The organism is Streptomyces sp. NPDC000880 (assembly GCF_053599675.1).
This window is the reverse complement of the sequence record NZ_JBSFMS010000046.1, coordinates 1-50344: the sequence shown is the minus strand read 5'-3', so window position 1 is coordinate 50344 and position 50344 is coordinate 1. Positions and strand designations below refer to the sequence as shown.

The following is a 50344-nucleotide window of genomic DNA, read 5'->3' as shown; positions in this document are numbered from 1 at the left end:
CATGGCCGGGGCGGCGCAGACGGAGATCGGCGGACAGGAGGGCTCGGGGCGGGCCGTCACTCGGGACCGTTCGGCGCGAAGTTCCGCGAGCAGATGACCATTTCCTCGCTCTGAGTATTCGCCAACATCCACTCGTTGCCCCCATCTACCAGAAGCTTCACCTCCTCCCACGCCCAGCAGGTCCCAACTCGCTCTGCACCCAACCAGGTTGGAAAGGTTCTGGTCGCTCCCCAAGCGGCTGGCCGACTTCGCCGCCGCCGATCTCATGCACCTGACCCGCGTGATCAAGCGGAAGCTGAAGAAGATCCAGTACCGGCCCCACCTGGTCGACGGCTGCCTGCCACCCACCGGCCTGACCATGGACGACGACGCAATCAGATCACCGGACTCCACGAGTTCAACCTGAGTAGTGCACCGAATTGCGGGCCTCGGTACGTCGTACGGACTCGGTGCGTCCAGGCATTGCCCAAGTCCGGCTCGATGCTGGCTACTCGTGCACACAACTTGCCAACCCTTGACGATCCGTTCCATGAACGTTCAACCGCCACCCCCGAAACGTTGTGTGCTGCACCTAAAGTCCCTGAGGAATTCGAAGGAAGGGACTCATGGACACACACCTCGCGGTCCGGGCTCGCGGGATCACCAAGTGCTTCGGCGACGTCGTCGCACTCGACGGCGTCGATCTGGATGTGACGCAGGGGCAGATCCACGGCTTGGTCGGACCGAACGGCGCCGGCAAGACGACCTTGCTCGGTCTCCTGCTGGGCCTGGCTGTCGCCGACAGCGGCCGCCTCGAGATCCTGGGTACGCCGGTCGGGCGGGCGCTCGCCGCTCCCGGCGGTGTCGCGGGTTTCGTGGATGGGCCCGGTCTCTACCCCTCGCTCACCGCCAGGCAGAACCTCGCCGCGCTGGCCGCTCTCCGCGGCCACGACGCGCGGACAACGGGGATCGACGACGTGCTCGACCAGGTCGGGCTCACCGATGTCGCCGACGACCGGGCCCGCGGCTTCTCCCTCGGCATGCGTCAGCGGCTCGGGCTGGCCGCCGCCCTGCTCACCAAGCCCCGGCTGCTCGTGCTCGACGAACCTTCCAACGGCCTGGACCCGGCCGGCAAGAAACACGTACACGGTGTCCTCACCCGGCTCGCGACGGACGGAACCAGCGTCGTGCTCTCGAGCCATCGCATGGACGACCTCGAGGCACTGTGCTCCGAGGTCACCATCGTCGCCACCGGACGGGTCGTCTTCTCCGGCCCGCTGAGCAAGCTGGCCGCCGAGAACCGTGAACTCGACTACCGGCTGCTCACCTCCGACCCGCAGGCCGCCCGCCGGCTGGCTGTCGACACGGCCGGGATCCGCGTCGTCGACGGCGCCGGGGCACGGCACGGCGCCGAGGTGCTCGTGGTGCGCGCGCCGGTGCCCGCCCTCGACGAACTGGTGGTGCGGCTCGTGCACGCGGGCATCGCGGTGCGCGAGCTCGCACCCGTGGTGTCGCCGCTCGAGGCGGCGTTCCTCGCCCTCACCGAGCAGCAGGAGGCCGGCCGATGACCGCGACCATCGCCGACGACAACGTTGCCACTGTCCGCCGTGTCTCGGTGGCGCGCGGCTACCGCTTCGAGCTGATCAAGCTGGTCTCGCAATGGCGGATCCGCTTGCTGGTCCTCGCCTGCTGGATCGCGCCGGCGTTCTTCGTCGCCGCGGTGAGCCTGCAGAGCACGCTCCCCACCGACACCCTGTTCGGTCGCTGGATGCACGCCACGGGGTGGGCCGGACCGCTGGTGATGCTCGGTTTCGCGGGGAGCTTGGCGCTCCCGCTGCTGACCTCGGTGGTGGCCGGCGACGTGTTCGCCTCCGAGGACCGGCTCGGCACCTGGCGCCACCTGCTCGTGGCGGTCCAGTCACCCAGGCGGATCTTCGCAGCGAAGGCACTGGCCAGCCTCACCGTCATCCTGCTGCTCGTGGCCGGGCTGGCCTGTTCCAGCGCGGTCGGCGGGGTCGTGGCGGTCGGCAACCAGCCGCTGGTCGGCCTCGACGGCCACCTGCTGACGCCGGCGGACACCGCCGGCAAGGTCCTGCTCGCCTGGCTCTGCGTACTCGCCCCGACCCTGGCCCTTGCCGCGATCGGACTACTCGGGTCCGTCACGCTGGGGCGGTCCCCGATGGGACTGCTGCTGCCCACGCTCGTCGCGCTCGCGATGCAGCTCGCCCAGATGCTGCCGCTGCCCGTCGCCGTACGCCTCGCCCTGCCCGGCTACGCCTTCATCTCCTGGAACGGTCTGTTCACCAGCCCGGCACAGGTCGCCCCTCTCCTGATCGCCATCGTGGTCAGCCTGGTGTGGACCGTGCTCGCGACAGCGCTGGCGTACCTGCTTTTCCTCCGGCGCGATTTCACCAACCTGGCCTACGACGGTTCCGGGCGCCGCGCGATCACCACCGGACTCCTGCCGCTGGTCGGACTGGCCGCCCTCACCGTCTCGGTCGTCGCCGCGGCGACCCCGTCGATGGGTTCCGGGATCGAGCAGGACAAGGTCCAGCGGTCGGTCGCCACGGCATTCGCCCACCTCTACCGCATGCAGACCCAGCAGCTCAACCGCCCCGCCGTCACCGAAGCGCAACTGCGGGTCACGGCGGCGTGCAACAAGAGCGGCGGCCAGGTCGCCGCCGAGGGACCGGGCAACGACTGGCGTTGCGTCGTCACCTGGCATCTCCCCGGCGTCGAGGCCGCAGGGACAGCCATTTACCAGCTCGACGTCACCGCAGACGGGCGGTTCGTCGCCGATGGCGACGGACCGAAGGAAGTGAACGGCTACTTCCTGGTGCGGACCCCGACCGGGGACGCACCGAACCCGCTTTGGCAGTTCGACGGCAACGTCGAACTGCTCGACACCACCCCGAAGGGATAATTCCATGCAGGTAGCACGGCAGCGTCGGAGTAACGAGAAGGAACAGATCAGCCTTTTCGGCAGAAGTGTCGGCCGCCGGACCACTCTGGTAACGACGGGCATCGCTGTCGCCCTCGCCGTCACGGGCACCGCTGTTGCCCAGACGCAGCAGTTCGGCACCCAGCAGGTCGGCCAGGTCACCGCTAACGGCCAGGTTGTCTCCGCCGACCAGTACATCGCCCCGTACGGCAGCCGCACCGTCATCAACAACGGCAAGATCATGTCGTCCTCGGTCAGCCCGGACGGCAGCCATCTCGCGGCCTCGATCGCCGACGGTGATGCGTCGCTGGTCGTCATGGACCTCAAGACCGGGCAGGTGAAGCAGCGCGTCGGCACCTCCTCGACGGCCGACCTGCGCATCAGCGGCAACAGCGTGGGCCAGGAAGGCCCGACGTACTCGCCCGATGGTTCGCAGCTGTGGTTGGGCCAGAGCGACGGCTACACCAAGTTCACCGTGAACTCGGACGGCAGCGTCGCCAACCCGACGTTCATCTCGATCCCGGCCGACGGCTCCAAGCACGCACTGGTGGGTGCGGCGGTGTTCTCGGCCGACGGCTCCACCGTGTACTCCGCGGTCAACGGCCAGAACCGGGTGGTCGCCATCGACGCGGCGACCGGGACCATCAAGCAGAGCTGGGCCGTGGGCAACGCCCCCCGTGGCATCGCCATGGTCGGCAACAAGCTCTACGTCAGCAACGAGGGCGGGCGTCCGGCCAAGGCCGGCGACACCACGATCAACTCCTACGGCACCCAGGTGCCGGCCAACCCGGACACCGGTGCCACCACCACCGGCACGGTCAGCGTCATCAACCCGGCGGCCCCGTCCGCCGCCGTCGGGAGCATCGACGTCGGCCTGCACCCGACCGCGGTGTACGCCAAGAACGGGGTGGTGTTCGTCACCAACACCGCCGACAACAACGTGTCGGTCATCAACACCGCCAACGACAAGGTCGTCCAGACCATCGCCACCCAGCCGTGGCCGGAGGCGTCGGTCGGCTACGAGCCCAACGCGGTGACGCTCACCGACGACGGTCGCCTGCTGGTGACGCTCGGCCGCGCCAACGCGGTCGCCGTCTACCGGTACACCTCCCCGCAGGAGCCGGTCAGCTACGTCGGCCTGCTCCCGACGGACTACTTCCCCGCGGAGATCACCACCGTGGGCAAGAACGTGGTCGTCTCCAACACCCGTGGTATCGACGCCCGCCGCCCCACCAACAGGGCCGGGCGCGGCACCCACGACACGACGTCGAGCCTGACGCAGTTCACGCTGCCGGACGACAGCGTCATCAAGTCCGAGACCGGCAAGGTCTTCAAGCAGAACGGCTGGAACGGCGACGCGGTCAAGCTGGCCAAGGGCAAGGGCGACGCGAAGCCGGTGCCGGTCCCGGTGAAGCTCGGCGACCCCTCGACGATCAAGCACGTCTTCATGATCGTCAAGGAGAACCGGACCTACGACCAGGTCCTCGGTGACATTCCGGAGGGCAACGGCGACCCGTCGCTTACGCAGTTCGGCGAGAACGTGACGCCGAACCAGCACGCGCTGGCCAAGCAGTTCGGGCTGTACGACAACACCTACGACATCGGCACGAACTCCGCCGAGGGTCACAACTGGCTGATGCAGGCCGACAACCCGGAGTACACCGAGTCCTCGGCCGGTGAGTACACGCGCAGCTACGACACCGAGGACGACGCTCTCGGCCACCAGAAGTCCGGCTTCATCTGGACCGGTGCACAGGCGGCTGGGAAGTCCGTCAAGGACTTCGGCGAGTTCCAGTCGTTCGAGAGCAAGCCGTCCGGCGCGACCTGGCAGAACCTGTACTGCGACACCAAGAACATGCAGGCGACCGGGCAGAAGACCGCCTACCCCATTCAAACGGGCTCGGCGATACCGTCGCTCAACAAGGTGTCGGTGCCCGGCTTCCCGAAGTTCGACACCAGTGTCCCGGACATCTACAAGGAGGAGATCTGGAAGCAGGACTTCGAGAAGAACGGGCCGGCGAACCTGAACATGTTCTGGCTCTCCAACGACCACACCGGTGGTCCGGCGAACGCCGCCGCTCAGGTCGCGGACAACGACCTCGCGGTCGGCCGGATGGTTGACGAGATCTCGCACAGCAAGTACTGGAAGGACTCGGCGATCTTCGTCGTCGAGGACGACTCCCAGGCCGGCCTCGACCACGTCGACGGCCACCGTGCCCCGGTCCAGATCATCAGCCCCTGGGCTCAGCACGGCACCGTCGACAACCGCTACTACTCGCAGATCACGATGGTCCGGACCATCGAGCAGATCCTCGGGATCCACCCGATGAACCAGAAGGACAGCGCGGCCACCCCGATGCGTGGGGCGTTCACCCAGAACGCGAACAACACGCCGTTCACGGCGGTGCCCAACCGGACCTCGCTGACCCTCGGCCTGAGCACCCAGCCCTCCTGCGGCCCGGACACCCCGGCGCCGCAGAACGCCAAGGCGGCGCCCGCGCCGACGTCCGCAACGGTGCCGGCGGCCGAGCAGAACGTCGCGGCGCAGTGGAAGGCCTGGCAGTCGCACCAGCGGCTGACCGGACCCAACGCCGTGCCCGACTTCGCCAACCCCGCGCAGATGAACCACTTCACGTGGTACCAGACGCACAACTGGACCAAGCCGTACCCCGGCGAGAGCAAGATCTACGCGCCGAACGACGTACCGGGCGCCTACATCCCGTCGTCGGAGTCCGACGGCTGACGTAGCCTGATCGCGTCAAGAGGCCCCTGGCCGGCGTCACCGCTGGCCAGGGGCCTCTTTTATCTCCTGTGTAGCAAATGCCGGATTTAGACCATCGATGTCTGCCAGAGCGGAGGAGTGCCCACCAGATAAAAATGCCCCGCCGCAGAACGCGAGCCACCCGGCCCACTGCCGTCCTGTCCGTCGCACGAACGGACTCGTCCTGTGGGCGCACACGCGAGCTGAGTTCGCGCCCGTCACCGCGCTGCGTCCGCCGCTCCCTCACGGGACCCAGGACGGCCCGGTGCCGTGCCCCGCCTGGGGGCTGCCCACGGGGCGGGTGCACGGTTTCCACCGGCTGCTGGGCGTCCTCGCGGTGCCGGTGTCCCGCTCAACTCGCCCGAAGGGCGGCCAGGCCAGTTGCACGCTCGCCATCCGCGGCAAGCACGTACAACTCGCCACCGCGTCCGGCAGCTTTGGGCGAGCGACCTGCACCGGCGTGCTGCCGGCCGGGGAATCCCCGGCCGGGTGACTTGCGGCCGGCGAGCGCGGCGAGAACACCCGCGCGTCTCATATCCGGCACCCGGACCGGTGCGCTCGTAGCCACGCGCGCCAGGCGGTTCGGCGGCGGGCACGGAGATACGGACGTGCAGGCCTCGCGCGCCCGGCACCACCGAGCACGCTCCAGCGTGAGACCGGACGCGTCAGCGCTGGACGCGCGCGCGGCGGGAGACCACCGCGCGCAGGATCCGCTGCCCCTCGCTCGACACATCCAGGGCCTGACGCAGCCCGACGCCGCCCTCCGCGTCCGCCAGGATCTCCAGGATCTGCACCTGGCGGCGCAGTTCACCTGAGACCAGCGGGCCCGCGCCGTCCGGCTCACCCTCGCGGCAGCGCTTCAGCACGTCGACGACGTCGGCGGCGGGCTCGTCGTCGCCAGGGCCCGCGTCGAAGCGGTGGTGGAGTGCGAGCGCGGCGACCGAGCAGTCGTCCGCCCACTCCCGCAGCGGGTCCGCTTCCCACTCCGAGGGCGCAGCGCCCAGCATCTGCCGTACGAGCGCCGCCGCTTCGTCCTCGACAGCCGCGCCCTCCATGGTCTGCCTGGCCTCGGCGAGGCGCCCCGACCAGTCCTCCTCGCCCTCCACCAGGCCGGCCCACAGCGGACGCAGCACGTCGGCCTCGGACGCGAGCAGCGGCAGACAGCGGTCCAGGCAGGCGAGCCCGCTCGCGGCCAGGCCTCGCTCATCCGCCTGTGCGATCAGTTCCCTCAGGCTCTTCGACGCCACGGACGCCTCCCATCGCGGACGCAGTACTCCCCTTACTGCGCCCCGTGGCTCAAATGCGTCACTCCGAAGAGCCGGGAATCCGCAGATCCTTCGGGCAATCGGAAGCGAGTCCCCTGGCTCGGGCCTCGGGCCGCATGGCGCAAAGTACTCCCTTCGGCACCCCGGCCGCCACCGTTGCGCGCGGTTCGACCGAGCAACAATCTCGCGCCACTCGTACACATTTGAGCCACACCTCTGTTACATTCTGTCCATCTGGAACTCGGCCTGCAGAGCGCCCTGTTGGGACCGCCGCGGCCATGGACCCGCGGTGTGGGCCCGCACGCCCCCGGGCGGGCTCACACCGCTACCTTCTCGAGACCCATTGCGCGAGTGATCGACATCCACACCGCCTTACCCGGCGGCGCCAGCAGAATGCTGGCAGTGCGACCACTCTTGTTGCATGGCTACTCTCTATGTACGGGATCTGTCCGAGGAAGATGTACGGGATCTGTCCGAGGAAGCGCTCACCGAGCTGAAGATAAGGGCTGCCCGCAACCGGCAATCCCTGCGGGCGTACGCAAGGACCCTGCTCGAGCAGGAGGCGGCCACCCCAGCGCTCGAGGACGTGGTTGCCCGCATCCGGGAGCGGGCCACGGCCCACCTGTCCACGGGCGATGTGCTGCGAGAGCATCCATGACGATCACTCGTGGCGCCTTCCCCGGTCTATGTCCGGGGCGCTGGTGATGCTGCTGGCCGATGCCGGACCTGTGGGCGAGGCGCTGCGCGACCGCGTCCGGGCGGTTCTGCCGATCCGGCGGCTCGAGCACGTGCCCCTGTTGCCGCGCGTGCGCGGGCTCTACGCCAAGCTTTCCGCGTACGACGCCACCTACGTCGCGCTCGCCGAAGGCTTCGACGTGCCGCTGGTGACCAGCGACGGACGGATCAAGGACGGCGCAAAAGCGAAGCACGCCAAGTGCCTGGTCGAGGTGTTCAACGAGAAGACGATTCCCTCGCCACCCGCGCCCGGGAGCGCGTGACACGAGCCCAGGAGGACGCCGGGGCCCCCGGGACGCCCGACCTCAGGCCACACCCAGCTGCCGCGCCAGCTGCTCGAAGCTCTGCCAGCTGCGGCTCGGCTTGCGCGGGTCCCACAGTTTCTGGGACGTCGCCGCCAGCGGCATGGCGATGCCACGCGCCACCTGGTCCTGGGTCTGGGACTGGGACAGGTCGCACCAGACCGCGAACCGGCCGCCCAGGATCTGGTCCGAGTACTTCTGCGCCACCGGCCTGGTGCCGCGAACCACCAGCGGGGTCCACCCCTCGTAGATCCGGCGGCCCGTCGGGTAGCGGAACTCGTTCGGCTGGCCGAGCACGTAATACAGGTACTCGTCGTTGACGTTGACCAGCCGCCGGCCCTCGCTCAGATACTCCTCCGGCTCGCGCGCCCCGATCTCCTTGCCGGTCCAGTACTCGACCTCGATGTCCTTGTCCACGGAGACCACACCGCCGCGGAAGAACCCGTCGTTCCATGCCTTGAGCTTCTTGCCCTCCGGCCGCAGCACCGCCGCGCGGTCGTTCACCCAGTCCGTCGCCAGGTCCTGGACCCGCGCCCGGGGTCCGTGCTCCTGGCGGGCCAAGGCCGCCAGCTGCGGGAAGGAGGCTTCCGGGTTCTTCCTGGTCAGCGCCTGGTATTCGTCCCCGCCGAGATGCCAGTAGGCGCCGGGGAACAGATCCACGTACTCCTTCAGCAGCTCATCGACGATCTCCTCCGACGCCGGCTGCCCGATGTCGATCGCGCCCCGCACGGGCCTGCCCGCCGCGTCCCGCAGTTGCAGCTGCGGATGCGCGGCCAGCACCGCGCCCAGGTGGCCCGGGGAGTCGATCTCCGGGATGACCGTGATGTGCAGCCGGGCGGCGAGGTCCATGATCCGCCGGACCTCATCCTTGGTCAGGTGCTGACTCGAGACCACCTCGGGATGCGAGTCCGATGCGATACGGAATCCCTGGTCGTCGGAGAAGTGCAGGCCGAGCTGGTTGAGCTTGAGGTCGGCCATCTCGCGCAGCCGGTCCTCGATCCAGCCCGCGGTGAAGTGTTTGCGTGCGATGTCGATCATCAGCCCGCGCTGCGGCCGGTCCGGGCCGTCCCGTACGACGCCCTCCGGCATCGCGCCGCCGGACTTCACGGCCTGCTTCAGGGTCCGCGTCCCGTAGAAGGCTCCGGCCTCGCCGGCACCGGTGATCCGCACCCGGCCGCCGGCGGTGAGGACGGTGTACGACTCGCGGCCGCCCTTGCCCGCGCCCGCGAGCGCCAGTTCCACGTCGCCCGCACGGGCCGGGACCGCGCCGCGGTAGGCGAGTTTCAGTTCGCCTGCTATCAGCCGGCCCTCGTCGACGAGCACTTCGCTGCCCTTGGCGACGACGACTCCGCCGCCGGGCCCGGGCCGCCAACCAGGACCGCGGGCAGGCTCGTGCGTGCGTACGGAAGGGATGGTGGCGGGCGCCTTGGAGAGGGCGTACGTCCGGGACGGCGACGGGCTCACGGTGGTCGGGGCCTTCACCTCGCCCTGCTCACCAACGCCGCTCACTCTGTCGGGCTCGCCGGTCGAGCAGCCGGTCAGCGTCATCGAGAGGGCCGCGGCTGCGGTGAGGACCACGCCGGTGAACTTTGTGCGCCCAAAGTGCCGTATCACTCGGATACCTCCCACATCTTGCCCAACTATGGCGAAGCACCCCCGTCCATCCTCCATCACATGATCGAAACTCTCTCGTCCGGGTGAAAATCGCGCATCCGTCGGACAGCTCCCGTCAGGCACGGATAGCGTTATGAGCCATCCATCCCCTGCGTCGCAGCCGTCCCGCTGTCCTTTTCGAGGAGCCCCCGCTGTCCAGCGAATCCCACGCCGGCCTCCCGAAGCGACCGCCGGCACTCCACCACACGCCCCGCGCCCTCACACCATCGGCCATACCGTCCCAGCTGGCCTCCCATGCCTCCCAGGCCTCACTACCGGCCCCGCTGCCGGACCGGCACCGCGGCACGCCCGGCCTCGAGCGCTTCAACACCGCCCCCGCCGTCGCCGCCGAAGCCGCCCTGCTCGCCTGCTGCGGCAGCAGCCGCTGGGCCCGGCGACTCGTCGCCCATCGCCCCTACCCCGACCTCGACGCGCTCTTCGCCGCCGCCGATGAGGCCAGCTACGACCTCTCCCCCGCCGACCTCTGCGAGGCCCTCGCCGACGAGTCGTCCGCCGGGGCGCACCCAGGCGCGCCCCAGGTCGCGCACACCGCGCTCGGCGCCGCCCACGCCGCGTACGAGAGCCGCTTCGGCCACGCCTTCGTGATCTGCCTCGACGGGTACCACCCGAAGGAGTACCTCGACCAGGTGCTGGCCGGCATCCGCACCCGCCTCGGCCACGAACCGGACGAGGAGCGGGTCGTCTCCGCCGAGCAGCTGCGCGGGCTCGCGCGCTCCCGACTGGCACATGTAGTGGCCAACCATCCGGAATCAGACGTCGCAGGGGCTTCCCGATAGCCCGTCCGAGGCTGTTTGATTGCCTGTTTGATCACACCTGTGGACCCCGGGCGAGCGAACCGGCAAGTCGTGGCTACGATGGCCAGGGCCGGTGGACCGTACCCGGCCGGGCCAGACCGACCCCCCGAAGCCGGCAGGCCCCAATCCCCGCTCCCGGAGGGTTCTTCCGTGCCGGCTGGAACGCTGTACCGCGGCCGGGAAGGAATGTGGTCCTGGGTGGCTCATCGAGTCACCGGCGTCCTCATCTTCTTCTTCCTGTTCGTACACGTGCTGGACACCGCTCTCGTCCGCGTCTCGCCCGAGGCCTATGACGATGTCGTTGCCACGTACAAGACGCCGATCGTGGCGCTGCTCGAATACGGCCTGGTGGCCGCGATTCTCTTCCACGCGCTCAACGGCCTGCGTGTCATCGCCGTGGACTTCTGGTCCAAGGGCCCCCGCTACCAGAAGCAGATGTTCTGGACCGTGATGGCCATCTGGTTCGTGCTGATGGTGGGCGCCCTGTACCCGGTGCTCGGCCACGCCGTACGTGAACTGTTCGGGAGCTGACGCCAGACCATGTCTTCGAACAACACAGTTGCTGAGACCACCTCCGCCGTCGGCCCCGTCGAGGGCGGCGAGCCTGTCCTCCGATTCGACACAGACAACCCGGCCCCGTACATCGAGGCTCCGCGCCTGCGCACCAGAAAGACCCCGAAGGCGACCCGCGGCAACTTCGAGATGGCCGCATGGCTCTTCATGCGCCTGTCCGGCGTCGTCCTCGTCGTCCTCGTCATCGGCCACCTGCTGATCCAGCTGGTGCTCGACGGCGGCGTCTCCAAGATCGGCTTCGCCTTCGTGGCCGGCCGCTGGGCGTCCCCGTTCTGGCAGACCTGGGACCTGCTGATGCTGTGGCTCGCCATGCTGCACGGCGCCAATGGCCTCCGTACCGTCATCAATGACTACGCGGAGCGCGCCAACACGCGTCTGTGGCTCAAGGGCCTGCTGTACACCGCCACGGTGTTCACCATCCTTCTGGGCACGCTGGTGATCTTCACCTTCGACCCGAACATCCGCTAAAGCCGGGGCTGACGAGACCAATGAAGATCCATAAGTACGACACCGTCATCGTCGGCGCCGGTGGCGCCGGTATGCGCGCGGCCATCGAGTCGACCAAGCGCAGCCGTACCGCCGTGCTGACGAAGCTCTACCCGACCCGCTCCCACACGGGCGCAGCGCAGGGCGGCATGGCCGCCGCGCTCGCCAACGTGGAGGAGGACAACTGGGAGTGGCACACATTCGACACGGTCAAGGGCGGTGACTACCTGGTCGACCAGGACGCCGCCGAGATCCTGGCGAAGGAGGCCATCGACGCGGTCCTGGACCTCGAGAAGATGGGCCTGCCCTTCAACCGCACCCCGGACGGCACCATCGACCAGCGCCGCTTCGGCGGCCACTCGCGCAACCACGGCGAGGCCCCGGTCCGCCGGTCCTGCTACGCCGCGGACCGCACCGGCCACATGATCCTCCAGACGCTGTACCAGAACTGCGTCAAGGAGGGCGTGGAGTTCTTCAACGAGTTCTACGTCCTGGACCAGCTGATCACCGAGGTCGACGGCGTCAGGAAGTCGGCGGGCGTGGTTGCGTTCGAGCTGGCCACCGGCGAGATCCACATCTTCCAGGCGAAGGCCGTGATCTACGCCTCGGGCGGCACCGGCAAGTTCTTCAAGGTGACCTCCAACGCGCACACCCTGACCGGTGACGGACAGGCCGCCTGCTACCGGCGCGGACTGCCGCTGGAAGACATGGAGTTCTTCCAGTTCCACCCGACGGGCATCTGGCGCATGGGCATCCTCCTCACCGAGGGCGCCCGCGGTGAGGGCGGCATCCTGCGCAACAAGGACGGCGAGCGCTTCATGGAGAAGTACGCGCCCGTCATGAAGGACCTCGCCTCGCGTGACGTCGTCTCGCGCTCCATCTACACGGAGATCCGCGAGGGCCGCGGCTGCGGCCCCGAGGGCGACCACGTCTACCTGGACCTGACCCACCTGCCGCCGGAGCAGCTGGACGCCAAGCTCCCGGACATCACCGAGTTCGCGCGTACGTACCTCGGCATCGAGCCCTACACGGACCCGATTCCGATCCAGCCGACCGCGCACTACGCCATGGGCGGCATCCCGACGAACGTCCAGGGTGAGGTCCTCAGCGACAACACCACCGTCGTCCCCGGTCTGTACGCCGCCGGTGAGGTCGCCTGCGTCTCGGTGCACGGCGCCAACCGCCTCGGCACCAACTCGCTGCTCGACATCAACGTCTTCGGGCGTCGCGCGGGCATCGCCGCCGCCGAGTACTCCGCGAAGGCCGACTACGTCGAGCTGCCCGAGAACCCGGCCTCGCTGGTCGAGGCGCAGGTCGAGCGGCTGCGCAGCTCGACGGGCAAGGAGCGGGTCGCGGACATCCGCCGCGAGCTGCAGGAGACCATGGACGCGAACGTCATGGTGTTCCGCACCGAGCAGACGATCAAGACTGCGGTCGAGAGGATCGGCGAGCTGCGCGACCGCTACAAGAACGTGTCCATCCAGGACAAGGGCAAGCGCTTCAACACGGACCTCCTCGAGGCCGTCGAGCTGGGCAACCTGCTCGACCTGGCCGAGGTCATGGCCGTCTCGGCACTGGCCCGCAAGGAGTCCCGCGGCGGTCACTACCGCGAGGACTACCCGAACCGCGACGACGTCAACTTCATGCGCCACACCATGGCGTACCGCGAGGTGGGCGACGACGGCACCGAGTCGATCCGGCTCGACTACAAGCCGGTCGTCCAGACCCGCTACCAGCCGATGGAGCGTAAGTACTGATGGCTACCCCGACTCTGGACAAGGTGGAGGCGGAGTCCGCCGCCTCTCCCTACATCACGGTCACCTTCCGGATCCGCCGCTTCAACCCCGAGGTCTCCGACGAGGCCCAGTGGCAGGACTTCCAGATCGAGATCGACCCGAAGGAGCGTGTGCTCGACGGTCTCCACAAGATCAAGTGGGACGTCGACGGCACGCTCACCTTCCGGCGCTCCTGCGCGCACGGCATCTGCGGCTCCGACGCGATGCGGATCAACGGCAAGAACAGGCTCGCCTGCAAGACGCTGATCAAGGACATCAACCCGGAGAAGCCGATCACGGTCGAGGCCATAAAGGGCCTGACGGTCCTCAAGGACCTGATCGTGGACATGGAGCCGTTCTTCCAGGCGTACCGCGACGTGATGCCCTTCCTGATCACCTCCGGGAACGAGCCGACACGTGAGCGTCTGCAGTCCGCCGAGGACCGCGAGCGCTTCGACGACACCACCAAGTGCATTCTGTGCGCCGCGTGCACGTCCTCGTGCCCGGTGTTCTGGAACGACGGTCAGTACTTCGGCCCGGCGGCGATCGTCAACGCGCACCGCTTCATCTTCGACTCGCGTGACGAGGCCGGGGAGCAGCGCCTGGAGATCCTCAATGACAAGGACGGCGTGTGGCGTTGCCGTACGACGTTCAACTGCACGGACGCCTGCCCGCGCGGTATCGAGGTCACCAAGGCGATCCAGGAAGTGAAGCGCGCGCTGATCACGCGTCGCTTCTGACCTTTCCGGCTGAATCTGTACGAGGGCCCCGCTCCCAGGACTTGGGAGCCGGGGCCTTCGCCGTACCGGCTTCGCTTCACCGACCGGGCGATACCTGGCAGGATCGAACCCGTCTGACATGACGCAGCAGGAAAGCGGGGACGAGACCATGAGCGAGCCGAATCCGTACGCGGACGGGGAGTACAAGTGGGGGCCGACGCAGCCTCCGGGGACGCCGGCGTACGGCTACCCCAATCCGGCGCCGGGGTACGGCTATCCGAGCCAGGGCCAGGACTACAGCCAGACCCTGCCCGCCGGGGTTCCGGTTCCGATGGGTGCGCCCGCTCCGATGGGCGGTGCGCCGCTGGTGTCCATCGGTGACATCACGGTCATGGGCGACTCGATCGTGACGCCGGCCGGCACGCTCCCGCTGCGGGGCTCGGTGTGGAACGCGACCGACATGTCGCGCACCGAGGAGAAGATCCCGACACACGCCATCGTGCTCGCGATCGTCTTCTTCATCTTCTGTCTGCTGGGTCTGCTCTTCCTGCTGATGAAGGAGAAGACGACCACGGGCTTCATCCAGGTCACGGTGACCAGCGGCGGCAAGCACCACTCGACGATGATCCCGGCCCAAGGGCCTGAGACCTTCCAGATGGTGATGGGCCAGATCAACTACGCCCGGTCGCTGAGCAGCATGTAGGGGCCACAGCTGACTCGTGATCGTCGGATCGGTGATCTCCGTGTCCTTGGCCGGCATCATCGCCTCGCTGAGGATCACGGCGGGCATCCCGTCGCCCTCGAAGGGGAGACAGCCGGGGCCGCCGGAGGCGGTGAACTTCGGCACGATGCACAGATACCGGTCGCTCGGGCTCATCAGGATGTTGCCGGAGCCTCGAGGAGCGCGCAGCGCGAGGCGCTCCTCCGCGATGTCCAGGCCCAGCGCATCGCGGCGTTCCCCCGATGTCGTCTCGTCGACGAAGGTCACCATTCCCATGCCGAGAACAGTAGGAGTCACCACTGACAGTCGGTGCGGGAGACGGGGTCAGCCTCCGCGCCCCGAGGCGGTCTCCAACATCGCCTTCGGCGGCCCGAGGGACAACCGCCTGTTCATCACGGCGCCGACGAGTCTGTATTCGCTGGTGATGGCGGTGACGGGGGTTCCCCGGATCCGCCGGTCGGGGCCTCGGCGGCCAGCATGACGCGGCGGAGCATGTCGTTGAGCTGACGGCGCTCGTCCTTGCCGAGGACGCCGAGCAGGCGGTACTCCTCGTCGCCGAGTACGTCCATGGCGCCCAGCCAGGTCGCGCGCCCCGTGTCGGTGAGTTCGACGTCGACACGGCGGCGGTCGGCCGCTGAGGGCGTACGGCGCACGAAGCCGCGGCGTTCGAGCGCGTCCAGGCGGCCGGTGACGGAGGCGGGAGCCAGGTCGAGGTCGGCGGCGAGGTCGGAGGGGGCCGCCTTGCCGCCGCGGCCGGCGAGCTTGTGCAGCGTGTCGTACTCATGGCGTTCCAGGTCGAAGTCGACCAGAGACTGCTCGCGGACCCGGCGCAGATGGACGGTGAACCTCTTCATCCGGATGACGGCGCCCTCGATGTCGGCGTCGAGGTCCGGCAGTACGGGCTGCCAGCGGGCCACATGTCCGTCGGTCCAGTCGTGGTGCTCCATGGCGACGATGGTACGCAGGCCCTTCGGTGCAAGATATTTCGGTGCACGATATTTCGTTGCCAAGTTATTCGGTAACGAAATACTCTGCCGGGCATGGCTCATCCCCTGCGCACGCGCGCCTTCCGGCTGCTCTTCATCGGCCGCACGCTCTCCCTCCTCGGGGACGCCGCGATCCCCGCCGCACTCGCCCTCGCCGTGTACGCGGCCACCGGTTCGACCGGCGCGCTCGCGCTCGTCCTGGGCTGCGCGATGGTGCCCAAACTTCTGCTGCTGCCGCTCGGCGGCGTCGTCGGAGACCGCTTCAACGCCCGTACGGTCGCGCTCGCCACCGACGCCGTACGGTGCCTCACCCAGCTCCTCGTGGGGACCGAACTCCTCGGCGGCGAGCCGCGGCTGTGGTACATCGCCGTCGCCGAGGCGGTCGGCGGTGCGGCCGGCGCGTTCGCGATGCCGACCGTCTCACCGCTGATGACCGGCACGGTGCCCGAGGAGGGGCTGGCGAAGGCCAACGCCCTGATGGGGGTTGCACACAGTGCGACGCGGCTCGGCGGGCCCGCGCTCGCCGGGTTGCTCATCTACACCGTCGGGCCGGGCTGGGCCTTCGTACTCGACGGGGCGAGCTTCGCGGTCAGCGCCCTGCTCCTTGCGGCAATCCGGGTCCGGCACGTGCCCATACCGCGCCGCTCGCTGCTCGCCGACCTCAAGGAGGGCTGGAGCGAGGTCCGCTCCCGCGACTGGTACTGGACCAGCCTCGTCGCGCATGCTGCCTGGAACGGCGCGGCCGCCGTGCTGATGACCCTCGGACCGGCCATCGCCGTACGAGAACTGGGCGGCCAGGGGACCTGGGTCCTGCTGTTGCAGACCGGCGCGGTCGGACTGCTGCTGGGCTCGATCGCGGCCGGACGGGCGCGGCCCAAGCGCCCTGTGCTGATGGCGAATCTGGGGCTCGCGACCTACGTGCTGCCGCTCGGGCTGCTTGCAGTTTCCGCGCCCGCCCCGCTGACGATCGCGGCGTACGGCGTCGCCCAGGCCGGGCTCGGCTTCCTCTCTCCCATCTGGGAGACCTCGGTCCAGAAAGCGATCCCCCCGCATGCGCTGGCCCGGGTGACCTCGTACGACTGGCTGCTCTCACTCGGCGCGATGCCTCTCGGCTATGCGCTCGCGCCGCTGGCCGCGGCGGCCTGGGGCCCCGCGGTGCCGCTCTCGGTCGCGGCGGTCGTGGTGGGCGTGACCTGCCTGGGCACTGCTGCGGTGCCGGGAGTGCGCCGATTCGGGGCCGCCGGGGCCGCTGACAGTGGCCGGTACCGCCAGGAGGAGTTGAGCCCGAAGAGGGCACCGGCGCGATGACGGCGGATCAACGATCGTCCGACCCATCCCACTTGAACATGTTCAAAAAGAGGTCTACAGTCCATGACACCAGCTTTTGAACACGTTCAAGGGGGGGGTGGGGATGGACCTCACTGTTGTTGCGTATGTCGTCTACCTGCTGATCAGCGTGGCGCTCACCATCTGGGTGGCGCGGACTCTGAGCCGCAACGGGCGTATCTTCATCGCCAGCGTCCTGCGGGGGGACGAGAAGCTGGCCGACGCGGTCAACCACCTGCTGGTGGTCGGCTTCTACCTCGTGAACCTCGGCTTCGTCGCGCTCTACCTCAAGGCGGCGGATGCGGTCGAGAACGCCCGCGGCCTCTTCGAGGCCCTCTCGGTCAAGCTCGGCGTCGTGCTCCTCGTCCTCGGCGTCATGCACCTCGGCAATGTCTGGGTCCTCAACAAGATCCGCCGGCGCGGAGTGATGGAGCGCGAGCAGGTGCCCCCGGTCGGGCCGCAGGGCTGGACGAGCCAGGCGGACCAGGGCCCGTGGACCGCACCCACCGCCCCTCCCGCCGGAGCGTGAGCGCGATGGGCACCCCGGTCCGGAGACTGACCGTCCTCTACGACGCCCAGTGCTCCCTCTGCGTCCACCTGCGCAGCTGGTTGCTGCGGCAGAAGCAGCTCGTACCGCTGGACCTGGTGCCCGCGGGATCGGTCGAGGCGCGGCGCAGATACCCGCGCCTCGACCACGCCGCGACCCTGCGGGAGATCACCGTCATCGGCGACAGGGGCCAGTTCTACACCGGACCCGCCGCATGGATCATCTGCCTCTGGGCCCTGGCCGAGTACCGGCCCAAGGCCCACTGGCTCGCCACCCCGGCCGGTCTGCCGTTCGTACGCGTGACGATGCCCGCGGCGGCCAGGTACCGCGGGGCGACGGCCGCAGGAGGGGCGATCGGTACGCCCTGCGACGACGGGTGTTCCGTCCCCGGTTAGGCTCGGACACCGTGACAGAAGTGAAGGCCCCCAAGAGCGAGCAGACCCGCACGCTCATCCTCGAGACCGCGCTCCGGCTCTTCCAGGAGCGCGGTTACGACAAGACGACGATGCGGGCCATCGCCAAAGAGGCAGGGGTCTCGGTAGGGAACGCGTACTACTACTTCTCCTCCAAGGAACACCTCGTCCAGGGGTTCTACGACCGGATCGCCGCCGAGCACCAGGAGGCGGTCCGGCCGGTGCTGGACCGGGAGACCGATCTGGAGGCCCGGCTCGCCGGGGTGATGACGGCGTGGCTGGACATCGCGGCGCCGTACCACGAGTTCGCGGCCCAGTTCTTCAAGAACGCGGCCGACCCGGAGAGCCCGCTCAGCCCCTTCTCCCCCGAGTCGGAACACGCCCGCGAGGCTGCCATCGCCGTCCACCGGGAAGTCCTGACAGGCTCCAGGGCGAAGGTGCCGGAAGAACTGGCCGACGTCCTCCCGGAGTTGATGTGGCTGTCCCAGATGGGACTCGTCCTGTTCTGGGTCTTCGACCGCTCAAAGGGCCGTGAGCGCAGCAGAGGCCTGGCCGAACGCGGGGCACGGCTCACCACGCGCGGTATCGCGCTCGCCCGCTTCCGGGTGCTGCGGCCGCTCGTACGCGACGTGCATGAGCTGTTCACGGACTTCCTCCCGGGGATGGCGGAGACGGTCGCCGCCCGCAAGAAGTAACCCGGAACGGCGGACTGCGGAATGACGAACACCCCGGCCGCGGCCGGGGTGTTCGTGGACCTGGCCGTCAGCGGCTGACCCCCACGTCCGAGAACACCACATCGTGGACCAGCGGATCGCCGCCGATCATGATGTGGCGAACCAAGGGCTCATGGACACCCGCCGTCGCGGCCAGCAGATACGCCCCGCCGGCCGGCGCGGACAGGATGTACGAGCCGTCGGCCAGCGACTCCACCCGGTCGACCTGGCGGCCGCCCGGCGAGACGAGGGTGAGGATCGCGTAGCCGACGGGCTCACCCTGCCGCGTACGGACGAATCCGTGCACGACGGACCCTCCGGTCCCGGCGGACACCCCCGAGCGCGGCGCGGGAACGGAGCCTGAAGCGGCAGACTCCACCGGCTTTTGCGCGTCCTCCCGCGGCTCCACCGCCAGATGCGGCAGCCGCTTCTCAAGGCCCGCGGGCAGCCACCAGTTGGACTTCCCCAGCAGATGCATCGCCGCCGGCACCAGCGCCGTACGCAGGATGAACGCGTCCAGCGCCACCGCTGCCGCAAGCCCGATGCCCGCCATCGCGCCCTCCATGTCGCCGCTCAGCACAAAGGCGCTGAAGACGCAGATCATGATCAGGGCGGCGCAGTTGATGACCCGGCTGGTCTCGGCGAGGCCGACCCGGACGGCCCGCGCGTTGTCCTTCGTATGCACCCACTCCTCGTGCATCCGGCTGACCAGGAAGACCTGGTAGTCCATCGAGAGCCCGAAGAGCAGGGACAACATGATGACCGGCAGGAACGCCGTGATCGGGCCCTCCTTGCCGAGGCCCAGCGCCTCCGCTCCCCAGCCCCACTGGAAGATCGCGACCAGTACACCGAAGGAGGCCGCGGCCGCGATCAGGTTCATCAGGGCGGCGGTCAGCGGGACGACCAGCGAGCGGAACGCGATCAGCAGCAGCAGGAAGCCCAGCGCGATGATCGCCCCGATGAAGTACGGCAGCCGGTCGCCCGTCACCGCCGCGAAGTCCTTGAAGACCGCGGTCACTCCGCCGACATGGACCTCCTCGCCCGACTGGGGGATGACCTCGCCGCGCAGAATGTCGATCAGCTGGTCCGTCTCCTCGGACTGCGGCGAGGTCGTGGGGACCACCTGGATCACCGTGACGCCGGAGCCCGGCGGCGAGGGCAGCGCGACGGCCTGGGCGACACCCTCCGTGGCGCGCACCGTGCTCACCAGCGCCTGGACGGCCGCCGGTTCCGCGTCCCGCGCGACCAGTTGCAGCGGCCCGTTGAAGCCGGGCCCGAAACCCTCGGCGAGCAGGTCGTACGCCTGCCGGGTGGTGGTGTCCTCCTTGTGGTTGCCCTGATCGGTCGCGCCGAGCCGCAGCGAGAGCACGGGGATCGCCAGCGCGGCCATCACCACGCCCGCGACCAGCGCGATCGACCTGGGCCGCTTCTGCACGGTCGCGGACCAGCGGGCGGCGGCGCCGCTCGACTCCGCCGCATCGGGACCCTCAGCGGCAAGCCTGCGGCGCTGGCGACGGCTCAGCACCCGCGGTCCGAGGACGCCGAGGAGCGCGGGCAGCAGGGTGATCGCGGCCAGCACACTCAGTACGACCGTCAGCGAGGTGGCGATCACCACGCCGTCAAGGAAACGCATGTTCATCACGAGCATGCCGGCGAGCGCGATGCACACCGTGCCGCCCGCGAACAGCACCGCGCGCCCCGAAGTGTTCAGCGCGGTGACGGCGGCATCCTCGGGCGCCATGCCCCGCAGAATGCCCTTGCGGTGCCTCGTGACGATGAACAGCGCATAGTCGATGCCGACGCCGAGACCGATCAACGAGCCGAGCAGCGGGGCCACTTCGGGCACATCCGTCACTTGGCTGAGCAGCATGGTCGACAGCATTCCGGTGCCGACGCCGAAGATGGCCACCACCAGCGGCAGCGCCATCGCGAAGAGCGAGCCGAAGGCCAGGAAGAGAACGACCGCGGCTGCCGCGATGCCGACCAGTTCGGCCGTGCCGGCCGGCGGCTCGTGGATACGGGTGATCGCCTGCCCGCCGAGCTCGACCTGCAGACCCGCCCGCTCCCCGTCCTGCGCGGTGTCGACGACGTCCTGGACCAGCTCCTTCGGCACGGCGTTGGCCTGTTCGGCGAAGGTGACCTGGGCGTAGGCGATCCGCCCGTCCTTGCTGATCTGCGCCGCGCCCGCCTGCGAGTACGGGCTCGCGACCTCGCCGACCCCCTTCATGCCCGCGATCTCCTTCAGCGCGGGCTCCATCCGCTCCCGTACCGCCGTATCGCGCACGGATCCCTCGGAGACCCGCCACACCACCGTGCCGGTATCGCCGGAGCGCTCCGGGAACGCCCTGACCATCAAGTCGTACGCATGTGTGGAGTCGGTGTCCGGAAGGCTGAAGCTGTTGGAGTAGTTGGTGCCTGCCGCGCTGCCCGCGGCCCCCAGACCGAACAGCAGCCCCACCCACAGCACCAGGACCACCAGCCGGTGCCGATAGCACCAGCGTGCCAATGCCGCCACGATTCCTGCCCCTTCGTCGATCCGTCTCCCCCGGGCCGGTCTCCAGAATCGGCTGCGCATACGGTCCGTGGCGTGGCGCGGCCATGACTCAAGGAACTCCAAGACAGTGACCCGCCCCCCGCACCGGGACCACGCCGATACTGAGGGCATGGACCACGAAGGAGCGACCGTGCTGGTCGTCGAGGACGAGCCGAGCATCGCCGACGTCCTCGCCATCGCACTGCGCTATCACCGTTTTGAGGTGATCACGGCCGGAAGCGTACGGCAGGCACAGCAGCTGGCCGGGCAGACGCGCCCCGATGTGGCGCTCCTCGATGTGATGCTTCCGGACGGCGACGGGGCTGACGGTGACTTCCACCGAGGCCGTGCGCGGGGGCCATCAAGAAGGCGCTCAAGCTCGATCTCGGGCTGGGCACCGTCCTGTTGACGTTCCTGGCGGTGGCTACCATGCTCGGCACGCGCCATCGGCTGCGGCCGCTGGAGGACATGGTGGAGACGGCCTCCGCGATCGCCGAGGGCGACCTCACGCGACGGGTGCCGGGCAGCCGCGATCCGGTCACCGAGATCGGGCAAATGCGGGTCGCCCTCAACTCGATGCTCCACCAGGTCGAGTCGGCCTTCGAGACGCGCGAGCACAGCGCCGCCCGGCTGCGGCAGTTCGTCGCGGACGCCTCGCACGAGCCCTTTGACCTCGGTTATGCCTGGCGGGAAGCGAGCTGTACGACGGTGATGTCGGAGGTGGCCCCCACGCGCACGGGCGGGCCCCACGCGCCCGCTCCCCGGCTCACATAGAGCTGGGTGTCGCCGTACCGCTCGAGACCGGCGACGGTGGGGTTGGCAAGGGCGGCGACGTAGTTGACGGGCCACATCTGACCGCCGTGGGTGTGACCGGAGAGCTGGAGATCCACCCCCTGCTTCACCGCGTCATGGATAACGACGGGCTGGTGCGCGAGCAGCACGGAGGCGCGGGCTCGGTCCCGGTCGCCGAGTGCCTTGCCGAAGTCGGGGCCGTCGCCCTCGCTCTCGCCCGAGACGTCGTTGACTCCGGCGAGGTCGAACCCGGCGATCTCGACGCGCTCGTTCCGCAGCGGGCGGAGCCCGAGCTCGCGGACGTGGTCGACCCACTCCTCGACGCCGGAGAAGTACTCGTGATTGCCGGTCACGAAGAAGGCCCCGTGCCGCGCCCGCAACTGCGCGAGCGGCTCGGCCGCGGCCCCGAGGTCGGCGACGCTGCCGTCGACGAGGTCGCCGACGACGGCGACGAGGTCGGGCGAGGTGGCGTTGATGGTGTCGACGATGCGCTGGGTGTGCGCGCGGCCGAGGATCGGCCCGAGATGAATGTCGCTGACAACGGCGATCCGGAACCCGTGGGCTGCGCGCGGAAGTTTGCCGAGCGGCACGGTGACACGCTTCACCCGGGGCCCACGAAGGACGCCGTACGTCCCGTACCCAACGGTCCCGAGAGCGACGGCGGCGGCGCTTCCGCCGACGATACGGGCGACGAACAGCCGCCGGGAGAGAGCTGCACCCGAGCCGGCGGACGCGGCGTCCGAGGCGCCCGGGGCGGCGAGCCCGGCCGGGGCCGCGTGGGCGGCCGGGGCGGACGGGTCGGCCAGATGCGTGTCCGGCTCCGCAGCGGCCGGTGCCGCGGCAAAGCCCGCGGCAGCCGGGTCAGCGGGCTCGGCCGGAGCCACGGCGACCGTACCGGGGTCCCCGTGCGCCGCGGTTCGGAACGCACCCACGTGCGCGGCCGGAGCCGAGGCGGGCTCAGGGGCATGCCCCCCAGTTTCGGACCTCCCACCCGTCACCTCGGCCGAGGCGGACGCGTGCGCCGCCGGGCCGGGCTCGGGGGCCTGGGGGGCTTGTCCCCCAGTTTCGGGGTGGGGGTCCCCCCACGCCTGCAGGGCGTAGGGGGAGGGCGGGGTGGGGGAATTTCCATCCGGCACCCCGGACGCCCGCCGCTCCAGTACCCGCCGCAGCAGCGGTCGTACCCCCTCCCCCACCACCAGCCCCAGCGTCAGATACAGCAGAACCGCCAGCCAGAGATACCCCGGCCACGCCAGCACTCGTTGCAGCCAGAACGGCGCCCCCGCCCGCACCGACACCAACGCCCCAACCATCAGCACCGGCAGTACCCACGCCGCCGCCGTGCCCACCCGACGGGCCACCCCACGGCGCGCCGTCGTGTCGCGGACCAGTCGCCGCCATATCCACCAGTGCAGAGGGGCGACAACCACAGCCACCACGAGCAGAACAACCATCAGCACGAACCGCTTTCCCTAAACCCTGTCAGCCCCGTCGCGCGCGTCGCGCCCGTCGCGGCGCAATGCGCGCACCCCACGCAACCCGATCACTCCGACGGCCGTCCCCAGAAGAAAGGACGTAATGGCGAGCAGCAGATGGACCCAGAAGTAGCCCGTCGGGTCACCCGCGTCGTCGAAGGCGAGTCCGCTGCCGTCCTTCCACAGGTTTTTGACGAAAGTGATCCAGATGAACCAGCTCCACACCCCGAAGGCGAGCAGGAACCAGGAGACTCGGCGGCTGAGCTTCATGGACTCAGTATCGCCGCCGTCCTTTGACCGGGTCGTCCGGGGTGGGCTGTCCCGGCGTTGCCCCCGGCGGGTCACCAAGCTGATAACCATATTTTCTGCAAAGGCATGTACGTTTTCGTCCGTGTCTGCTTTGAAGAGGACCGCGTTGACGGTCACCGCCGCCGCGTTGCTGCCCGCCCTCGCCGTCGCCCCCGCGTGGGCGGACACTTACGACGACCTGGCAGACGAGAAACGCCCGAACCCCCCGGCCTCCATGTCCACCGTCGGCGGCGCCCAACTCGGCAAGGCAGGCACCCAGGTCAGCCTCGGCCCCGGCGCGCCCGTCCTGCCCGAGGAGGTGACCGGCCGGTCCTGGATCGTCGCGGACGCGGAGAGCGGCGAGGTGCTGGCCGCGCACAACGCCCACTGGCGGCTGCCCCCGGCGTCGACGCTCAAGATGCTGTTCGCGGACACCGTGCTCCCCCGGCTGCCCAAGACCGAGATCCACAAGGTGACCAACGACGACCTCGCGGGCATCGGCGACGGCAGCAGCCTGGTCGGGGTCAAGGAGGACCTCACCTACTCCGTGCACGATCTGTGGCTCGGCGTCTTCCTGCGCTCCGGCAACGATGCCGTGCATGTGCTGTCGTCGATGAACGGCGGCATTCCCAAGACCGTCCAGGACATGCAGCAGCACGCCGAGGAACTGCAGGCGCTGGACACGCATGTCGTCTCGCCCGACGGTTACGACGCGAACGGCCAGGTCTCCTCCGCCTACGACCTGACCCTCATCGCCCGCAGCGGCATGCAGAAGAAGGACTTCCGCGAATACTGCTCGACGGCGAGCGCCAAGTTCCCCGGCGAGCAGGTCGAGGGCGAGAAGCGTGGGACGTTCGAGATCCAGAACACCAACCGGCTGCTCACCGGCGACTACGGCATCGCCCCGTACAAGGGCATCGCGGGCATCAAGAACGGCAACACCACGCACGCGGGCGCGACCTTCACCGGAGTCGCCGAGCGGAACGGCAAGGTGCTGCTCGTCACCGTCATGAACCCGGACTCCGGAGAGAGCCAGGCGGTCTACAAGGAAGCGGGGCGGCTGCTCGACTGGGGCTTCGCGGCGGCCGGGAAGGTCGAGCCGGTCGGCGAGCTGGTGCCGCCGAAGTCCGCCACCCCTTCGTCACAGGACGCGGAGCCGGCCAACAACGGCGCTCCGGCGAAGACCGCCGCCGCCGCGAAGCGGGGCTCCGGCGGTATCACCACCGCGCTCGCCGTCATCGGCGGGGTGCTGGTGCTGCTCACTGCCGGCGTGTTCCTGGTCAACCGCCGCTGGCCGCTGCGCCGCCGCTAGCCTTGCCGTCCGCCGCTTCGCATTCATGCTCCGCGGCAGCCTTCGTGCTCCGCGGCGCCGTCCAGGCGGCGCAGAACAGCATCAGCTTCGCGGTGAAGTTGATCCACAGCAGCAGGGCGATCGGGACGCCGAAGGCCCCGTACATGCTCCTCGCGGCGACGCCCCTGATGTAGCCGCCGAGCAGCAGCTTGAGCAGTTCGAAGCCGACCGCGCCGATCAGCGCCGCCGCCACCAGGCGGCGGCGCGGCGGCTGCACGCCCGGCAGCAGCGTCAGGACATAGAGCAGCAGCAGGAAGTCGGCCAGTACGGCGATCGCGATTGCCGCGATCTGAAGCAGTACGCCACTGGCTCCGCCTTCGTCGATGCCAAGCCGGTCGGCGGTCCAGCCGATGGCGGTGGAGCCGACGGCGGAGGCCGCGATCGAGGCCAGGACGGTCGCGCCGAGCCCGAGCAGTACGACCCCGTCCTTGAGCTTGCGCAGGACCGGGTTGTCCTCGTCCTCGTCGTCCAGCTCCCAGACGGCGCGCAGGCACTCCCTTATCGAGCCGACCCAGCCGATGCCGGTGAAGAGCAGCAGCGCGCCCGCGACGAGCCCGACCGTACCCGCGTTGGCGACCAGGGAGTTGATGTCGAGCTGGTCGGAGATGCCGGGCACCTGCTCGGAAATCTTCTCCTCGAGCTTCTTCAGCTGCTCCTTGCCGAGCAGCCCGGCGCAGATCGCCGCGGCCACCGTGATCAGCGGGAAGAGCGCGAGAAAGCTGATGAAGGTGATCGCGGCGGCGAGCCGCGACCAGTGCACCCGGTCGAGCGTCTCGTAGGAACGCCAGGCGTGGGTCCGCATCAGCCGGGCGACGAACGGGCCGATGACGGGGAGCTTGGTCAGCCATTCCATGTCGTACGCGTACCCTCCGTACCGCCACAGGCACCGATCCATTGCGAACGAGCCCAGCTCGTGCCACGGGACGCGCCGCGCGGGCCGGACGCGGCTCCCCGGCCGCAGTCCGCTCACAGGTCGGCGACCGCCAGTCCGTACATCGCCGCCCACATCAGGCCGATGACGGCGAGCGCCCGGTCGCGCAGCACCACGTCCTCGGGTGCGCCGGCCGTACCCCGGTCCGCGAAGACCGCGTACCGCAGCACCGCCAGGATGAACGCGATCACCGACAACTGCCGCCGGGGCAGCAGCGCCTGGGCGGCCACGCCCCCGCTCTCCAGGCCCACAGGCAGTAGGCGAGCACGGCGACGCCGGCCGCGAGCTGCCAGACGAAGCGCAGATACCCGGTGGTGTACTCGCCCAGCAGCGCCCGGGTCGCGCCCTTGCGGCCCTCCATCTGCACGGCTTCGGAGTACCGCTTGGCCGCCACCATGAACAGCGCGCCGAAGCCGGTGGTGATCATGAACCAGCGCGACAGCGGGATGCCGAGCGCGACCCCGCCGATCATCGCGCATCAGGAACCCGGTGGTGACGACGGCGAGATCGACGACGAGGACGTGCTTGAGCCAGACGCAGTAGGCGAGCTGCATCGACAGATACGCGGTGAGCAGCCCGCCGGTCATGGCACTGCACAGAGCCGCCGCCCCGACCACCGCGGCGACGCCGAGCACCGCTCCCCCACGGTGTGCGCGACGGTCACGGTCGGCCGCCGCGCCGACGAGCCCGGCGGCGAGCCAGAGCGCGCTCCCGGCCTCGATGACGCCGCCGCCGAGTTCCGTACGCTCGGGGCCGACGTCCGCACCGTCGCCTTCGACGCCTTGGACTGCGCCGCGCACGAGGAGGTGCTGGGCAAGATCTTCGCGGGGGGCGACATCGGCGCACTGCAGAGTCAGGGGCACGGCTCGCTCGTGGTGCTCTCCTCGGTCGCCGGCGAGCGCGCCCGCCGCGCCAACTTCATCTACGGCTCCAGCAAGGCGGGCCTGGATACCTTCGCCCAGGGTCTTGGCGACGCGCTGCGCGGAACTGGCGTGCACGTGATGGTCGTACGCCCCGGATTCGTCGTTACGAAAATGACGGCGGGGCTCCCTCACGCACCGCTCGCCACCACCCCCGAAGCGGTTGCCACGGCCGTCGAACAGGGGCTGCGGCGCAGGTCCGAGACGGTGTGGGTGCCGGGGCACTGCGCGTGGTGATGTCGGCGCTGCGGCATGTGCCGCGCCCGCTGTTCCGCAGGCTGCCGCTCTGACGGACCCGCGGGTCAGAGGGTGGTGGCGGGCTCGTCGACCGGGGATCCCTGGGCGGGAACGCCCGCGATGCCGCCTCCGAAGGCGTACTCATGGAGCTTGCGCCACACGCCGTCCGCGCCCTGCTCGTACAGCGCGAAGGAGGCACAGGTCCAGGCCGCCTCGTACTCGGACAGCTCTTCGTACGCCCGGTCCATCGCCTCCTCGGCGATGCCGTGCGCCACGGTCACATGCGGGTGGTACGAGAACTGCAGATCACGCACGAGCGGCCCGGACGCGTCCCGCACCCGCTTCTGCAACCAGGAGCAGGCCGCCGCGCCCTCGACGACCTGGACGAAGACCACGGGCGAGAGCGGCCGGAATGTTCCGGTGCCGAAGAGCCGCATCGGGAACGGCCGCCCGGCCGCCGCGACCGCGGCGAGATGCGCCTCGATCGCGGGCAGGGCCTCGGCGTCGACCTCGGTGGGCGGGAGAAGAGTGACGTGTGTAGGGATTCCGTGCGCGGCGGGATCCCCGAAGCCCGCGCGCCGCTCCTGGAGCAGGCTGCCGTAGGGCTCCGGGACCGCGATCGAAACGCCGAGCGTTACGGTCCCCACGTCGTTCTCCTCAGTCGTCGGTAGCTACGTGTGCCGCCAGTGTGGCGGCTGCACCGTATGTGTGGCCAGAGTCCTTGGACACAGTGATGATCCGGTGCCGATTCAGCACGGCCTCAGTGCTTCGCGGGCAGGAAGCCCACCTTGTCGTATGCGGCGGCCAGCGTCTCGGCGGCGACTGCCCGGGCCTTCTCCGCGCCCTTGGCCAGGATCGAGTCCAGTGTCTCGGGGTCGTCCAGGTACTCCTGCGTACGGGCGCGGAAGGGGGTGACGAATTCCACCATGATGTCGGCCAGGTCGGTCTTCAGCGCCCCGTACATCTTGCCCTCGTACTCCGCCTCGAGCTCGGAGATGGTCTTGCCGGTGAGGGTGGAGTGGATGGTGAGCAGGTTGGAGACGCCGGGCTTCTCGACGGGGTCGAAGCGGATCACGGTGTCGGTGTCGGTGACCGCGCTCTTGACCTTCTTGGCGGTCGCCTTGGGCTCGTCGAGCAGATTGATCAGGCCCTTCGGCGTGGACGCCGACTTGCTCATCTTGATCGACGGGTCCTGGAGGTCGTAGATCTTCGCGACCTCCTTGACGATGTGCGGCGCCGGGACGGTGAAGGTGTCGCCGAAGCGGGTGTTGAAGCGCTCGGCGAGATCACGGGTGAGCTCGATGTGCTGGCGCTGGTCCTCGCCGACCGGGACGGCGTTGGCCTGGTAGAGCAGGATGTCCGCGACCTGCAGGATCGGATACGTGAAGAGCCCGACGGTGGCGCGGTCGGCGCCCTGCTTGGCGGACTTGTCCTTGAACTGCGTCATCCGGGAGGCCTCGCCGAAGCCGGTGAGGCAGTTCATGATCCAGCCGAGCTGGGCGTGCTCGGGGACGTGGCTCTGGATGAAGAGGGTGCAGCGCTCGGGGTCGAGACCGGCGGCGAGCAGTTGGGCGGCGGCGAGCCGGGTGTTGGCCCGCAGCTCTGCCGGATCCTGCGGCACGGTGATCGCGTGCAGATCCACGACCATGTAGAACGCGTCGTGGGTCTCTTGCAGCGCCACGTACTGGCGGATCGCGCCGAGGTAGTTCCCGAGGTGGAACGAGCCTGCGGTGGGCTGGATACCGGAGAGCGCGCGGGGTCGGTCTGAGGCCATGCTCATCATTCTCTCAGGTGTGGAACCGATCCCCGGCCGCCGGTGTATGAAAGATGTGAGGACGCGGGAGGGGATCCTGGAAGCGGGTCCGGAGGGGGGCCGCATCGTCGAGGACGAGAGTGCGGTGATCACGCGGGTGCGCGCCGGAGAGCCGGAGGCGTACGCGGAGCTGGTGCGCGCCCACACACATGTCGCGCTGCGGGCGGCCGTGGCCTTCGGGGCCGGTGCGGACGCGGAGGACGTGGTGCAGAGCGCCTTCCTCAAGGCGTACCAGGCGCTGGGGCGGTTCCGGGACGGTGCCGCGTTCCGTCCGTGGCTGCTGCGGATCGTGGTCAATGAGACGAGGAACACAGTGCGCTCGGCGGTGCGGCTGCGGGCGCTCGCCGGACGGGAGGCACTGCTGATCGGCTCCGAGCCGCTGATACCGGAGTCGGCGGACCCGGCGGTGGCGGCCCTGGCGGAGGAGCGGCGGACGGTGCTGCTGGCTGCGCTGGAAGAGCTCAGCGAGGAGCAGCGGCAGGTCGTCACCTACCGCTATCTGCTGGAGATGGACGAGGCGGAGACGGCCGAGGCGCTGGGCTGGCCGCGCGGCACGGTGAAGTCCCGGCTGAACCGCGCGCTGGCGAAGCTGGGGCAGCTCATTCCTGGGAAGGGAGGTGAGGAGCATGGGTGACGAGAAGCCGCACGAGGCAGTGGGTGAGGAGCCGCACGAGGCCTTGCGCCAGGAGCTGCGCGGGCTGGGGCGCGGGATCAGGATTCCGGACGTCGACGGCGAGACGATGGCCGAGCGGGTGCTGGCCCAGCTCCTCGCCGAAGCGGCGGTGCCCCTGCCTGCCGTGCCCGGGCGGGCCGAGCGGTTCAGACACTGGACGCGCCGGCGGTGGCGCGCGCTGACGGTCGTCCTGTCCGGGGTCCTGATCGTGCTGGTGCTCACGCCTCCGGTGCGGGCGGCGGTGGCCGACTGGTTCGGATTCGGTGGGGTCGAGGTGCGGTACGACCCCACGACGCCGCCGCGGACGGGGGCCCAGCCGCCGTGGTGCCACGCGCCGGTGCCGCTGGCCGAGGCGGAGCGGCGCGCGGGATTCCGGGCACGGGTGCCGAGCGGGCTGGGCGACCCGGACGCGGTCTCGGTGACCCAAGGGGCCGCGGGCCGGTCGGTGGTGAGCCTGTGCTGGAGCGAGTGGGGGCGGACGATCCGGCTGGACCAGTTTCCGGCAAAGCTGGACCTCGGCTTCGTCAAGCAGGCGCGGCTCATGCCGGAGTGGGTGACGCTGAGCGGCGGGAAGGGGCTGTGGTTCGCCGAACCGCATCTGCTGCGGTTCGGGATGACTGACGCCCACGGCGAGGGATGGACGCAGGCTGAGCGGACGGCGGGCCCGACGCTGCTGTGGACGGCGGCGGACGAGCGGACGACGCTGCGGCTGGAGGGAGTGGCTCAGTTGCTGCGCGCCAAGGAGATCGCGGAATCGACGCGCTGAAACTGGCAGCGGCGGGGTGGAACCTGAAGCGGGCGGGCGGACGCGAACCGGCTGCCGACCGGACCCGGTCAGCCGTCGCGGTCCCCGACCACCGGTCACGTGTCACCGGTCACGTGTCACCGGTCACGTGTCACCGGTCACCCGTCACCGCACTAGGCGGTCAGTCCGGGCGCGGGGTACTCGGCCATCAGAGCCGCGACCTCGGCGCGAATCGCGGCCAGCGAGTCCTCGTCGCCCGCGCCGGCCGCGGTCACGCCCCGGTCGATCCAGTCGGCGACGGCGGCCATGTGCTCAGTACCGAGACCGCGGGAGGTGAGGGAGGGGGTGCCGATGCGGACGCCCGAGGGGTCGAAGGGCTTCCTCGGGTCGTAGGGGACGGTGTTGTAGTTGACGACGATCCCGGCCCGGTCGAGGGCCTTCGCCGCCACCTTGCCGGGCACGTCCTTGGGGGTGAGGTCCATCAGGATCAGGTGGTTGTCGGTGCCGCCGGAGACGAGGTCGAAGCCGCGGGCGAGGAGCTCGTCGGCGAGCGCCTTGGCGTTGGCGACGACCGACTGGGCGTAGCTGCGGAAGGAGGGCTGGGACGCCTCGTGCAGGGCGACCGCGATAGCGGCCGTGGTCTGGTTGTGCGGGCCGCCCTGGAGGCCGGGGAACACCGCCTTGTCGATTGCCTTGGCGTGTTCCTCTCGGGACATGAGCATCGCGCCGCGCGGCCCGCGCAGGGTCTTGTGGGTGGTCGTGGAGATCACGTCCGCGTGCGGCACCGGCGAGGGGTGCGCGCCGCCCGCGATCAGACCGGCGATGTGCGCGACATCGGCGACCAGGACGGCGCCGGACTCACGGGCGATCTCCGCGAACGCCGCGAAGTCGATGGTGCGGGGCAGCGCGGTGCCGCCGCAAAAAATGATCTTCGGCCGCTCCTTGAGGGCGAGTTCGCGCACCTCGTCGAAGTCGATGAGGCCGGTGTCCTGGCGTACGCCGTACTGGACGCCGCGGAACCACTTGCCGGTGGCGGAGACGCCCCAGCCGTGAGTGAGGTGGCCGCCCATCGGCAGGGCCATGCCCATCACGGTGTCGCCGGGCTCGGCGAAGGCGAGATAGACGGCGAGGTTGGCCGGGGAGCCGGAGTAAGGCTGGACATTGGCGTGCTCGACGCCGAAGAGGGCCTTGGCGCGGGCGATGGCGAGCCGCTCGACCTGGTCGATGTTCTGCTGGCCCTCGTAGTAGCGGCGGCCGGGGTAGCCCTCGCTGTACTTGTTCTGCAGCACGGTGCCGGAGGCTTCCAGAACGGCCCTGGAGACGTAGTTCTCGCTGGGAATCAGCCGGAGGGTGTCGGCCTGAAGCTGTTCCTCGGCGCCGATGAGGGCTGCCAGTTCGGGGTCGGCGGCGGAGAGTGCGGGGTGCTGCAGGGGAAGAGTCATGGTGTCCTCCGGGGCGATCCGTTGCTCTGTCGTGGTCCCGGGGTCGGCTCGGCATCCTCGCCGGAGACGGAGGGCGCGGGCCGCACCACGCGGGACGTGTCCCGGGGTGCAACTCGGGGGTCCTCCCGCCTGAGGCAGGGGGCGAGCGGCACCACACGGGACGGGTCCCGGGGTGCCCAGGCGGGCGGCACCTCGTGTGATCTTCCGCGCGCGGTTCCCTCGGGGTCACTTCCCCGTACGCCAGTCGCCGTGCGTAGTGTCCAGCCTAGCGGCCACACCCCACAGCAAGGTTTCTTCGTCCACCATGCGAGCGACGATAGAAACAGGGGCATCACCCCGCCCCGGCCGGATACCTTGTCTCTACTTGAACGGAGATCCCGTGTCTGCATCGGAGAGTGCCATTGCCTCCGCGGAGGCGCACAGCGCGCACACCTACCACCCGCTCCCCGTCGTCGTCGCCTCGGCCGACGGCGCGTGGATGACCGATGTCGAGGGGCGTCGCTACCTCGACATGCTCGCCGGGTACTCGGCGCTCAATTTCGGCCACGGAAACCGCCGGCTGATCGACGCCGCCAAGGCGCAGCTGGAGAGAGTCACCCTCACCTCCCGCGCCTTCCACCACGACCGGTTCGCCGACTTCTGTGCGCAGCTCGCCGAGTTGTGCGGCATGGAGATGGTGCTGCCGATGAACACCGGGGCGGAGGCGGTGGAGACCGCCGTGAAGACCGCCCGGAAGTGGGGTTACCGGGTCAAGGGCGTCCCGGACAACATGGCGAAGATCGTCGTCGCGGCCAACAACTTCCACGGCCGCACGACGACGGTGATCAGCTTCTCCACGGACCAGGAGGCACGGGCGGACTTCGGTCCGTACACCCCGGGATTCGAGATCGTTCCGTACGGGGACTTGACCGCGATGGACGCCGCGCTCACCGAGAACACCGTGGCCGTGCTGCTGGAGCCGATCCAGGGAGAGGCCGGGGTGCTGGTGCCGCCGGCCGGGTATCTCGCGGGCGTACGGCGGCTGACCCGCGAGCGGAACGTCCTCTTCATCGCGGACGAGATCCAGTCGGGCCTCGGAAGGACCGGCAAGACCTTCGCCTGCGAGCACGAGGGCGTCGTGCCGGACATGTATGTGCTGGGCAAGGCGCTGGGCGGCGGCGTCGTTCCGGTGTCGGCGGTCGTCTCCTCCAACGCGGTACTCGGCGTGTACCGTCCCGGTGAGCACGGCTCGACCTTCGGCGGCAATCCGCTCGCCTGCGCGGTCGCCCTGGAGGTCATCGCGATGCTGCGCAGCGGCGAGTTCCAGCAGCGCGCCACCGAGCTGGGTGAGCACCTCCACCACGAGCTTGGCCTGCTGACCGGCGCCGGCGGCGGCGCGGTCGAGGCGGTACGCGGCCGCGGGCTGTGGGCGGGGGTCGACATCGTGCCGAGCCACGGCACCGGCCGGGAGATCTCGGAGAAGCTGATGGACCGCGGGGTCCTGGTCAAGGACACCCACGGCTCCACGATCCGGATCGCACCGCCGCTGGTGATCAGCAAGGAGGACCTGGACTGGGGCCTGGACCAGCTGAGGGCCGTCCTGGGCGAGTAGATCCCGTCTGGGAGCAGAGGATGACGTGGGGCAGGAAGCGGGCGTGCTCGTCCGTGACCAGCCCCGCCGACTCCCTGATGCCGAGCCCCGCCGCCTCGCCCTCGACGACCCATGCGCCGAGCACCACGCGCTTGCCCTCGAAGTCGGGCAGCGGTGCCAATTCCTGGTAGCAGCACGGCTCTTCACGCAGTACGGCACCGGCGCCCGGCTCGTGGATCGTGACGTCCGCGCCCTCGCGGCCGAGCAGGGGCTTGGCAACATACCCCGCTCGGCGGCGAGTTCGCACGGGCCGTCGAGATGGGCGGGCAGCAGGTTCGGGTGGCCCGGGTTGAGCTCCCAGAGGATCGCCAGCAGCGCCTTGTTGGAGAGCAGCATCTTCCAGGCGGGCTCGACCCAGCAGGTGGTTCCGGTGCCGCCGCCGTTGTCCAGAGTGTCGAGGACGTGGGCCCCGAAGCGATCGGTGACCAGCCACTCCCACGGATAGAGCCTGAAGCAGCTGCGTATGAAGCGCAGCCGGTCGTCGACGAAGCGTCCGGACAGCCTGTCCCAGCCGATCTGTTCGACGGAGAGTGCCTCGGTGGTGAGCCCGGCCTGTTCGGCCGTCTCGCGCAGATACGCGACGGTCATCAGGTCCTCGTAGTACGCGCTCTCGTCCCAGTACGGACGCAGCGATTCGTCCGGGTAGCGGGTGAGCGGATAGACGAGGCCCTGCTCCTCAACGATCTTCTGCCAGCCGGGCCGTGGTTCGATGGTGTGACGCTTCATCAGGCAGGGCCCGCTCAGCTGCCGCCCGAGCCGGAGCCGCCGCGGTCGACCGTTGTCTTGTCGAAGCTGCCGTCCTCGACCTTGCCGCCGTTGACCTGGCCGCCGTAGCAGTAGTACGAACCACGGGCGGTGCCGCTGCGGCTGCTGTCGTCGCACTCGTAACTGGGCAGCTTCTCCCGGGTCACCGGGTCGACGCACCGCCTGTCCGGCTCCGAGCCGCAGGACGTGATCGTCGCCGCGAGCACCCCGTACCGCCGAGCACCACCGTGCTCGACCTCAGCCTGCGTCGCGCCATCAGCCGGTCGCCCCCGTTCGAATCAAGCCAGTGCCAGGCAACTGCCGAGCCAGTGAACCGCCGGACAGACTGGAGGGCCGCCTCGCCCGCCGGTAAACCCGGTCCGCCAACCCTCCTCATCTACAGTCGCTTTGTGCTCTTCGGGATGATCTGTGCGCTCGGTTCCGCGGTCTGCTACGGCACGGCCTCCGTCCTCCAGGCCATCGCCGCCCGCGCCGCAGAGCCGGGCACCGGCTCCGGCGTCGACCCGGCGCTGCTGCTGCGCGCGCTGCGTCAGTGGCGTTATGTGGCCGGACTCGCCCTGGACGGCCTCGGTTTCGCCCTCCAGATCGTCGCCCTGCGCTCCATTCCCATCTACGCGGTCGGCGCGGCGCTCGCCGCCAGCCTCGCGGTGACCGCCGTTGTCGCCGCGCGCCTGCTCCCTGTCCGCCTGAGCGGGACGGAGTGGGGCGCGGTCGCCGTGGTCTGCGCGGGGCTCGCGATGCTGGGTCTCGCCTCGGGCGCGGAGGGCGACCGTGCCGGATCCGCCGCCCTGCGCTGGGCCATGCTCGGCGTCGCGCTCGCCGTCCTCCTCGTCGGAGCGGCCGCGGGCCGCCTCCCCGACAAACCGCGCGCCCTGGTGCTGGGCCTCGGCGCGGGCTTCGGCTTCGGCGTGGTCGAGGTCGCGGTCCGGCTGATCGACTCGGTGGCGCTGCCCGATGTGCTGGCCAACCCTGCGCTGTACGCGCTGCTGCTCGGCGGCGGTGCGGCGTTCCTGCTGCTCACCTCCGCCCTGCAGCGCGGCTCGGTGACGACGGCCACGGCGGGCATGGTGCTCGGCGAGACGATCGGCCCGGCGCTGGTGGGCGTGGTGTGGCTGGGCGACCGGACCCGCGAGGGCCTGGCCTGGCTGGCCGTGGCGGGCTTCGCGGTGGCGGTGGCGGGGGCACTGGCACTGGCCCGGTTCGGTGAGCCGCCGGCGGCTTCGGAGGCACCCGAGGCTGCGGCCCCCTGAGCGGGGCTGTTCCCCTACCAGCCCTCCCCCAGAGCTTCGCCTGGGAGGTACCCCCATCCCGTAGCTGGGGCCCCGCCCCAGACCCCGCTCCTCGGCGGGAGGGGCTTGATTTTCGCCCGGGCCGGGAAACCGCCCCCTGGCAAGCCACCGCAGGCTCACGGCAGCGCCCGGCCCGGCGCGTCCAGCGCCCCCGCCCAACCTTCGCGGACGCCGGCTTCCCTGCTCTCGCGAGCCCGAGCGCCGGGGTCGCGGCTGCGCTCGGCTACGAGGACGGGCAGACACCCGCCGACGAGATGTTCGCGGCCGTCGCCCGTACCGCGCGTTCGGTGAGCGTCCCCGTCCGTCACGAGCCGCAGGCTACTTCTTGGGAAGCCAGGCCTTCCACGTCGCCTCGTTCGCCTTGACCCACTTCTCGGCAGCCGCCTCCGGCGACATCTTCTCGCCGGCGATCATCAGCGCGACCTCGTTCTGCTGCTCGGTCGTCCACTTGAAGTTCTTCAGGAACTCCGCCGCCTCGCCGCCGTTCTTCGCGAAGTCCGCGTTGAGGAACTTCTGCAGCGGCGTATTCGGGTACGCGCAGGCGACAGCCTTCGGGTCGGCGTCACAACCCGCCTTGTACTCCGGCAGCTTGACCTCGACCATGTCGACCTGGGCGTTCAGCCACTGCGGGGTCCACCAGTACGTCAGGAACGGCTTCTTCTCCTGCGCGTACTTCTTGATCGCGGTGATCTGCGCGGCCTCGGAGCCCGAGTAGTTGGTCTTGAAGTTGAGCTTCAGGTTCTTGATGATCGCGTCGTCGTTGGTGACGTAGTCCGGGGAGCCCTCCAGGATCTCGCCCTTGTCACCGCTCTCCGCGGTCTTGAACTCCTTGGCGTACTTGTTGAGGTTCTTGTAGTCCGTGACATCGGGGTGCGCGTCCGCGAAGTACTTCGGCACGAACCAGCCGATGTGCCCGGTCACGCCGAGGCCGCCGCCCTTGACGACGGTCTTCTTGGTCGTGACGTACTGCTTCTCCTCCTTGGGGTGACCCCAGTCCTCCATGATCGCGTCAATGTCGCCCTTGGAGAGCGCGTCCCAGGCGAGGACCTCGCCCATCTGCTGGGTCTTGACGGTGTAGCCCAGCTCCTTCTCCAGGATGTACGCGGCGACGGACGTGTTGGCCTGGGCGCCGACCCAGGAGGGGACGGTCAGCTTCACGGTCTTGGCGCCGCCGGCCTCGTTGGTCTTGCCGGTCTCGGCGGCGCCGCACGCGCTGAGGGTGAGAACGCCAAGGGCGCTGACGACAGCCGTGGTGGTACGGAGGGTGCGCATGGTGCTCCTGTGAATCGAAGGAAGGGTTCAGTCGGTCTTGCGGGTGGCGGGCTGGGTGATCCGGTCCAGTACGAGACCGAGGCAGACGATCGCGACTCCGGCCGTCATGCCGATGCCCATCTCGCCCCGGGAGAGGCCCTTCACGACGTCGTAGCCCAGCGCCCCGCCGCCGACCAGGCCGCCGACGACGACCACCGCGAGCACCAGCACGACGCCCTGGTTGACGGCGAGCTGCAGTGCCGGGCGGGCCAGCGGCAGCTGGACGTGGAGGAGTTGCTGGCGGGTCGACGCGCCCAGCGAGCGGGATGCCTCGAGCGCGGCCGGGTCGACCTCGCGCAGGCCCTGGGTGGTGATGCGCACGACAGCGGGCAGCGCGTACACGACGGCGGCGATGATCGCGGATGCCCGGGTCACGCCGAACAGCGCGACCACCGGGATGAGATACACGAACTGCGGCATCGTCTGCATGGCGTCCAGGACCGGCCGCAGCCAGCGCTCCAGACGCCCGGCCCGCGCAGACAGAATGCCCGCGAGGACGCCGAGCGCCAGCGTGAGCACGAGCGCCGCGAGCACCTGGGAGAGCGTGTCGAGGGACTTGCCCCAGACCCCGAGTACGCCGATCGCCGCCATCGAGAGCGTGGCGGTCAGAGCGGTCGCCCAGGTGCCGACCAGCCAGGCGAGGGCCGCGACGAGCAGCAGGAGCGACCACCAGGGGAGCCAGATCAGGGCGTCACGCAGGGGGTTGAGGATCCACAGCGTGAACTCGCGCGACCAGGTCTCGGTGAAGGTGAGGTTCTCGGTGATCCACTCCTGCGCCTTGTTGACGGGCGTGGAGATGTCATACGTCCAGCCCTCCGGCCATGCGCTGCCGACGGCCCGCCGGGCAAACGCCGCGGCCACGACGCAAGCGAACATCAGCGCCCAGGCGGAGCGGCCGTGCAGCAGCCCGCCGCCGGGTGAGCTCTCACCGATACGGTCGCCGGCCGCCGCGGTCGTACGGTCCAGCCAGACGGCGATCAGCACGATCGGGATGCCCGCGGCGAGTGCCTTGCCGACGTCGACGGTGGAGAGCGCCGAGTAGACCTCCTCACCGAGTCCGCCGGCTCCGACAAGGGCCGCGATGACGACCATCGAGAGCGCCATCATGATCGTCTGGTTGAGGCCGAGGAGCATCTGCTTGCGGGCGAGCGGCAGCCGGGCGGTCCGCAGTCGCTGCCATGCGCTCGCGCCGAGCGATGCGGACGCTTCGAGCACGGCGGGGTCGGCGCCGCGCAGCCCGAGTGCCGTCAGGCGGGCCATGGGCGGGGCGGCGTAGATGACCGTGCAGAACAGCGCGGCGGGCGTGCCGGTGCCGAAGACCAGCACGAACGGCAGCAGGTACGCGAACGCGGGCAGCACCTGCATGGTGTCGAGCACCGGCCGCAGCGCCCGGTCGACCCGGCGGGACAGCCCGGCCGCGAGCCCGATCAGCACGCCGAGCAGCGCCGCGACGGCGACTGCGACGACCATCAGCGCGATGGTCAGCAGCATGGCGTCCCACATCCCGAGCAGCCCGCACACGGCGAAGGCCCCGAGGGCGGTCGCCGCTACCTTCACCCCGCGCCGTCCGAGCCCGGCGGCCCGCCAGGCGAACAGCACACCGGCGGCGAGGACGCCCAGCCAGCCCATGGCGTCCAGGAACTGGTAGACGGCATCGACCGCGTCGGTGGCGGTGTTGGAGAGGTGGAGGAGGAAGTAGAGGAAGAGGGGGTGGGTGTCGCGGTTGTCGACGACCCACTGATTGGCGTCGTCGAGGGGCCCGGAGACGTCGACGGTCAGCTGGGCGGGCCAACTGCCGCTGCCCCACAGGACGATCCCGACAGGTATGAGCACGAGCGCGGCAACGCCGAGCAGCAGCAACTTGCGGTGGACACGGCGGCGCAGCAGGGCGCGCAGCACGGGTTCGGGTGCGGCCACTTCCTTGGCGGGGGCGGTGACGACGGCCGTCATGCGACGACTGCCTTGTCCATTGCCCCGTCCGTATCGGCGCCCCGGTCCACGCCGGCAACCACAGCCAGCAGCCCCGCGTGGTCGACCACCCCCACGCAGCGGCCGTCCTGCATCACGCGCGCGGGGCTGCCGCTGCGGGCCACCGCCTCGATCGCCTCGAAGACCGTCGCGCCGGGGGCGATCGCCGCGCCCGATTCCGCCTCGTCCGCGTCCGCCGCCGGGCGCATCGCCGTACGCACCGTCATCACCTGCTCGCGCGGGACATCGCGGACGAAGTCCCGTACGTAGTCGTCGGCGGGCGAGCCCACGATCTCCTCCGGCGTGCCCAGCTGCACGATCCGGCCGTCCCGCATCAGCGCGATACGGTCGCCCAGCTTCAGCGCCTCGCTCAGATCGTGCGTGATGAAGATCATCGTGCGGCCCTCTTCGCGGTGCAGCCGGATGACCTCCTCCTGCATATCGCGGCGGATCAGCGGGTCCAGCGCGCTGAACGGCTCGTCGAAGAGCATCACTTCGGGGTCGACGGCGAGCGCCCGCGCAAGGCCGACGCGCTGCTGCTGACCGCCGGACAACTGGCCGGGCCTGCGGTGCTCGAGGCCCTGAAGGCCGACCTTCGCGACGACGTCCGCCGCCCGGGAGCGGCGCGCGGCCTTGCCCAGGCCCTGGATCTCGAGTCCGTACGCGACGTTGTCGATCACCGAGCGGTGCGGCAGCAGGCCGAAGTGCTGGAAGACCATGGACGCACGGTGGCGACGCAGTTCGCGCAGTCGCGCCGTGTCCATGGACAGCACGTCCTCGCCGTCGATGGCGACCGCCCCGGACGTCGGCTCGATCAGGCGGGTCAGGCAGCGTACGAGCGTCGACTTGCCGGAGCCGGAGAGGCCCATGACGACGAAGACCTCGCCCTTGCGCACATCGAAGGACACATCGCGCACGGCTGCCGTGCAGCCGGTGCGCTCGCGCAGCTCGGCCGGGGTGAGCGCGCCCAGTTCGGCGTTGCCGGGGATGCGGTCGGCCTTCGGGCCGAAGACCTTCCACAGGTTTTGTACGGAGAAGACGGGCGGCGCGGCACCGTCGTCCACGGCCTTGTGGGCAGTATCCAGAGTTTCGGTCTTGGACTTCATCGGGCCAGGCACCTCTCTTCGTAAGCCGCGGACAGCAGCTCCGCGCACTTCTCGCCCACCATCAGGACCCCGATCATCGGGTTGACGGCGGGCATCGTCGGAAAGACGGACGCGTCGGCAATGCGGATGCTTTCGATGCCCCGGACTTTCAAGTCCGGTGACACTACGGCAAGTTGATCTGCCCAGGCACCCATTCGGCAGGTTCCGGCGGGGTGGTACACGGTGTGCGCGACCTTGCGCGCGTACTCGCCGATCGCCTCGTCCGAGGTGACCTCCGGTCCCGGGCAGACCTCCCTCTTCAGCCAGCCCGCCAGCGGCTGAGCCGTCGCGATCTCGCGGGCGAGCTTGATCCCGTCGACGAGCGTACGGCCGTCGTAGTCGTCCTCGTCCGTGAAGTAACGGAAGTCCAACGCAGGCTTTACATCCGGATCCGCGCTGGTCAGGTAGAGGCGGCCGCGGCTGCGCGGCTTGGGGATGTTGGGCGTCATCGACACCCCGTGCGCGGGCCGCTCATAGCCGAGGCGCTCCGGGTTGTCGGTGAACGGGATTTGGTAGAAGTGGAACATCAGATCGGGCCCTTGGGTGTCCGGATCGCGCCGTACGAACAGGCCCGCGTCGCTGTCCATCGCCGAGTTCTCGGGGATCGGCCCGTGCGTCTCCCAGACGATCACCGACTCGGGGTGGTCGAGGAGGTTCTCCCCGACGCCCGGCAGATCGTGTACGACAGGAATGCCGAGTTCTTCCAGGTCGGCGCGGGGCCCGATGCCGGAGTGCAGCAGCAGCCGTGGCGTGTCCACCGCGCCCGCGCAGACGAGGACTTCGCGCCGCGCCTGGACGAGCCGCTCCTCGCCGTCCTTCGTACGGACGCGTACGCCGGTCGCCCTGGGGTTCGGGCTGCCGGAGGTAAGGGGAGCCTCCAGTTCCAGTTTGTACGCCCACGTCTCCAGCGCTATATGGAGGTTCGGCCGGTCCAGGAAGGGGTGGAGATACGCGACCGAGGCGGAGGACCGCTTGTTGTTCTCCGGGTGGTACGCGAGGTCGAAGAAGCCGACGCCCTCGTGGAACGGCTTCTTGTTGAAGCCCTCGACGCGCGGGACGGCGAGCGCGGCCTGGGCGGCGTCGACGAAGTCGCGGGCGATGGCGTTACGGTCGGCCTCGTCGACCGGCACGATGTTGTTCCGCAGCCGGTCGAAGTACGGGTCCATCGCGGCCGCGTCCCAGCCCTCGGCCCCCGCGGCCGCCCACTCGTCCCAGTCGGACGGCAGCGGCCGGAAGGCGATGAGGGTGTTGTGGGACGAGCAGCCGCCGAGCACCCGGGCGCGGCTGTGCCGGATGTGGGAGTTGCCGCGGGGCTGCTCGGTGGTGGGGTAGTCGTAGTCGAGTTCGCCGCCGAGCAGCCCCATCCAGCGCCGCAGGGTCAGCACGTCGTCCCGGCCGACGTCGCTCGGCCCGCCTTCGATGACGGCGACGGTGACGTCCGGGTTCTCGGTGAGCCGGGAGGCAATGACCGATCCGGCGGTGCCGCCCCCGACGACGACATAGTCGTACGTAGTCATGTGTTTGGTCTCCTGATCAGCCTGCAAACCAGCGCACGGGACGGGGGGCGAGGTTCTGGTAGATGTGCTTGGCCTCTCGGTACTCGGCGAGCCCGGCGGGCCCCAGCTCGCGCCCGATGCCGCTCTTCCCGAATCCGCCCCACTCCGCCTGCGGGAGGTAGGGGTGGAAGTCGTTGATCCAGACGGTCCCGTGCCGCAGCTGCCCGGCGACGCGCCGCGCCCGTCCGGGATCGGCGGTCCATACGGCGCCGGCCAGCCCGTACTCGGTGTCGTTGGCGAGGGCGACGGCCTCGTCCTCCGTACGGAACGTCTCGACGGTCAGGACGGGTCCGAAGACCTCTTCGCGTACTACGCGCATCCCGCGGTGGCACTGGTCGAGGACGGTGGGCCGGTAGAAGTACCCCTCGTATCCCTCACCTTCGGGCCTGCGCCCGCCGGCCCGCAGCACCGCGCCCTCGGCCAGGGCCGAGGCGACGTATCCCTCGGTCTTCGCGAGCTGCTGCTGCGATACGAGGGGCCCGCACTCCACACCCGAGTCGGTGCCGCGGCCGAGGCGGATGTTCTCGGCCCGGCGGGCCAGTTCGCCGACGAAGCGCTCGCGCAGCGACTCTTCGATGATGAGCCGCGACCCGGCGGAGCAGACCTGCCCGCTGTGAATGAAGGCGGCGTTGAGAGCCTGATCCACAGCGGTATCAAAGCCCTCATCGCTTTCACACCCATCAGCGAAGACGACATTGGGATTCTTGCCGCCGAGTTCGAGGGCGACCTTCTTGACGCTGTCTGCGGCGGCGCGCATCACCTTCGTACCGCTGGCGAGCCCGCCGGTGAAGGAGACGAGGTCCACATCGGGATGCTCGGCGAGCCTGGCCCCTACAGGGTCGCCCGCGCCGGTCACGATGTTCGCCACACCGGCGGGCAGCCCCGCCTCCTCGAGGAGCTGGATCAGCTCGACGGTCGTCAGCGGAGTGATCTCACTCGGTTTGATCACAAAAGTATTGCCCGCGGCCAGTGCCGGGGCAATCTTCCAACTCGCTTGCAGGAGTGGGTAGTTCCATGGCGTGATCAGGGCGCAGACTCCGACGGGTTCATGCACCACCACGCTGTGTATGTCGTCGGACCCGGCGTCGACAACCCGTCCGCCGCTCTCGTTCATGACGAGGTCGGCGAAGTAACGGAAGGCGTCACTCACGCAGTCGACGTCGACGCGGCCTTCCTCGACTGTCTTCCCGGCATCCCGGCTCTCCAGCAGCCCGAGCGCTTCCCGGTTGCGCTGCAGCAGGTCCGCAACCCGCCGCAGCAGAGCCGCCCGCTCGGCCACCGGCGTGCGGGGCCACTCCCCCTGATCGAATGCCGCCCGCGCGGCGGCGATCGCGGCGTCGGTGTCCTCGACCCCGCCCTCCGCCACGACGGCCATGACGGTCGCGTCAGCGGGGTCGAGTATCTCGCGCGCGGCGCCGGAGGCGGCTGCGCGCCACTCTCCGCCCACGTGGATGGTCTGTTGTGCCGACACGTCGCGTTTGACCTTCCGTTCCCGTTATGTTCCTCGCTGGTGATAGCCAGCGGACGGATCGCATGCCCAAGGGTTCGGAAAGCATGCGCGTTACCTGTCTCAAAGTGGCCCGCATCACTGCGCGGCGGTGGGGCAGACATACTCCGGTCTTATGAGATGCGATGCGGAGCGCTCAATGATCCCGGACGACCCTCAGGTCCCGCGGGCCGAACCCGACGCCATCACCTTGCCGCGCGTTCTGCTGACCGGCGCGGGCCTGCTGGGCGGCTCGGCACGGCGCGTGGTGGCCGGCTACTTCGGACACCACGACCTGCCGCAGCGCCAGGACACCGGCCGGATCAGCGCCGGGCTCCCCAACGGCGGCACGGTCGACGTCCAGACGCATGCGGCTCATCCTGCATCATCGAACGTCTGACCGTCTCCAGCTCCTCGCGATGGCCACCGGCACAAAACGCCCCCGGCGGCCAGTCGGCTGCCGGGGGCGGTGCTGCGTGCGTACGTGAGGCGTACGGATCAGATGAGGCCGAGCTCGCGAACCGCCGCGCGCTCCTCCTCCAGCTCCTTCACCGACGCGTCGATCCGCGCACGCGAGAAGTCGTTGATGTCCAGGCCCTGGACGATCTCGTACTTGCCGTCCTTCGTGGTGACCGGGAAGGACGAGATCAGGCCCTCCGGCACGCCGTACGAGCCGTCCGACGGAATGCCCATGGAGGTCCAGTTGCCCTCGGCGGTGCCGTTCACCCAGGTGTAGACGTGGTCGAGCGCGGCATTCGCGGCCGACGCTGCCGAGGACGCGCCGCGGGCCTCGATGATCGCGGCGCCGCGCTTGGCGACGGTCGGGATGAAGGTGTCGGCCAGCCACGCCTCGTCATTGACGACCTCGGCGGCGTTCTTGCCGGCGATCTCCGCGTGGAAGATGTCCGGGTACTGGGTCGCCGAGTGGTTGCCCCAGATGGTGAGGCGCTTGATGTCGGTGACGGCGACGCCGGTCTTCCGGGCGAGCTGCGAGATCGCGCGGTTGTGGTCGAGGCGGGTCATCGCGGTGAAGCGCTCCGCCGGTACGTCCGGCGCGGCTGCCTGTGCGATCAGGGCGTTGGTGTTGGCCGGGTTTCCGACGACGAGGACCTTGATGTCGTCCGCGGCGTTGTCGTTGATGGCCTTGCCCTGCGGCTTGAAGATGCCACCGTTGGCGGAGAGGAGGTCACCGCGCTCCATACCCTTGGTCCGCGGACGGGCGCCTACGAGCAGGGCTACGTTCGCGCCGTCGAAGGCGACGTTCGGGTCGTCGGTGATGTCGATGCCGCGCAGCAGCGGGAAGGCACAGTCGTCGAGCTCCATCGCGGTGCCCTCGGCGGCCTTGAGGCCCTGCGGGATTTCGAGAAGGCGCAGCTTGACCGGCACATCCGCGCCGAGCAGGTGGCCGGAGGCGATGCGGAAGAGCAGCGCGTAGCCGATCTGGCCGGCCGCGCCGGTCACGGTGACGTTGACGGGAGTGCGGGTCATGGCGATCTCCGTAAGACAGCTGGCGGTAGGGGTCCGTGCCCCTGGTGCTGGACAGCTCTTCGCGCCGGTTCCGTACGTTTTTGAACGTACGCTCCGAACGTTCTGAACGGACGGTCTGAACGGACATTCGAAATCTTGACGTGAAGAGACATCCAGCGTCAGGCTATCCGACCCGCGATCGCGTACTCCCCCGCCCCCTTGTGGCGCGGCTCACTGCCCCCCGGTGCAGCCAGTGACCCCCGTCTTGAGCGTCGCGCAGGCCTTGGCCTCGGCCGGCGCGGCCACCACGGTCATCGGGGTGTACGCGTCGTTGTCCGCGTTCACCAGCCCCTTCTGCGCTCCCTTGCCGGCCACGCTGACTTGCACCGTGTCGCCGGGGGCCGCCTGGGTGATACGGGCCCAGGCCGCCTGGCAGGTCTTGCTGTAGCGGACCTCGACGAAGGTCCTGCCAACTGTCGCGGAGGAGACGGTCTTGGCCAACTCGCCGCCGCAGCCCGTCGCTTCCGGGTCCTGGCCCGTGCAGTCCTTGCCGCCGCACTTCACACCCGCGGGCAGTTGCGGACTGCTGGTGGTCGGGGTTGCCGGCGGAGGCTTGGCGACGGGCTTGCCGTCGGTACCGTCCCCGCCGAGGTCGGTCAGGAGCACAGCGGCAGCGATCACCAGCAGCGCTCCGACGACACCGGCGAGGAACATGACGACCTTGCGCTTGCCGCCTCCCTGGTGGTCGGGGGTGGGTACGGCGCCCAGCGGCGCGGTCGCTGGCGCGGGGTGGCCGGGACCGCTCTGCGTGGGCACGTAGGGAGACGGACGCTGCGGCTGCTCCCGGCCGCTCGGTTCCGCGGGCGCAGACGCGGGCTCGGACGTCCGGCCGTCCGAGCGGCCTGCCGGGACGACCGCCTGCGCCGGGCCGAACTCCCCGAGCGCCGCCCGCGCCTGGGAGATCCGTATCGCTTCCATCGTCATGTCGTGGCGCATCTCGGAACGGCTCCAGGCGCGCTCCGCGAGCTCCCACATGGTGATCAGATGGCCTGTGTTCGTCCCGGTCACCTCAGCCAGCGCGACGATCGCGCCCTTGGGCGCGAGCAGCCGCCCGTTCAGATACCGCTCCCACGACGTCTTGCTGTATCCGGTGCGGTCCGCGACGGCGGCGATGCTCAGCCGGCTGCGGTCGACAAGCCGGCGCAGCTGACTGGCGAACTCCCGGACCTGCGGGTCGAGCTCCTCCGGCAGTGCCTTCCAACGAGGCATGTGCTTCCCCCCTTGTCCCCTTTTCCCCCGAACGGACTACCCAATGGGATGCGCAGGCCCAGGATGTCAGTTCCTGTTATCGGCGTGCACGGGAGCATTCACGATGGACTGCACGCCCCGTCGTGCGCCCCGCCCATAGCGCAACCGCCCCGCCCGTAGCGCAACGACCACACCATGGCGGAATGGTCACTTCCATGCCACAGGCCTCTGCCGTCCCTTGTCCGCGCTTGGCGCGTGCATGACTCTTGAAACACGACGGCGCCCGTCCTCCCTCGGGGGAGAGGACGGGCGCCGTACTTTTGCACCGGACCCGGCGCCGCTTCATGGGCGGGAGCACCTCGATCAGCGGAAGCGCCTCGAGCAGGCGGGAGTGCCTCGATCAGCCGGACGCCATCTTTTTCTGCAGGTTGGCGTCGAGCACGTCCAGGAACTGCTCCGTGGTCAGCCACGGCGCGTCCTTGGAGATCAGCAGCGCCAGGTCCTTCGTCATCCGGCCGGCCTCGACGGTCTCGATGCAGACCTGCTCCAGGGTCTCCGCGAACCTGGTGACCTCGGGGGTGTTGTCCAGCTTTCCGCGGTGGGCGAGACCACGGGTCCAGGCGAAGATCGACGCGATCGGATTGGTCGAGGTCGCCTTGCCCTGCTGGTGCCGGCGGTAGTGGCGGGTGACCGTGCCGTGCGCGGCCTCGGCCTCGACGGTCTTGCCGTCGGGGGACATCAGGACCGAGGTCATCAGGCCCAGTGAGCCGAAGCCCTGCGCGACGACGTCGGACTGGACGTCGCCGTCGTAGTTTTTGCACGCCCAGACGTAGCCACCCTCCCACTTGAGCGCCGCGGCGACCATGTCGTCGATCAGGCGGTGCTCGTAGGTCAGGCCCTTGGCGTCGAACTCGGCCCTGAACTCGGCGTCGAAGATCTCCTGGAAGATGTCCTTGAAGCGACCGTCGTACTTCTTGAGGATCGTGTTCTTCGTGGACATGTAGACCGGGTACTCACGGGCCAGGCCGTACCGGAACGAGGCTCGCGCAAAGTCGCGGATCGAATCGTCGTGGTTGTACATGGCGAGCGCGACACCGGCGCCCGGGAACTCGTGGACCTCGAGCTCGATCGGCTCGGAGCCGTCCTTCGGGGTGAAGGTCATGGTGAGCGTGCCCGGGCCGGGGACCTTCAGGTCGGTGGCGCGGTACTGGTCGCCGAAGGCGTGACGGCCGACGACGATCGGCTTGGTCCAGCCCGGGACGAGCCGCGGCACGTTCTCCATGATGATCGGCTCGCGGAAGATCACGCCGCCGAGGATGTTGCGGATGGTGCCGTTCGGCGAGCGGTACATCGCTTTGAGGTTGAACTCGTCGACCCGCGCCTCGTCGGGCGTGATCGTGGCGCACTTGACGCCGACGCCGTACTTCTTGATGGCGTTGGCGGCGTCGACGGTCACCTGGTCGCCGGTGGCGTCGCGGTTCTCGATACCCAGGTCGAAGTACTTCAGCTCGACATCGACGTACGGCAGGATCAGCTTGTCCTTGATGAAGGACCAGATGATGCGGGTCATCTCGTCGCCGTCGAGCTCGACGACGGGGTTGGCAACCTTGATCTTGGCCATGAGGTGGAACATCCCTCTCACGCTGCGGCTGGGTCGGCGATGTCAGCGACGTCAGTGATGTTGCGGTCTCTCGTCGTCAAGATACTCGACGGGGTGGGCCAGAGCGGGCTAACGCACGGTGAAGTGAACGGCGTCCTCCAGGAACGGAACGTCCAGCCACGGCTTCGGCTGCGTCACCAGCGCGAGCAGGACGATCACGGTGCCGAGCACTCCGTACGTGACCATGTCGGTGAAACGGGAGCGCACCGCGAGCATGCCCACGGAGGGCAGCATCCGGCGCAGCACGGCTCCGGTGAGCAGGGCGACGCCGATGAGGATGGTGCCGACGCGGAAGGCGTCGGCGAAGGCGTGGGTGCCGACGATCACGAGGCCGAGCCCGGTGAGCGCCAGCACCGTGAGCAGCGGCCACTGCCGCGCGGGCGCGGGAGCCCCAACAGGAGCGGCCCGCCCGCCGCCTTCGGGCCGGGCGGTGTCCCGGGTGAGGGATGGCGGCCGCCGGGAGGAGGCCTTGCCGGGTGCGGCGGGTTGCTCGGTCCGATGGTCCGGGGAGGCGTCGGGGGTGTGCCCCGCATCCGCGGCACGCGCCTCGGCGCCGCCCCCGTCGCCGGCGTCCGGGCGGACGGGCCGTGGGTGCACGGCCTCGGCGAGCGCGGCGGCGACGGCGGCTCCGACGTCGGGGGCGGTGCGCTTGTGGTGGGGGCGGGTCCGGCCCTCGGCGTGGGGGGCCAGTGCCGGTTCCGTGGCGTCCCGGCCGTCGGCGGCGGTGGTTGCCGCCGGTTCGGTGGCGGCCCGGCCATCGGCGTTCCCGGCGGTGTGGCCGTCAGCCCCCGGCTGGGGCGCCGTCATGCGGTCGGCGGCGCGGAAGGGCCGGTCCTCCGCCCCCGGCTCGGGGGCGGCAGCCGGTTCGCCGGCATCCTGGCCGGCATCCTGTTCGTCAGCGTTACGGCCTGTGCGGCCGTGAACCCTCCGCTCGGGGGCCGCGCCCGCGTTCACCTCGGCCTCCGCTGCCGATGCGGTGGCCCCTGCGCTGCCGGCGGCGGGGACCGCGCCCTCCGTGAGCGGCGCAGCCGCACCGCGGTCGTCCGCCCCGGCTTCGTCGTTCGTGCGTGCGCCCATGGGCTCAGCCTTCCCCGGTCAGCCCGCGGCAGCGACGGCGCGTTCGGCCGCCTCGACGACGTTGACCAGCAGCTGCGCGCGGGTCATCGGGCCGACGCCGCCCGGGTTCGGTGAGATCCAGCCGGCCACCTCGGCGACGCCCGGGTGCACGTCTCCGGCGATCTTGCCGTTCTCGTCGCGGCTGACGCCGACGTCGAGTACGGCCGCGCCCGGCTTGACGTCCTCCGGCTTGATGATGTGCCGTACCCCGGCCGCCGACACGATGATGTCGGCCTGCCGCAGGTGCATGCCCAGATCGCGGGTGCCGGTGTGGCACTGCGTCACGGTCGCGTTCTCGGACTTACGGGTCAGCAGCAGCGGGATCGAACGGCCGACGGTGATGCCGCGCCCCACGACCACGATGTGCGCGCCCTTGATCTCGACGCCGTGGTGACGGAGCAGCTGGATGATCCCGTACGGAGTGCACGGCAGCGGCGCCTCCACGCCCAGCACCAGCCTGCCCAGGCTCATCGGGTGCAGCCCGTCCGCGTCCTTGGCCGGGTCCATCAGCTCCAGCACACGGTTGGCGTCGATGCCCTTGGGGAGCGGGAGTTGGACGATATAGCCCGTGCACTCGGGGTTGTCGTTGAGCTCGCGGACGACCGCCTCGATCTCCTCCTGTGTGGCGGTGTCCGGCAGTTCGCGCTGGATCGACGCGATGCCGACCTCCGCGCAGTCGCGGTGCTTGCCATTTACGTACCAGCGGCTGCCCGGGTCGTCCCCGACGAGCAGGGTTCCGAGGCCCGGGGTGATACCCCGTTCCTTGAGGGTCGCCACGCGGGCGGTCAGATCGGACTTGATCGCAGCTGCGGTGGCCTTGCCATCGAGAATCTGGGCAGTCATGGCCCCATCCTCGCGGATGGACCCGCCCCGGTTCCAATTCGGGCCGCCACGGGGCCGCCACCGGACCGCCTTCGAGCCGCCTCCAGGCCTCCCACAAGGGCAATGTGAGGTTGCACTTGCACAACACATGCGGTCCCCGACTGGACAAAATGTCGACCTTAAGACGACGATAAACGGCGCAGTACCGCGGCAGTGTTGGGGGGCAAACCGCTGATCTCGTGACGTTCCTCCGCGCGGACCGCGTCGTCCCCGCACTTTCAACGGAGGAAACCCGTCATGAGCTTCGGCGACCCGAACAATCCTTACGGCCAGCCGCAGGGCCAGCCGCAGCAGCCGGGCTACGGCTACCCCCAGCAGGGCCAGCCGCAGCAGCCCGGTTACGGCTACCCCCAGGCCCCGCCGGTCCAGCCGTACGGCGCCGGCGGCTTCCCGGTCGGATCGACCGAGATGCCCGGTATCACCAAGGCTGCCCGCATCTTCCTGTACGTGATCGTCGTCTGCCAGGTCGTGGTCGCTGGTATCTACGGCTACACCATGTCGCAGCTCGACAAGGCCACCGCCGACGCCGGTGTGAGCGGGACCGACGCTGAGACGTTCGCCAACTTCGGCAAGGGCGTCATCGGCTTCTTGCTGGTGCTCTCCCTGGTGTTCGCCGCGCTCGGTTTGGTGCTGGCGCTGAAGTACGCCAGCGGCGCCAACGGCGTCCGCGTCTGCTCCATCGTCTACGGCGCCTTCGCCATCATCAGCGGCATCTTCACCATCCCGGTCGGCATCATCACCTTCATCGTGGCGATCCTGCTGGTGGTGTTCGCGTCCAAGAGCGCGACCGCCGAGTGGTTCCGCCGCCCGCGCGACTGAGGCGCTCGCGCCGAACGCAGCACCCTGCACTCTGCATTGCACGAAGTGGACGGGCTGTTCGTCCTGGACTCGCCGGAGGGCGGGCCGACGACGGT

43 protein-coding genes, 9 pseudogenes and 1 riboswitch are annotated in these 50344 nt (G+C 69.6%); of the genes and pseudogenes, 28 read left to right on the top strand and 24 right to left on the bottom strand.

Annotated features, from left to right (window positions below; genetic code table 11):
* Positions 1 to 193: 193 nt before the first annotated feature.
* The 5 genes and pseudogenes from ACWDO5_RS17555 to ACWDO5_RS17535 all read left to right on the top strand — a co-directional run.
* Positions 194 to 406, top strand: a pseudogene (locus ACWDO5_RS17555) (IS630 family transposase); the annotation flags it as partial.
* A gap of 199 nt (positions 407 to 605) precedes the next feature.
* Entirely contained in the window at positions 606 to 1547 is a 942-nt protein-coding gene (locus ACWDO5_RS17550) for an ABC transporter ATP-binding protein (protein WP_450531174.1), read from the top strand.
* Positions 1544 to 2902, top strand: coding sequence for an ABC transporter permease (locus ACWDO5_RS17545; protein WP_450531173.1), 1359 nt, complete (start codon positions 1544 to 1546; stop codon positions 2900 to 2902). Before ACWDO5_RS17550 ends, ACWDO5_RS17545 begins: the two co-directional genes overlap by 4 nt.
* 4 nt (positions 2903 to 2906) lie before the next feature.
* Positions 2907 to 5663, top strand: a complete 2757-nt coding sequence (locus ACWDO5_RS17540) for an alkaline phosphatase family protein (RefSeq protein WP_450531172.1) — start codon at positions 2907 to 2909, stop codon at positions 5661 to 5663.
* A gap of 283 nt (positions 5664 to 5946) precedes the next feature.
* The gene (locus ACWDO5_RS17535) at positions 5947 to 6174 is read left to right on the top strand and encodes a hypothetical protein (RefSeq protein ID WP_450531171.1); all 228 of its coding nucleotides are present in this window, start codon (positions 5947 to 5949) and stop codon (positions 6172 to 6174) included.
* 172 nt (positions 6175 to 6346) lie between these two features.
* Here ACWDO5_RS17535 and ACWDO5_RS17530 read toward each other — a convergent pair whose 3' ends face one another.
* A complete protein-coding gene (locus ACWDO5_RS17530; protein WP_450531169.1) occupies positions 6347 to 6928 on the bottom strand; it encodes a hypothetical protein in 582 nt (193 codons plus the stop codon).
* A 439-nt stretch (positions 6929 to 7367) separates the two neighbouring features.
* Here ACWDO5_RS17530 and ACWDO5_RS17525 point away from each other — a divergent pair, with 439 nt between their 5' ends.
* Both ACWDO5_RS17525 and ACWDO5_RS17520 read left to right on the top strand, forming a co-directional pair.
* Positions 7368 to 7604: a FitA-like ribbon-helix-helix domain-containing protein gene (locus ACWDO5_RS17525; RefSeq protein ID WP_450531168.1), complete on the top strand. Its 237-nt coding sequence runs from the start codon at positions 7368 to 7370 to the stop codon at positions 7602 to 7604.
* A gap of 28 nt (positions 7605 to 7632) precedes the next feature.
* Entirely contained in the window at positions 7633 to 7944 is a 312-nt protein-coding gene (locus ACWDO5_RS17520; RefSeq protein WP_450531167.1) for a type II toxin-antitoxin system VapC family toxin, read from the top strand.
* Between the two features lie 42 nt (positions 7945 to 7986).
* On the opposite strand, the gene ACWDO5_RS17515 is transcribed toward ACWDO5_RS17520, so the two are convergent.
* Entirely contained in the window at positions 7987 to 9531 is a 1545-nt protein-coding gene (locus ACWDO5_RS17515) for a beta-N-acetylhexosaminidase (RefSeq protein ID WP_450531181.1), read from the bottom strand.
* A gap of 257 nt (positions 9532 to 9788) precedes the next feature.
* Between ACWDO5_RS17515 and ACWDO5_RS17510 the strand changes: the two genes are divergently transcribed.
* The 6 genes from ACWDO5_RS17510 (at position 9789) to ACWDO5_RS17485 (ending at position 14707) form a co-directional block, all read left to right on the top strand.
* A complete protein-coding gene (locus ACWDO5_RS17510) occupies positions 9789 to 10433 on the top strand; it encodes a 2-oxo-4-hydroxy-4-carboxy-5-ureidoimidazoline decarboxylase (RefSeq protein WP_450531179.1) in 645 nt (214 codons plus the stop codon).
* Between the two features lie 168 nt (positions 10434 to 10601).
* Positions 10602 to 10982: a succinate dehydrogenase, cytochrome b556 subunit gene (gene sdhC / locus ACWDO5_RS17505; RefSeq protein WP_360871672.1), complete on the top strand. Its 381-nt coding sequence runs from the start codon at positions 10602 to 10604 to the stop codon at positions 10980 to 10982.
* Between the two features lie 9 nt (positions 10983 to 10991).
* Positions 10992 to 11492 (top strand): succinate dehydrogenase hydrophobic membrane anchor subunit, encoded by a 501-nt coding sequence (locus tag ACWDO5_RS17500; protein ID WP_450531166.1) that lies wholly within the window; start codon positions 10992 to 10994, stop codon positions 11490 to 11492.
* 20 nt (positions 11493 to 11512) lie between these two features.
* Positions 11513 to 13267, top strand: coding sequence for a succinate dehydrogenase flavoprotein subunit (sdhA, locus tag ACWDO5_RS17495; RefSeq protein WP_450531165.1), 1755 nt, complete (start codon positions 11513 to 11515; stop codon positions 13265 to 13267).
* Complete coding sequence (locus ACWDO5_RS17490; RefSeq protein WP_450531164.1) at positions 13267 to 14025, top strand: succinate dehydrogenase iron-sulfur subunit; 759 nt, start codon at positions 13267 to 13269, stop codon at positions 14023 to 14025. Before sdhA ends, ACWDO5_RS17490 begins: the two co-directional genes overlap by 1 nt.
* Positions 14026 to 14173: 148 nt before the next feature.
* Positions 14174 to 14707, top strand: coding sequence for a hypothetical protein (locus ACWDO5_RS17485; RefSeq protein WP_450531178.1), 534 nt, complete (start codon positions 14174 to 14176; stop codon positions 14705 to 14707).
* Between the two features lie 18 nt (positions 14708 to 14725).
* Here the strand turns inward: ACWDO5_RS17485 and ACWDO5_RS17480 are convergent.
* Positions 14726 to 14995 (bottom strand): annotated as a pseudogene (locus ACWDO5_RS17480) (DUF7737 domain-containing protein); the annotation flags it as partial.
* Positions 14996 to 15117: 122 nt separating this feature from the next.
* A complete protein-coding gene (locus ACWDO5_RS17475) occupies positions 15118 to 15672 on the bottom strand; it encodes a MarR family winged helix-turn-helix transcriptional regulator (RefSeq protein WP_450531163.1) in 555 nt (184 codons plus the stop codon).
* Between the two features lie 93 nt (positions 15673 to 15765).
* Between ACWDO5_RS17475 and ACWDO5_RS17470 the strand changes: the two genes are divergently transcribed.
* From ACWDO5_RS17470 to ACWDO5_RS17455, 4 genes are all read left to right on the top strand, one after another.
* Positions 15766 to 17019, top strand: coding sequence for an MFS transporter (locus ACWDO5_RS17470; protein WP_450531162.1), 1254 nt, complete (start codon positions 15766 to 15768; stop codon positions 17017 to 17019).
* A 103-nt stretch (positions 17020 to 17122) separates the two neighbouring features.
* Positions 17123 to 17566: a hypothetical protein gene (locus ACWDO5_RS17465; protein WP_450531161.1), complete on the top strand. Its 444-nt coding sequence runs from the start codon at positions 17123 to 17125 to the stop codon at positions 17564 to 17566.
* 5 nt (positions 17567 to 17571) lie between these two features.
* Positions 17572 to 17979 carry a thiol-disulfide oxidoreductase DCC family protein gene (locus ACWDO5_RS17460; RefSeq protein ID WP_450531159.1) on the top strand — a complete coding sequence of 136 codons (408 nt, stop codon included), beginning with the start codon at positions 17572 to 17574 and terminating at the stop codon, positions 17977 to 17979.
* 11 nt (positions 17980 to 17990) lie between these two features.
* Positions 17991 to 18692 (top strand): TetR family transcriptional regulator, encoded by a 702-nt coding sequence (locus ACWDO5_RS17455; protein ID WP_450531158.1) that lies wholly within the window; start codon positions 17991 to 17993, stop codon positions 18690 to 18692.
* A gap of 67 nt (positions 18693 to 18759) precedes the next feature.
* On the opposite strand, the gene ACWDO5_RS17450 is transcribed toward ACWDO5_RS17455, so the two are convergent.
* Positions 18760 to 21216 (bottom strand): MMPL family transporter, encoded by a 2457-nt coding sequence (locus ACWDO5_RS17450; protein WP_450531177.1) that lies wholly within the window; start codon positions 21214 to 21216, stop codon positions 18760 to 18762.
* Positions 21217 to 21373: 157 nt separating this feature from the next.
* On the opposite strand from ACWDO5_RS17450, the pseudogene ACWDO5_RS17445 reads away from it, so the two are divergent.
* Together ACWDO5_RS17445 and ACWDO5_RS17440 are read left to right on the top strand one after the other, a co-directional pair.
* Positions 21374 to 21565, top strand: a pseudogene (locus ACWDO5_RS17445) (response regulator transcription factor); the annotation flags it as partial.
* 38 nt (positions 21566 to 21603) lie between these two features.
* A pseudogene (locus ACWDO5_RS17440) lies at positions 21604 to 21906 on the top strand (HAMP domain-containing protein); the annotation flags it as partial.
* Positions 21907 to 21920: 14 nt separating this feature from the next.
* On the opposite strand, the gene ACWDO5_RS17435 reads toward ACWDO5_RS17440, so the two are convergent.
* Together ACWDO5_RS17435 and ACWDO5_RS17430 are read right to left on the bottom strand one after the other, a co-directional pair.
* Positions 21921 to 23486, bottom strand: a complete 1566-nt coding sequence (locus ACWDO5_RS17435; protein ID WP_450531176.1) for a metallophosphoesterase — start codon at positions 23484 to 23486, stop codon at positions 21921 to 21923.
* An 18-nt stretch (positions 23487 to 23504) separates the two neighbouring features.
* The gene (locus tag ACWDO5_RS17430) at positions 23505 to 23777 is read right to left on the bottom strand and encodes an SCO4848 family membrane protein (RefSeq protein WP_450531156.1); all 273 of its coding nucleotides are present in this window, start codon (positions 23775 to 23777) and stop codon (positions 23505 to 23507) included.
* Positions 23778 to 23898: 121 nt separating this feature from the next.
* Between ACWDO5_RS17430 and ACWDO5_RS17425 the strand changes: the two genes are divergently transcribed.
* The gene (locus ACWDO5_RS17425) at positions 23899 to 25107 is read left to right on the top strand and encodes a D-alanyl-D-alanine carboxypeptidase family protein (RefSeq protein ID WP_450531154.1); all 1209 of its coding nucleotides are present in this window, start codon (positions 23899 to 23901) and stop codon (positions 25105 to 25107) included.
* Here ACWDO5_RS17425 and ACWDO5_RS17420 read toward each other — a convergent pair.
* Together ACWDO5_RS17420 and ACWDO5_RS17415 are read right to left on the bottom strand one after the other, a co-directional pair.
* Positions 25076 to 25999 carry a YihY/virulence factor BrkB family protein gene (locus ACWDO5_RS17420; protein WP_450531153.1) on the bottom strand — a complete coding sequence of 308 codons (924 nt, stop codon included), beginning with the start codon at positions 25997 to 25999 and terminating at the stop codon, positions 25076 to 25078. The genes ACWDO5_RS17425 and ACWDO5_RS17420 overlap by 32 nt on opposite strands.
* 113 nt (positions 26000 to 26112) lie before the next feature.
* A pseudogene (locus ACWDO5_RS17415) lies at positions 26113 to 26718 on the bottom strand (decaprenyl-phosphate phosphoribosyltransferase); the annotation flags it as partial.
* Between ACWDO5_RS17415 and ACWDO5_RS17410 the strand changes: the two are divergent.
* Positions 26638 to 27287 (top strand): annotated as a pseudogene (locus tag ACWDO5_RS17410) (SDR family NAD(P)-dependent oxidoreductase). The pseudogenes ACWDO5_RS17415 and ACWDO5_RS17410 sit on opposite strands and share 81 nt — an antisense overlap.
* A 12-nt stretch (positions 27288 to 27299) precedes the next feature.
* Here the strand turns inward: ACWDO5_RS17410 and ACWDO5_RS17405 are convergent.
* Positions 27300 to 27881 carry a 2'-5' RNA ligase family protein gene (locus ACWDO5_RS17405; protein WP_450531152.1) on the bottom strand — a complete coding sequence of 194 codons (582 nt, stop codon included), beginning with the start codon at positions 27879 to 27881 and terminating at the stop codon, positions 27300 to 27302.
* A gap of 113 nt (positions 27882 to 27994) precedes the next feature.
* The gene (trpS, locus tag ACWDO5_RS17400) at positions 27995 to 29017 is read right to left on the bottom strand and encodes a tryptophan--tRNA ligase (protein WP_450531150.1); all 1023 of its coding nucleotides are present in this window, start codon (positions 29015 to 29017) and stop codon (positions 27995 to 27997) included.
* Between the two features lie 37 nt (positions 29018 to 29054).
* Here trpS and ACWDO5_RS17395 point away from each other — a divergent pair, with 37 nt between their 5' ends.
* Together ACWDO5_RS17395 and ACWDO5_RS17390 are read left to right on the top strand one after the other, a co-directional pair.
* The gene (locus ACWDO5_RS17395; RefSeq protein WP_450531149.1) at positions 29055 to 29681 is read left to right on the top strand and encodes an RNA polymerase sigma factor; all 627 of its coding nucleotides are present in this window, start codon (positions 29055 to 29057) and stop codon (positions 29679 to 29681) included.
* Positions 29674 to 30486 carry a hypothetical protein gene (locus ACWDO5_RS17390; protein ID WP_450531148.1) on the top strand — a complete coding sequence of 271 codons (813 nt, stop codon included), beginning with the start codon at positions 29674 to 29676 and terminating at the stop codon, positions 30484 to 30486. The genes ACWDO5_RS17395 and ACWDO5_RS17390 overlap by 8 nt, the downstream gene beginning before the upstream one ends.
* Positions 30487 to 30638: 152 nt before the next feature.
* Here ACWDO5_RS17390 and ACWDO5_RS17385 read toward each other — a convergent pair whose 3' ends face one another.
* Complete coding sequence (locus ACWDO5_RS17385; protein ID WP_450531146.1) at positions 30639 to 31907, bottom strand: serine hydroxymethyltransferase; 1269 nt, start codon at positions 31905 to 31907, stop codon at positions 30639 to 30641.
* Between the two features lie 167 nt (positions 31908 to 32074).
* Positions 32075 to 32165: riboswitch (ZMP/ZTP riboswitch) on the bottom strand.
* Positions 32166 to 32286: 121 nt separating this feature from the next.
* On the opposite strand from ACWDO5_RS17385, the gene rocD reads away from it, so the two are divergent.
* Entirely contained in the window at positions 32287 to 33498 is a 1212-nt protein-coding gene (rocD, locus tag ACWDO5_RS17380) for an ornithine--oxo-acid transaminase (protein ID WP_450531145.1), read from the top strand.
* Between the two features lie 16 nt (positions 33499 to 33514).
* Here the strand turns inward: rocD and ACWDO5_RS17375 are convergent.
* Positions 33515 to 34263, bottom strand: a pseudogene (locus ACWDO5_RS17375) (glutathionylspermidine synthase family protein); the annotation flags it as partial.
* A gap of 14 nt (positions 34264 to 34277) precedes the next feature.
* Positions 34278 to 34558: pseudogene (locus tag ACWDO5_RS17370) on the bottom strand (hypothetical protein).
* A gap of 145 nt (positions 34559 to 34703) precedes the next feature.
* Here ACWDO5_RS17370 and ACWDO5_RS17365 point away from each other — a divergent pair.
* Together ACWDO5_RS17365 and ACWDO5_RS17360 are read left to right on the top strand one after the other, a co-directional pair.
* Complete coding sequence (locus tag ACWDO5_RS17365) at positions 34704 to 35552, top strand: hypothetical protein (RefSeq protein ID WP_450531175.1); 849 nt, start codon at positions 34704 to 34706, stop codon at positions 35550 to 35552.
* A 200-nt stretch (positions 35553 to 35752) separates the two neighbouring features.
* Positions 35753 to 35911 (top strand): annotated as a pseudogene (locus ACWDO5_RS17360) (isocitrate lyase/phosphoenolpyruvate mutase family protein); the annotation flags it as partial.
* On the opposite strand, the gene ACWDO5_RS17355 reads toward ACWDO5_RS17360, so the two are convergent.
* Genes ACWDO5_RS17355 through ACWDO5_RS17335 form a run of 5 tightly spaced genes read right to left on the bottom strand, consistent with a single transcriptional unit; the run spans position 35910 to position 43042 of the window.
* Complete coding sequence (locus ACWDO5_RS17355) at positions 35910 to 36863, bottom strand: ABC transporter substrate-binding protein (protein ID WP_450531143.1); 954 nt, start codon at positions 36861 to 36863, stop codon at positions 35910 to 35912. The pseudogene ACWDO5_RS17360 and the gene ACWDO5_RS17355 overlap by 2 nt on opposite strands.
* Before the next feature lie 27 nt (positions 36864 to 36890).
* Positions 36891 to 38852, bottom strand: coding sequence for an ABC transporter permease (locus tag ACWDO5_RS17350; RefSeq protein ID WP_450531142.1), 1962 nt, complete (start codon positions 38850 to 38852; stop codon positions 36891 to 36893).
* Positions 38849 to 39976 carry a quaternary amine ABC transporter ATP-binding protein gene (locus ACWDO5_RS17345; protein WP_450531141.1) on the bottom strand — a complete coding sequence of 376 codons (1128 nt, stop codon included), beginning with the start codon at positions 39974 to 39976 and terminating at the stop codon, positions 38849 to 38851. The genes ACWDO5_RS17350 and ACWDO5_RS17345 overlap by 4 nt, the downstream gene beginning before the upstream one ends.
* On the bottom strand, positions 39973 to 41532 hold the full coding sequence (locus ACWDO5_RS17340) for a GMC family oxidoreductase (RefSeq protein ID WP_450531140.1): 1560 nt from the start codon (positions 41530 to 41532) through the stop codon (positions 39973 to 39975). Before ACWDO5_RS17340 ends, ACWDO5_RS17345 begins: the two co-directional genes overlap by 4 nt.
* A gap of 16 nt (positions 41533 to 41548) precedes the next feature.
* Positions 41549 to 43042, bottom strand: coding sequence for an aldehyde dehydrogenase family protein (locus ACWDO5_RS17335; protein ID WP_450531138.1), 1494 nt, complete (start codon positions 43040 to 43042; stop codon positions 41549 to 41551).
* Between the two features lie 175 nt (positions 43043 to 43217).
* Between ACWDO5_RS17335 and ACWDO5_RS17330 the strand changes: the two genes are divergently transcribed.
* Positions 43218 to 43457, top strand: a complete 240-nt coding sequence (locus tag ACWDO5_RS17330; protein WP_450531136.1) for a hypothetical protein — start codon at positions 43218 to 43220, stop codon at positions 43455 to 43457.
* A 98-nt stretch (positions 43458 to 43555) separates the two neighbouring features.
* On the opposite strand, the gene ACWDO5_RS17325 is transcribed toward ACWDO5_RS17330, so the two are convergent.
* The 5 genes from ACWDO5_RS17325 to ACWDO5_RS17305 all read right to left on the bottom strand — a co-directional run bounded on the left by ACWDO5_RS17325 (position 43556) and on the right by ACWDO5_RS17305 (position 49391).
* Positions 43556 to 44545 (bottom strand): malate dehydrogenase, encoded by a 990-nt coding sequence (locus ACWDO5_RS17325; protein ID WP_450531135.1) that lies wholly within the window; start codon positions 44543 to 44545, stop codon positions 43556 to 43558.
* 210 nt (positions 44546 to 44755) lie between these two features.
* Complete coding sequence (locus ACWDO5_RS17320) at positions 44756 to 45793, bottom strand: DUF2690 domain-containing protein (protein ID WP_450531134.1); 1038 nt, start codon at positions 45791 to 45793, stop codon at positions 44756 to 44758.
* Positions 45794 to 46172: 379 nt separating this feature from the next.
* Entirely contained in the window at positions 46173 to 47393 is a 1221-nt protein-coding gene (locus tag ACWDO5_RS17315; protein ID WP_450531133.1) for an NADP-dependent isocitrate dehydrogenase, read from the bottom strand.
* A gap of 108 nt (positions 47394 to 47501) precedes the next feature.
* A complete protein-coding gene (locus ACWDO5_RS17310; RefSeq protein WP_450531131.1) occupies positions 47502 to 48509 on the bottom strand; it encodes a DUF3017 domain-containing protein in 1008 nt (335 codons plus the stop codon).
* A gap of 18 nt (positions 48510 to 48527) precedes the next feature.
* Complete coding sequence (locus tag ACWDO5_RS17305) at positions 48528 to 49391, bottom strand: bifunctional methylenetetrahydrofolate dehydrogenase/methenyltetrahydrofolate cyclohydrolase (protein WP_450531129.1); 864 nt, start codon at positions 49389 to 49391, stop codon at positions 48528 to 48530.
* Between the two features lie 276 nt (positions 49392 to 49667).
* Between ACWDO5_RS17305 and ACWDO5_RS17300 the strand changes: the two genes are divergently transcribed.
* Positions 49668 to 50249 (top strand): hypothetical protein, encoded by a 582-nt coding sequence (locus tag ACWDO5_RS17300; RefSeq protein ID WP_450531127.1) that lies wholly within the window; start codon positions 49668 to 49670, stop codon positions 50247 to 50249.
* Positions 50250 to 50344: the final 95 nt, after the last annotated feature.

What these genes read in the sequence shown, in the direction of transcription:
- ACWDO5_RS17515 (WP_450531181.1), bottom strand. Translation starts at nt 9,531, where the DNA reads ATGACGCTGACCGGCTGCTCGACCGGCGAGCCCGACAGAGTGAGCGGC.
- ACWDO5_RS17430 (WP_450531156.1), bottom strand. Translation starts at nt 23,777, where the DNA reads ATGAAGCTCAGCCGCCGAGTCTCCTGGTTCCTGCTCGCCTTCGGGGTG.
- ACWDO5_RS17435 (WP_450531176.1), bottom strand. Translation starts at nt 23,486, where the DNA reads ATGGTTGTTCTGCTCGTGGTGGCTGTGGTTGTCGCCCCTCTGCACTGG.
- ACWDO5_RS17490 (WP_450531164.1), top strand. Translation starts at nt 13,267, where the DNA reads ATGGCTACCCCGACTCTGGACAAGGTGGAGGCGGAGTCCGCCGCCTCT.
- ACWDO5_RS17365 (WP_450531175.1), top strand. Translation starts at nt 34,704, where the DNA reads ATGATCTGTGCGCTCGGTTCCGCGGTCTGCTACGGCACGGCCTCCGTC.
- ACWDO5_RS17390 (WP_450531148.1), top strand. Translation starts at nt 29,674, where the DNA reads ATGGGTGACGAGAAGCCGCACGAGGCAGTGGGTGAGGAGCCGCACGAG.
- ACWDO5_RS17465 (WP_450531161.1), top strand. Translation starts at nt 17,123, where the DNA reads ATGGACCTCACTGTTGTTGCGTATGTCGTCTACCTGCTGATCAGCGTG.
- ACWDO5_RS17325 (WP_450531135.1), bottom strand. Translation starts at nt 44,545, where the DNA reads ATGACCCGCACTCCCGTCAACGTCACCGTGACCGGCGCGGCCGGCCAG.
- ACWDO5_RS17385 (WP_450531146.1), bottom strand. Translation starts at nt 31,907, where the DNA reads ATGACTCTTCCCCTGCAGCACCCCGCACTCTCCGCCGCCGACCCCGAA.
- ACWDO5_RS17345 (WP_450531141.1), bottom strand. Translation starts at nt 39,976, where the DNA reads ATGAAGTCCAAGACCGAAACTCTGGATACTGCCCACAAGGCCGTGGAC.
- ACWDO5_RS17475 (WP_450531163.1), bottom strand. Translation starts at nt 15,672, where the DNA reads ATGGAGCACCACGACTGGACCGACGGACATGTGGCCCGCTGGCAGCCC.
- ACWDO5_RS17460 (WP_450531159.1), top strand. Translation starts at nt 17,572, where the DNA reads ATGGGCACCCCGGTCCGGAGACTGACCGTCCTCTACGACGCCCAGTGC.
- ACWDO5_RS17340 (WP_450531140.1), bottom strand. Translation starts at nt 41,532, where the DNA reads ATGACTACGTACGACTATGTCGTCGTCGGGGGCGGCACCGCCGGATCG.
- ACWDO5_RS17550 (WP_450531174.1), top strand. Translation starts at nt 606, where the DNA reads ATGGACACACACCTCGCGGTCCGGGCTCGCGGGATCACCAAGTGCTTC.
- ACWDO5_RS17520 (WP_450531167.1), top strand. Translation starts at nt 7,633, where the DNA reads ATGTCCGGGGCGCTGGTGATGCTGCTGGCCGATGCCGGACCTGTGGGC.
- ACWDO5_RS17525 (WP_450531168.1), top strand. Translation starts at nt 7,368, where the DNA reads ATGGCTACTCTCTATGTACGGGATCTGTCCGAGGAAGATGTACGGGAT.
- ACWDO5_RS17470 (WP_450531162.1), top strand. Translation starts at nt 15,766, where the DNA reads ATGGCTCATCCCCTGCGCACGCGCGCCTTCCGGCTGCTCTTCATCGGC.
- ACWDO5_RS17300 (WP_450531127.1), top strand. Translation starts at nt 49,668, where the DNA reads ATGAGCTTCGGCGACCCGAACAATCCTTACGGCCAGCCGCAGGGCCAG.
- ACWDO5_RS17545 (WP_450531173.1), top strand. Translation starts at nt 1,544, where the DNA reads ATGACCGCGACCATCGCCGACGACAACGTTGCCACTGTCCGCCGTGTC.
- ACWDO5_RS17315 (WP_450531133.1), bottom strand. Translation starts at nt 47,393, where the DNA reads ATGGCCAAGATCAAGGTTGCCAACCCCGTCGTCGAGCTCGACGGCGAC.
- ACWDO5_RS17320 (WP_450531134.1), bottom strand. Translation starts at nt 45,793, where the DNA reads ATGCCTCGTTGGAAGGCACTGCCGGAGGAGCTCGACCCGCAGGTCCGG.
- ACWDO5_RS17330 (WP_450531136.1), top strand. Translation starts at nt 43,218, where the DNA reads ATGATCCCGGACGACCCTCAGGTCCCGCGGGCCGAACCCGACGCCATC.
- sdhA (WP_450531165.1), top strand. Translation starts at nt 11,513, where the DNA reads ATGAAGATCCATAAGTACGACACCGTCATCGTCGGCGCCGGTGGCGCC.
- ACWDO5_RS17310 (WP_450531131.1), bottom strand. Translation starts at nt 48,509, where the DNA reads ATGGGCGCACGCACGAACGACGAAGCCGGGGCGGACGACCGCGGTGCG.
- ACWDO5_RS17540 (WP_450531172.1), top strand. Translation starts at nt 2,907, where the DNA reads ATGCAGGTAGCACGGCAGCGTCGGAGTAACGAGAAGGAACAGATCAGC.
- trpS (WP_450531150.1), bottom strand. Translation starts at nt 29,017, where the DNA reads ATGATGAGCATGGCCTCAGACCGACCCCGCGCGCTCTCCGGTATCCAG.
- ACWDO5_RS17420 (WP_450531153.1), bottom strand. Translation starts at nt 25,999, where the DNA reads ATGGAATGGCTGACCAAGCTCCCCGTCATCGGCCCGTTCGTCGCCCGG.
- ACWDO5_RS17355 (WP_450531143.1), bottom strand. Translation starts at nt 36,863, where the DNA reads ATGCGCACCCTCCGTACCACCACGGCTGTCGTCAGCGCCCTTGGCGTT.
- ACWDO5_RS17395 (WP_450531149.1), top strand. Translation starts at nt 29,055, where the DNA reads ATGAAAGATGTGAGGACGCGGGAGGGGATCCTGGAAGCGGGTCCGGAG.
- ACWDO5_RS17305 (WP_450531129.1), bottom strand. Translation starts at nt 49,391, where the DNA reads ATGACTGCCCAGATTCTCGATGGCAAGGCCACCGCAGCTGCGATCAAG.
- ACWDO5_RS17485 (WP_450531178.1), top strand. Translation starts at nt 14,174, where the DNA reads ATGAGCGAGCCGAATCCGTACGCGGACGGGGAGTACAAGTGGGGGCCG.
- ACWDO5_RS17500 (WP_450531166.1), top strand. Translation starts at nt 10,992, where the DNA reads ATGTCTTCGAACAACACAGTTGCTGAGACCACCTCCGCCGTCGGCCCC.
- ACWDO5_RS17350 (WP_450531142.1), bottom strand. Translation starts at nt 38,852, where the DNA reads ATGACGGCCGTCGTCACCGCCCCCGCCAAGGAAGTGGCCGCACCCGAA.